At 50.6% G+C, this 57,015-nt stretch carries 56 protein-coding genes and 2 tRNA genes (1 of these 58 running past the window's edge); 39 read left to right on the top strand and 19 right to left on the bottom strand.

Annotation, left to right across the window (positions count from 1 at the left end; genetic code table 11):
* The 3 genes in view from fliP to R2X38_RS17470 are tightly spaced (at most 2 nt apart) and all read right to left on the bottom strand, a layout consistent with a single transcriptional unit that may run on beyond the window.
* On the bottom strand, nt 1-533 hold the 5' portion of the coding sequence (gene fliP, locus R2X38_RS17480) for a flagellar type III secretion system pore protein FliP (protein ID WP_411185433.1). 241 nt of this gene lie to the left of the window's left edge; 533 of the gene's 774 nt are visible here — the first part of the coding sequence; it begins with the start codon at nt 531-533; the stop codon falls past the left edge of the window.
* Nucleotides 517-900, bottom strand: coding sequence for a flagellar motor switch protein FliN (gene fliN / locus R2X38_RS17475; protein WP_317523610.1), 384 nt, complete (start codon nt 898-900; stop codon nt 517-519). The genes fliP and fliN overlap by 17 nt, the downstream gene beginning before the upstream one ends.
* A 2-nt stretch (nt 901-902) precedes the next feature.
* On the bottom strand, nt 903-1,685 hold the full coding sequence (locus R2X38_RS17470) for a FliM/FliN family flagellar motor C-terminal domain-containing protein (protein WP_317523609.1): 783 nt from the start codon (nt 1,683-1,685) through the stop codon (nt 903-905).
* 760 nt (nt 1,686-2,445) lie between these two features.
* Between R2X38_RS17470 and R2X38_RS17465 the strand changes: the two genes are divergently transcribed.
* The 8 genes from R2X38_RS17465 to fliJ are packed head-to-tail and all read left to right on the top strand — an operon-like array spanning nt 2,446 to nt 10,622.
* Entirely contained in the window at nt 2,446-3,312 is an 867-nt protein-coding gene (locus R2X38_RS17465; RefSeq protein WP_317523608.1) for an OmpA family protein, read from the top strand.
* Nucleotides 3,309-4,676, top strand: a complete 1,368-nt coding sequence (locus R2X38_RS17460) for a sigma-54 dependent transcriptional regulator (RefSeq protein WP_317523607.1) — start codon at nt 3,309-3,311, stop codon at nt 4,674-4,676. Before R2X38_RS17465 ends, R2X38_RS17460 begins: the two co-directional genes overlap by 4 nt.
* Nucleotides 4,677-4,690: 14 nt before the next feature.
* Complete coding sequence (gene fliE, locus R2X38_RS17455; protein WP_317523606.1) at nt 4,691-5,023, top strand: flagellar hook-basal body complex protein FliE; 333 nt, start codon at nt 4,691-4,693, stop codon at nt 5,021-5,023.
* 10 nt (nt 5,024-5,033) lie between these two features.
* On the top strand, nt 5,034-6,785 hold the full coding sequence (gene fliF, locus R2X38_RS17450; RefSeq protein ID WP_317523605.1) for a flagellar basal-body MS-ring/collar protein FliF: 1,752 nt from the start codon (nt 5,034-5,036) through the stop codon (nt 6,783-6,785).
* Nucleotides 6,772-7,803: a FliG C-terminal domain-containing protein gene (locus R2X38_RS17445; protein ID WP_317523604.1), complete on the top strand. Its 1,032-nt coding sequence runs from the start codon at nt 6,772-6,774 to the stop codon at nt 7,801-7,803. Before fliF ends, R2X38_RS17445 begins: the two co-directional genes overlap by 14 nt.
* A gap of 2 nt (nt 7,804-7,805) precedes the next feature.
* Entirely contained in the window at nt 7,806-8,864 is a 1,059-nt protein-coding gene (fliH, locus tag R2X38_RS17440; protein ID WP_317523603.1) for a flagellar assembly protein FliH, read from the top strand.
* A complete protein-coding gene (gene fliI, locus R2X38_RS17435; RefSeq protein ID WP_317523602.1) occupies nt 8,861-10,201 on the top strand; it encodes a flagellar protein export ATPase FliI in 1,341 nt (446 codons plus the stop codon). The genes fliH and fliI overlap by 4 nt, the downstream gene beginning before the upstream one ends.
* Nucleotides 10,194-10,622 carry a flagellar export protein FliJ gene (fliJ, locus tag R2X38_RS17430; RefSeq protein WP_317523601.1) on the top strand — a complete coding sequence of 143 codons (429 nt, stop codon included), beginning with the start codon at nt 10,194-10,196 and terminating at the stop codon, nt 10,620-10,622. The genes fliI and fliJ overlap by 8 nt, the downstream gene beginning before the upstream one ends.
* A 93-nt stretch (nt 10,623-10,715) precedes the next feature.
* Here the strand turns inward: fliJ and flgN are convergent, their stop codons facing one another.
* The 3 genes from flgN to flgA form a co-directional block, all read right to left on the bottom strand.
* Nucleotides 10,716-11,150 carry a flagellar export chaperone FlgN gene (gene flgN / locus R2X38_RS17425; RefSeq protein ID WP_317523599.1) on the bottom strand — a complete coding sequence of 145 codons (435 nt, stop codon included), beginning with the start codon at nt 11,148-11,150 and terminating at the stop codon, nt 10,716-10,718.
* Between the two features lie 38 nt (nt 11,151-11,188).
* Nucleotides 11,189-11,506 carry a flagellar biosynthesis anti-sigma factor FlgM gene (flgM, locus tag R2X38_RS17420; RefSeq protein ID WP_317523598.1) on the bottom strand — a complete coding sequence of 106 codons (318 nt, stop codon included), beginning with the start codon at nt 11,504-11,506 and terminating at the stop codon, nt 11,189-11,191.
* A 68-nt stretch (nt 11,507-11,574) separates the two neighbouring features.
* Nucleotides 11,575-12,429: a flagellar basal body P-ring formation chaperone FlgA gene (flgA, locus tag R2X38_RS17415; protein ID WP_317523597.1), complete on the bottom strand. Its 855-nt coding sequence runs from the start codon at nt 12,427-12,429 to the stop codon at nt 11,575-11,577.
* A gap of 136 nt (nt 12,430-12,565) precedes the next feature.
* Between flgA and flgB the strand changes: the two genes are divergently transcribed.
* The 22 genes from flgB to R2X38_RS17305 all read left to right on the top strand — a co-directional run bounded on the left by flgB (nt 12,566) and on the right by R2X38_RS17305 (nt 31,148).
* Nucleotides 12,566-12,931, top strand: a complete 366-nt coding sequence (gene flgB, locus R2X38_RS17410) for a flagellar basal body rod protein FlgB (protein ID WP_317523595.1) — start codon at nt 12,566-12,568, stop codon at nt 12,929-12,931.
* A 6-nt stretch (nt 12,932-12,937) separates the two neighbouring features.
* Nucleotides 12,938-13,372, top strand: coding sequence for a flagellar basal body rod protein FlgC (gene flgC / locus R2X38_RS17405; protein WP_317523594.1), 435 nt, complete (start codon nt 12,938-12,940; stop codon nt 13,370-13,372).
* 9 nt (nt 13,373-13,381) lie between these two features.
* Complete coding sequence (locus R2X38_RS17400; protein WP_317523593.1) at nt 13,382-14,098, top strand: flagellar hook capping FlgD N-terminal domain-containing protein; 717 nt, start codon at nt 13,382-13,384, stop codon at nt 14,096-14,098.
* Between the two features lie 36 nt (nt 14,099-14,134).
* Nucleotides 14,135-15,337 carry a flagellar hook protein FlgE gene (flgE, locus tag R2X38_RS17395; RefSeq protein ID WP_317523592.1) on the top strand — a complete coding sequence of 401 codons (1,203 nt, stop codon included), beginning with the start codon at nt 14,135-14,137 and terminating at the stop codon, nt 15,335-15,337.
* A gap of 10 nt (nt 15,338-15,347) precedes the next feature.
* The gene (locus R2X38_RS17390) at nt 15,348-16,079 is read left to right on the top strand and encodes a flagellar basal body rod protein FlgF (RefSeq protein WP_317523591.1); all 732 of its coding nucleotides are present in this window, start codon (nt 15,348-15,350) and stop codon (nt 16,077-16,079) included.
* A 10-nt stretch (nt 16,080-16,089) separates the two neighbouring features.
* On the top strand, nt 16,090-16,875 hold the full coding sequence (flgG, locus tag R2X38_RS17385) for a flagellar basal-body rod protein FlgG (protein WP_317523590.1): 786 nt from the start codon (nt 16,090-16,092) through the stop codon (nt 16,873-16,875).
* A 3-nt stretch (nt 16,876-16,878) separates the two neighbouring features.
* Entirely contained in the window at nt 16,879-17,577 is a 699-nt protein-coding gene (flgH, locus tag R2X38_RS17380) for a flagellar basal body L-ring protein FlgH (RefSeq protein ID WP_317523589.1), read from the top strand.
* An 8-nt stretch (nt 17,578-17,585) separates the two neighbouring features.
* Nucleotides 17,586-18,707 carry a flagellar basal body P-ring protein FlgI gene (locus R2X38_RS17375; RefSeq protein WP_317523587.1) on the top strand — a complete coding sequence of 374 codons (1,122 nt, stop codon included), beginning with the start codon at nt 17,586-17,588 and terminating at the stop codon, nt 18,705-18,707.
* Nucleotides 18,708-18,716: 9 nt separating this feature from the next.
* A complete protein-coding gene (locus R2X38_RS17370; protein ID WP_317523586.1) occupies nt 18,717-19,214 on the top strand; it encodes a rod-binding protein in 498 nt (165 codons plus the stop codon).
* Nucleotides 19,211-20,587 carry a flagellar hook-associated protein FlgK gene (flgK, locus tag R2X38_RS17365; RefSeq protein ID WP_317523585.1) on the top strand — a complete coding sequence of 459 codons (1,377 nt, stop codon included), beginning with the start codon at nt 19,211-19,213 and terminating at the stop codon, nt 20,585-20,587. Before R2X38_RS17370 ends, flgK begins: the two co-directional genes overlap by 4 nt.
* Before the next feature lie 10 nt (nt 20,588-20,597).
* A complete protein-coding gene (flgL, locus tag R2X38_RS17360) occupies nt 20,598-21,503 on the top strand; it encodes a flagellar hook-associated protein FlgL (protein ID WP_317523584.1) in 906 nt (301 codons plus the stop codon).
* Nucleotides 21,504-21,556: 53 nt separating this feature from the next.
* Nucleotides 21,557-22,612 (top strand): hypothetical protein, encoded by a 1,056-nt coding sequence (locus R2X38_RS17355; protein ID WP_317523583.1) that lies wholly within the window; start codon nt 21,557-21,559, stop codon nt 22,610-22,612.
* A gap of 89 nt (nt 22,613-22,701) precedes the next feature.
* Nucleotides 22,702-23,301 carry a hypothetical protein gene (locus R2X38_RS17350; protein WP_317523582.1) on the top strand — a complete coding sequence of 200 codons (600 nt, stop codon included), beginning with the start codon at nt 22,702-22,704 and terminating at the stop codon, nt 23,299-23,301.
* A gap of 326 nt (nt 23,302-23,627) precedes the next feature.
* On the top strand, nt 23,628-24,479 hold the full coding sequence (lafA, locus tag R2X38_RS17345) for a lateral flagellin LafA (protein WP_317523581.1): 852 nt from the start codon (nt 23,628-23,630) through the stop codon (nt 24,477-24,479).
* Nucleotides 24,480-24,910: 431 nt separating this feature from the next.
* Entirely contained in the window at nt 24,911-26,287 is a 1,377-nt protein-coding gene (gene fliD, locus R2X38_RS17340; RefSeq protein ID WP_317523580.1) for a flagellar filament capping protein FliD, read from the top strand.
* 11 nt (nt 26,288-26,298) lie between these two features.
* Nucleotides 26,299-26,697, top strand: coding sequence for a flagellar export chaperone FliS (fliS, locus tag R2X38_RS17335; RefSeq protein ID WP_317523649.1), 399 nt, complete (start codon nt 26,299-26,301; stop codon nt 26,695-26,697).
* Nucleotides 26,684-26,998: a hypothetical protein gene (locus R2X38_RS17330; RefSeq protein ID WP_317523579.1), complete on the top strand. Its 315-nt coding sequence runs from the start codon at nt 26,684-26,686 to the stop codon at nt 26,996-26,998. Before fliS ends, R2X38_RS17330 begins: the two co-directional genes overlap by 14 nt.
* On the top strand, nt 26,995-28,086 hold the full coding sequence (locus R2X38_RS17325) for a flagellar hook-length control protein FliK (RefSeq protein ID WP_317523578.1): 1,092 nt from the start codon (nt 26,995-26,997) through the stop codon (nt 28,084-28,086). The genes R2X38_RS17330 and R2X38_RS17325 overlap by 4 nt, the downstream gene beginning before the upstream one ends.
* A gap of 12 nt (nt 28,087-28,098) precedes the next feature.
* A complete protein-coding gene (gene fliL, locus R2X38_RS17320) occupies nt 28,099-28,566 on the top strand; it encodes a flagellar basal body-associated FliL family protein (protein WP_317523577.1) in 468 nt (155 codons plus the stop codon).
* 12 nt (nt 28,567-28,578) lie between these two features.
* Nucleotides 28,579-29,313, top strand: coding sequence for a FliA/WhiG family RNA polymerase sigma factor (gene fliA, locus R2X38_RS17315; RefSeq protein WP_317523576.1), 735 nt, complete (start codon nt 28,579-28,581; stop codon nt 29,311-29,313).
* Between the two features lie 9 nt (nt 29,314-29,322).
* A complete protein-coding gene (gene motA, locus R2X38_RS17310; protein WP_317523575.1) occupies nt 29,323-30,180 on the top strand; it encodes a flagellar motor stator protein MotA in 858 nt (285 codons plus the stop codon).
* Nucleotides 30,177-31,148: a flagellar motor protein MotB gene (locus R2X38_RS17305; RefSeq protein WP_317523574.1), complete on the top strand. Its 972-nt coding sequence runs from the start codon at nt 30,177-30,179 to the stop codon at nt 31,146-31,148. The genes motA and R2X38_RS17305 overlap by 4 nt, the downstream gene beginning before the upstream one ends.
* Nucleotides 31,149-31,344: 196 nt before the next feature.
* Here the strand turns inward: R2X38_RS17305 and R2X38_RS17300 are convergent, their stop codons facing one another.
* Together R2X38_RS17300 and R2X38_RS17295 are read right to left on the bottom strand one after the other, a co-directional pair.
* On the bottom strand, nt 31,345-32,877 hold the full coding sequence (locus R2X38_RS17300; RefSeq protein WP_317523573.1) for a hypothetical protein: 1,533 nt from the start codon (nt 32,875-32,877) through the stop codon (nt 31,345-31,347).
* Nucleotides 32,878-32,990: 113 nt separating this feature from the next.
* On the bottom strand, nt 32,991-33,536 hold the full coding sequence (locus tag R2X38_RS17295; RefSeq protein WP_317523572.1) for a CBS domain-containing protein: 546 nt from the start codon (nt 33,534-33,536) through the stop codon (nt 32,991-32,993).
* Nucleotides 33,537-34,155: 619 nt separating this feature from the next.
* Here R2X38_RS17295 and R2X38_RS17290 point away from each other — a divergent pair.
* A complete protein-coding gene (locus R2X38_RS17290; RefSeq protein WP_317523571.1) occupies nt 34,156-35,064 on the top strand; it encodes a LysR substrate-binding domain-containing protein in 909 nt (302 codons plus the stop codon).
* A gap of 430 nt (nt 35,065-35,494) precedes the next feature.
* Here R2X38_RS17290 and pflA read toward each other — a convergent pair whose 3' ends face one another.
* From pflA to R2X38_RS17270, 4 genes are all read right to left on the bottom strand, one after another.
* A complete protein-coding gene (gene pflA / locus R2X38_RS17285) occupies nt 35,495-36,238 on the bottom strand; it encodes a pyruvate formate lyase 1-activating protein (RefSeq protein WP_317523570.1) in 744 nt (247 codons plus the stop codon).
* Nucleotides 36,239-36,452: 214 nt separating this feature from the next.
* Nucleotides 36,453-38,729, bottom strand: a complete 2,277-nt coding sequence (pflB, locus tag R2X38_RS17280; protein ID WP_317523569.1) for a formate C-acetyltransferase — start codon at nt 38,727-38,729, stop codon at nt 36,453-36,455.
* Nucleotides 38,730-38,930: 201 nt separating this feature from the next.
* Complete coding sequence (locus tag R2X38_RS17275) at nt 38,931-40,445, bottom strand: DUF3360 family protein (RefSeq protein WP_317523568.1); 1,515 nt, start codon at nt 40,443-40,445, stop codon at nt 38,931-38,933.
* Nucleotides 40,446-40,961: 516 nt separating this feature from the next.
* Nucleotides 40,962-42,716, bottom strand: a complete 1,755-nt coding sequence (locus R2X38_RS17270) for a YcaO-like family protein (RefSeq protein ID WP_317523567.1) — start codon at nt 42,714-42,716, stop codon at nt 40,962-40,964.
* 313 nt (nt 42,717-43,029) lie between these two features.
* Between R2X38_RS17270 and R2X38_RS17265 the strand changes: the two genes are divergently transcribed.
* Both R2X38_RS17265 and R2X38_RS17260 read left to right on the top strand, forming a co-directional pair.
* A complete protein-coding gene (locus tag R2X38_RS17265) occupies nt 43,030-44,385 on the top strand; it encodes a M20 family metallopeptidase (protein WP_317523566.1) in 1,356 nt (451 codons plus the stop codon).
* The gene (locus R2X38_RS17260) at nt 44,382-45,863 is read left to right on the top strand and encodes a YfcC family protein (protein WP_317523565.1); all 1,482 of its coding nucleotides are present in this window, start codon (nt 44,382-44,384) and stop codon (nt 45,861-45,863) included. The genes R2X38_RS17265 and R2X38_RS17260 overlap by 4 nt, the downstream gene beginning before the upstream one ends.
* 100 nt (nt 45,864-45,963) lie before the next feature.
* On the opposite strand, the gene R2X38_RS17255 is transcribed toward R2X38_RS17260, so the two are convergent.
* Nucleotides 45,964-47,493 carry an ABC transporter substrate-binding protein gene (locus R2X38_RS17255; protein WP_317523564.1) on the bottom strand — a complete coding sequence of 510 codons (1,530 nt, stop codon included), beginning with the start codon at nt 47,491-47,493 and terminating at the stop codon, nt 45,964-45,966.
* Between the two features lie 487 nt (nt 47,494-47,980).
* On the opposite strand from R2X38_RS17255, the gene R2X38_RS17250 reads away from it, so the two are divergent.
* The 4 genes from R2X38_RS17250 to R2X38_RS17235 all read left to right on the top strand — a co-directional run bounded on the left by R2X38_RS17250 (nt 47,981) and on the right by R2X38_RS17235 (nt 51,144).
* Nucleotides 47,981-48,751 carry an ABC transporter ATP-binding protein gene (locus tag R2X38_RS17250; protein WP_107301326.1) on the top strand — a complete coding sequence of 257 codons (771 nt, stop codon included), beginning with the start codon at nt 47,981-47,983 and terminating at the stop codon, nt 48,749-48,751.
* A 117-nt stretch (nt 48,752-48,868) separates the two neighbouring features.
* On the top strand, nt 48,869-49,645 hold the full coding sequence (locus R2X38_RS17245; RefSeq protein WP_317523563.1) for an ABC transporter substrate-binding protein: 777 nt from the start codon (nt 48,869-48,871) through the stop codon (nt 49,643-49,645).
* A 78-nt stretch (nt 49,646-49,723) separates the two neighbouring features.
* Nucleotides 49,724-50,464, top strand: a complete 741-nt coding sequence (locus tag R2X38_RS17240) for an ABC transporter permease (protein ID WP_044622712.1) — start codon at nt 49,724-49,726, stop codon at nt 50,462-50,464.
* A 2-nt stretch (nt 50,465-50,466) separates the two neighbouring features.
* On the top strand, nt 50,467-51,144 hold the full coding sequence (locus R2X38_RS17235; RefSeq protein WP_317523562.1) for an ABC transporter permease: 678 nt from the start codon (nt 50,467-50,469) through the stop codon (nt 51,142-51,144).
* A gap of 86 nt (nt 51,145-51,230) precedes the next feature.
* On the opposite strand, the gene grxB is transcribed toward R2X38_RS17235, so the two are convergent.
* The 3 genes from grxB to R2X38_RS17220 form a co-directional block, all read right to left on the bottom strand.
* Nucleotides 51,231-51,881 (bottom strand): glutaredoxin 2, encoded by a 651-nt coding sequence (grxB, locus tag R2X38_RS17230; protein WP_317523561.1) that lies wholly within the window; start codon nt 51,879-51,881, stop codon nt 51,231-51,233.
* Between the two features lie 86 nt (nt 51,882-51,967).
* Nucleotides 51,968-52,774, bottom strand: coding sequence for an exodeoxyribonuclease III (gene xthA, locus R2X38_RS17225; RefSeq protein WP_317523559.1), 807 nt, complete (start codon nt 52,772-52,774; stop codon nt 51,968-51,970).
* 197 nt (nt 52,775-52,971) lie between these two features.
* A complete protein-coding gene (locus tag R2X38_RS17220; protein WP_317523558.1) occupies nt 52,972-53,199 on the bottom strand; it encodes a hypothetical protein in 228 nt (75 codons plus the stop codon).
* Nucleotides 53,200-53,381: 182 nt separating this feature from the next.
* On the opposite strand from R2X38_RS17220, the gene R2X38_RS17215 reads away from it, so the two are divergent.
* Nucleotides 53,382-53,633 carry a GlsB/YeaQ/YmgE family stress response membrane protein gene (locus R2X38_RS17215; protein WP_317523557.1) on the top strand — a complete coding sequence of 84 codons (252 nt, stop codon included), beginning with the start codon at nt 53,382-53,384 and terminating at the stop codon, nt 53,631-53,633.
* Between the two features lie 132 nt (nt 53,634-53,765).
* Nucleotides 53,766-54,731, top strand: coding sequence for a glutathione S-transferase family protein (locus R2X38_RS17210; protein WP_317523556.1), 966 nt, complete (start codon nt 53,766-53,768; stop codon nt 54,729-54,731).
* Nucleotides 54,732-54,751: 20 nt separating this feature from the next.
* Here R2X38_RS17210 and R2X38_RS17205 read toward each other — a convergent pair whose 3' ends face one another.
* The 3 genes from R2X38_RS17205 to R2X38_RS17195 all read right to left on the bottom strand — a co-directional run bounded on the left by R2X38_RS17205 (nt 54,752) and on the right by R2X38_RS17195 (nt 56,889).
* On the bottom strand, nt 54,752-56,464 hold the full coding sequence (locus R2X38_RS17205; RefSeq protein ID WP_317523555.1) for a response regulator: 1,713 nt from the start codon (nt 56,462-56,464) through the stop codon (nt 54,752-54,754).
* Between the two features lie 189 nt (nt 56,465-56,653).
* Nucleotides 56,654-56,738, bottom strand: a tRNA-Tyr gene (locus tag R2X38_RS17200).
* Nucleotides 56,739-56,804: 66 nt separating this feature from the next.
* Nucleotides 56,805-56,889, bottom strand: a tRNA-Tyr gene (locus R2X38_RS17195).
* Between the last annotated feature and the right edge of the window lie 126 nt (nt 56,890-57,015).

Below are 57,015 nucleotides of genomic sequence, written 5' to 3'. Positions count from 1 at the left end.
AAGCTGATTTCTTCCGGCTTAAGATTGAGCGGATCACCGGCAATACGCAGCATTTGCTCCAGGGAGTTTTCGTAGGTCTGGGCCAGCATGAACGCCCGCACCGGTTTTTCTGCCTCGGCTACAGCCTGTTGCAGGGTGATCTGGCCATTGTCATAGGGCACGTAGGCATCACTATAGATAGGGTCCCAAACCGGTTTCATCAGCAGCATGGTCAGGGTGAGCCCGATGCCGATCAGGATCCGGTTGGGTGGACTTTGTTGCAAGCCCAGCGCCTGACGAAGAATTGCCAATACCACAATGATGCGGGTAAAGCTGGTCATCATCAGCAGCATCGACGGCAAAAAGCTCAGTGCCGTCATTAATAGCAGGATCTGAACTTTAACCGAGTATTCCTGATTGCTTTCGCCGTCTAACACGGACATGAAAGTGATCCCCTGATCGGCTAGTGCCTGGCCGGAAAAGCCAAGCAGCAGCGCCACAAGGGGAAGCACTTTTAGCCAGGTCGGGATGTAGCGTTTATGCAGTGACGTCATGCAAAGCATCTTCGGCAATGTCGGTAAGACGCAGGCCATATTTGTCATTAACCACAACGACTTCGGCATGACCCAGCAGGCGGCCGTTCACTTTGACATCAAGCGGTTCACCATTGAGTTTGTCGAGTTCAATCACCGAGTTTGGCCCGACAGTCAGCAGTTCACCCAAGGCAATGTCTGTGCTGGCAACCTCAAGCGTCACCGTTACCGGGATTTGACGGAAAAAACCTAGATCACGCGGTGCCTGAGCGGTCGTGTTTACCGCATCCAGGCTGTCGGAAGCGGCTGGCGATTCAAAGATATCGGCGACATCAGCGTCGATATTCAGATCGCCATCAAGAAGGTGTTGGATATTTTGTTCGTTCATGATCAGTTTCGCTCCTGAGGAGTAATGTTATCGATAACTTGCAGCACAAGGTGGCCGTTGCGCTCTACAACATGGGCTTGATACAGCGGCAGCGTGCCGGCATGGACATCGACAACTTCTTGGATTTCGGTTGAGATAATGTCGCCAACCTTTAAGTTGACGACTTGATCGAGTGTCAGGGTCTGGCGGCTGAGGACGGCACCGAGGCGCAAAGGTACCTGCTTGAGGTGTGCTTCCCTCAAGCTATCAACAAGTGCCGGATCAGACTTGGTGACGACATCTTCGGCTGTCAGTTGCAGCAACAGATCATCATCGAGGTGTAAGTGGATCTCGCCGTAGCTATCTTCAATCTGGATAGCGAACTTGGCATGGAGTACACCGTTGGTAAACGTTGGTTGTTCGGCTGAAACTTGCCACTGGTGACTGACTTCATTGAGTAAGGTGGCGGCAAGCCTCGCTTGGACACGTTTTTCGCTGGCATTCATCGGCTGGTTTAATACCGTTGAATAGGAATGAATGCCGGAATGACCAACCGCAGCATCAATATCCGTATCAGGGAGGTCGCTGGTATTACTATTGGCCGCTTCCTGATGACAAAATGTCGGGGTTCCCCCATAGAAAGCTTCAGCAATAAGGTGGATCAGTGATTGTGAAATACTGACTAGGCATTGGCCGTTGTATTTATTATGGGTAAAACAAATAGGTTCTCTATCTTTTATTTCTTGATAGCTGACCTCCAGGCCATAACTGAGAAGTTTTACCTGGCAATCCGTCCTTCGTGTCATGTTGTTAAGCGTTTGTTCCAGAACTTTCACGGATTGATTAATATAGGGAGATAAAGACTGCTGTGCAGCGTTTAATGGTCTTCCTAATGAACGGATGTCGATAGGAAATACATTCTTTGAACTATGTATATTCCTCGGTTTGGTTTTATTTCTGCTCTTGCTGGTTTCCATTAATAAGTCCGAAGATATAAAAGTTAAAATTGACTTCTGAACGTGTTTTTTTATTTTCACGTATCAGTTAGGCGGCTATTTCTATCAGCATTGATGGAATAATTCAAACGCTTACAAATTATTGTCAAATTTATGCAAATTCATTTTATTAAATGAAAAATTGAATATTTGATGAAGCGAGATCACACTTTTATTCTTTATGTAATTAAAAGTAAAAAAATGCGCGTCTTGAAAATGTGCGATGGTGCATGGTTTTTCAGCTAGTTTGTTTGGTTGTTGGTTTATTTTGGTTTTTATTTTGATTTGGATGTTAACTTTCGGTTAATTGTCACGGTTTGTAATGAAATTTGAAAGTGTGATCTTAAGCCAAGCAAAATAAATGACACAAATAACTGTCTAGTAAATCAATAAAATGCTGCCTAATATCCCCACATATTGCCTTGCTTTATTGACAAATATAATAATAGAAGTGTCTTGTTGCATATCCTTGTGTTAAGGATGCAAAAGTAGGGCAAGGAAGCATTATTATTCTCGCTTCTTTCTCTAGCGGGAATGCAATAATCATTACCAGTTAGGCAATTTGTTTAATATGAAAGCAATCAAATCAACCGCAGTGCTTTCTTTGTTAGTTTTTTTATCTAATAGTGCTCACGCTAAACCTATTCAAGCACCATTGGATAAAGTGGATTGGCAATTCTCAGGAGATCGCTTTTCTTGCAAATTAACAAAGGATCTTAAGTTCGATGGCAGTGTTGCGTTTATTGCAAACTCTGCGAAGCCATATTTGGTTTCCTTTACCAGTAGCCAGCGACCTTATTTTGTCGGTGAGATAACGCTAAGCGTCAATTATTCGCCGTGGAAGCAAAATAAGCCTCTGCAAAAGTTATTACAAGGCGAAGAAAATGGCTTGGAAGGACTGACATTCACCGGAAATGAAACTCTTCATTATTTACTTAATGAAATGGAAAAAGGTGCATGGGGTCAAATTTCGGTGACTGATAATGAGCGTCACGAAGTCAAAAGTTGGGATATTCCTTCCGTCAATTTTGCGACATCTTATCAGGCATTCAAATCCTGCTTAGGCCAACTGCTGCCAATGGGTTACGAACAAGCTAAAGACAATACGTTTTTGTTTGAGAGCAGCGAAAGCCAAATGAGTGACGCTCAACGACAGATGCTCAGTGATATTGCTCGATACATTCGTTACGACCGTGATGTCAGTGCGCTGTTGATTGATGGTCATACCGATCTCACTGGTGCTTCATTGAATAATTTATGGCTTTCTCGCAAGCGAGCTCAAGCGGTTGCGGATGAGTTGGTTGCAATGGGTGTCAAGCGTGAACTTATCCAGCTGCGTGCCCATGGCCAGCGTTATCCGATTGTTGAGGGGACGAATGGGGCGGCCAACCAGCAGAATCGCCGGGTTCAATTACGTTTGGTCAAGGAGGGGGCATGAGAGCCTGTAACGTCATATTTGCCCACCGTTGCCTGGTACAAGCTGCCTCAGCGATCAAGGTGTTAAGTGCGGAAGGTTACACGGTGCGAAATGCCTCCACAGCTGCTGATGCGTTGGCGAAATTACGCGAGCAGCCAGACAGCCTGTTGTTTGTTGCCGATAACCTAACCGACATGGACATGCTATCCACTATCCGCCGCGCCAAGCAGATGGTTGCTACGGGAACGGTGGTTGCCATTGTCGATTACCAGCAAAGCAAGTTGGCGAGTGATGCGATGCAGGCCGGTGCCGACGATTATCTGCTGCAACCCTACCAGCCAGAGCAGATCATCGCGCTGCTGGAGCGTAACCGAACGGTGCAATCGCCGAAGCGAGAAGTGGTGGCCACCAGCCGGCGCAGCCTGCAAGTGCTGCAAATGGCTCACCGTGCCGCTCAGACCGATGCAACGGTATTGATCACTGGCGAGTCGGGTACCGGCAAGGAAGTCTTGGCGCGTTATGTCCATGATCATTCTCCTCGCAGCGAGGGGCCGTTTGTCGCAATAAACTGTGCGGCGATCCCCGAGAGCATGCTCGAAGCGGTGCTGTTCGGCCATACCAAAGGCGCGTTTACCGGCGCGACCCAAAGCCAGGCGGGCAAGTTCGAGGAAGCCAACGGCGGCACCTTGCTGCTCGATGAGGTTGGTGAAATGCCACCGGCATTGCAGGCGAAATTGTTGCGCGTGCTGCAGGAGCGCCAAGTAGAGCGGCTGGGCAGCCATCGGTCTATTTCGCTGGATATCCGAATTATTGCCGCCACCAATGTTGACCTGCAGCAGGCTGTCGCCGAGCGCCGTTTCCGTCAGGACCTTTACTACCGTTTGGATGTCCTTCCGCTGCAGTGGCCACCGCTGCGTGATCGTAAGGAAGATATCTTGCCATTGGCCGAGCACTTCATCCGCAAGCTCAATGCCGGTTGCACCGACTCTTGCAGCCTGTCGGAAGAGGCACAGCTGGCCCTGCAGCACTATAACTGGCCCGGCAATATCCGGGAGCTGGAAAATACTATCCAGCGGGCTTTGGTTATGCGCCATGGCCATTGGATCACCGCACAGGATCTGATGCTCAACGACATGCTGAGTACCATGGTGGAGGGAGCGCTTGGCGAGGTAGTGGAAGATGCCAAACAAGCCCTCAAGCAAAGCCGAAAGAACGCGGAGCAACAATTTATACTCGACACGCTAGCCCGCTTCAAAGGCAAACGAAATGACACCGCGGAAGCGTTGGGGATGTCGACCCGGGCATTGCGCTACAAGATTGCCGCGATGCGTGAACAGGGGATCAACATTGATTCTTACATCCACCAATCAGGCAATGCTGCTTAAGGACAATAGAAAATATGTCTAATCACATCTCAACGATGCAGAACGATATGTTACAGCGTATGGCTGTAATGAGGGAGCAAGCCCAGACCGGCACCCAGATTGCAGTGAACTTCTCGCATCCACCAACAGGAAACTTTCAGACCGCGATGCAGCAGGCCGTTCGCCGCGTGGATAACCAGCAGCACTTTGCCAGCCAACTGACGGCTGATGTGGATGCCGGTCGTTCCGATGATTTGGTTGGTGCCATGGTGGCCAGTCAGAAAGCCAGTATTTCTTTTTCAGCATTGACACAGGTAAGGAACAAGATCCTGACTGCCTATGACGATGTACTGAAGATGCCTCTGTAGTGAGAAGAACATGAGTACAACAGTAGCTGAAAACCCAGAACAGACACCATCGAACAAATGGCTGTCATACAAAGAAAAAATCCAACAGCACTTGGGGGGCAAATATAAAAACGTTGCTCTTATCACTGCGCTGGCAGTGATGGTGACGCTCTTTATTGTCGTCGTGATGTGGACCCAAACCAGCCCTTACAAGCCGTTATATGGTACCCAGGAGCGTTACGATAACAGTGAGATCCTCTCGGTACTGGAACAGGAAAAAATCAAGTACCAGCTAGATAGCCAATCGGGCCAGATCATGGTGCCGGCAAACCGTTTGGCAGATGCCCGCATTATTTTGGCCGCCCGTGGTGTGAAGGCCAAGCTGCCTGAGGGGCTGGAAATTCTTGACCGCAGCTCGGGGCTAGGCACCAGCCAGTTTATTGAAAATGCCCGTTACCGCCAAGGGTTGGAAGGTGAGCTGGCGCGAACGATTCTGGCTATTCGCTCGGTGAGTAATGCCCGAGTACATTTGGCTATCCCAAATCGCACCTTGTTTGTCGGTATCGATGAAGAGAAGCCGTCGGCTGCGGTGATGCTTGAACTCGAACCGGGCATGCAGCTAGAACAGCATCAGGTAGAAGCGATTGTCAATTTGGTCAGTGGCAGCATTGCCGGTATGGCAGGCGAAGCCGTATCGGTTGTTGATCAGTATGGCAATCTGCTCAGTGCTGATCTGGCCATGGGGCAGCAGTCTCAGATCAATGTACGTTTCCACGAGCTGCAGCAGCGGGTCGAACGCGACATTGTGCGTCGTGCCGGAGATATGCTGGCTCCGCTGCTCGGTGTCGGTAACTTCCGGGTGCAGGTGGCGGCAACCCTGAACTTCGATCAAATCGAGGAAACCCATGAGTCGGTTGACAGCGATCCGGTACTGCGAACTGAATTTACCAAGCAAGACAATACCCAGGGGCAGCTAGCGTTGGGGATCCCTGGTGCACTGAGCAATCAGCCGACCGGTGAAGAAGGTCCGGCTAACAATGAAACCCGTAACCAGCGTGCCGAACTCAGTCGCCAGTACGATGTTGGCCGCAAGGTGCGTCATACCCGCCATGCTCAGGGCGGAATTGAAATGTTATCAGTCTCAGTGTTGCTTAACGACGAAGTTAAAGAACAAGGTTGGCAACCTGCACAATTGGAGCAAATAGCTCAAATGGTTAAAGATTCTGTCGGATATGTCGCCGAGCGAGGCGATCAGTTCAGCCTACACGCATTTAACTTTGCCCGTGCCATTGAAGCGGCTCCGGTTGATGCCCCTTGGTGGCACGATCAGCAGTTGTTGCAACTGGCCAAGTACGGTGTGTATGCATTGCTCGGCTTGTTATTCATCGTCCTGGTACTGCGACCGCTTGCGAAAGCGCTGCAACGTCCGGCTCCGGTGACAACGGCGTTGGCGACGACGCCAGAAGGGTTCGACATGGCGGCTAGTGAAGGCGTTTCTGCCTCTGAGTCGGCGACGGATATTAAGCCGATCAGTATTTCATCAGGGGGGAGCGAGCAGGATCTGGCCGATGCGCTACTGGATTCGATCGCGCAGGGCGGCATGGTTGCCGATGAAAGCGCACCACAGTCTGGCGGTGAAGCTGATTTTGATTTATCGACCTTACCACCACCGGGCTCCGAGCTAGACGTGCAGGTTAGGCACTTGCAGAAACTGACGGAAGTTGAACCGGAACGTGTCGCAGAAGTAATCAAGAAGTGGGTGAACAGCAATGAGTCTAAGTAATTTTAGCCACCTGGCAGACGGTGAGGTCCTGCTGGATCCAATGGAGCAGACGGCCATCTTGCTGCTGAGTATGGGCGAAGAGTCGGCTTCTCAGGTGATGCGTCATATGTCGCGGGATGAATTGCTCAAAGTCAGCCATGCGATGGCGCAGCAACCGGCTATTCGCAGTATTGAAGCCCGGTTTGTTTTGCAAGGTTTTTTTGAGGAGTTCCGTGCCCAGTCGGGGATCAGCGGGGCATCGCGTACCTTCTTGCAGCGCACCCTGGATAAAGCTTTGGGTGGCCGCCTGGCACGCAACCTTCTCGATACGATTTACGGTGATGAAATTCGAACTTCCATGCAGCGCTTGCAGTGGATTGAACCCAAGCAGCTTGCCAAGTTTCTGACCAACGAGCATATCCAGATGCAGGCGGTATTTATTGCCTTCCTGCCGCCAGAGATCGCCTCTTCAGTATTGTCTGAGTTGTCTCAAGATGAGCAAAATGACGTGCTGCGCCGAATTGCGGTTCTGACTGAGGTCAGCCGTGAGGTTGCGATAGAGCTGCAGGAGCTGGTTGATCGTTGTATCGAGTTCCTGGCGGAGAATTCAGGGGCGGTCATCGAGGGTGAAAAGCAGGTCGCAGATATCATCAACCGATACAGTGGCGATCAATTGAGCTTGATGACGGCGCTGGAAGAGCAGGACAGCGAGTTGGTTGAGCGCTTGAAGAACAAGATGTACGAGTTCTCCTTGTTGACCCGCCAATCAGAGGCTGTGCGCTTGCGTATTCTTGAAGAGATCCCGACTGACTTGCTGGCGATGGCATTGAAAGGCGCAGATCAATCCTTGCGCAAATCACTGCTTGCGATCTTACCGCGTCGTATGCAGCAGTCGATGGAAGCAGAAATTGACCAGCTTGGCAAAGTGTCTGTGCGTCAGGTGCAGGAAGCTCGCTCGGAAATCATGGATTATGTGCGTGACTTGAATGAATCCAAGGTTATCAGTCTTCAGCTATATCAAGAAACCACGGTGGAATAGAGATGTTTAGACGAAATAAAGTGATGCGCTTACAACCAAGCCAGTTTCGCAGCCACCGTTTTCCGCCATTGGTTGATCCTACATCTTTGGCTCAGGCTTCGCCTGTGATGGTAACCCAACCCGGCAACGCGCTTGCGGGAGAATCGGGGCTGGGTGATGACAGCCTGTTTGGCGATGATTTTGCCAGCGAGTTCGGCCCAGGTGATTTTGGTGCCGATGATTTTGGCGCCGGAGAGTTGGGTTTTGACAATTTGGCTATGGACGATTTTGGCCTTGATGAGATCAGTGAGGATGCCCGCTTGATGGCGGGTGTCGAGGGGGATTCATTGTTGGATGCCGCTGCTGCACCATCAGGCCAACCAGAAGATTTCCAAGCCCAGTTCAACCAAGGCTTTCAGCAAGGCATGACCCGAGGTCATGAAGAAGGGGTTAAACAAGGTATTGAGCAGGGCCAGCAACAAGGTTTCGAACAAGGTCAGGCACAAGGCCGAGAGCAAGGTTTCAGGCAGGGTGTCGAAGAGGGCAAGGCACAGTTTATTCAAGCCACTGCGCCCTTTGCCCATCTACACCGGCAGACCGCGGAGCTATTTTCAGAGCATGAGCGCCGTCAGCGCGAGCAGGTATGCGAGTTGGTTCAGAAGGTGGCGCAGCAAGTGATCCGCTGCGAACTGGCGCTTCAACCTCAGCAAATTTTGGCGCTAGTGGATGAAACTCTGGAAAGTTTGCCGGGTGAACCGCTGGGCCTTAAGGTCAAAATGGCCAAGGAGGAGTTCACTCATCTGGAGAAAGTCGCCAGCGAAAAAATTGCAGAGTGGAACATCGTTTGTGATGACACCCTTCGCCAGGGCGAATGCCGTGTGATGACCAAAAATGCCGAAGCGGATGCGGGATGCGAGCAACGGCTTGATACGTGTATGTCGGCTGTCAAAGGACACCTGCTTGATGAGCAAGTGGTGATAGAAGGCACCGCTGAACAGAATCAAGCCGAAGCCGACCACTCAGCAGCAGATCATGCTAAATCAGGGCAAGAAACTGATGGGGCGGTCAGGCAGGCGTCATGAGCAACGTTATTGATTACCGCCTAGAACAAGCGCTGGCTTCGCTCGATACTGTTCCGGTGGCGAAAGTCACCGGGCGGTTGGTGAAAGTGACCGGCATGATGCTTGAAGCGGTGGGATGCCGGTTGCTTACCGGGCAACGGTGCTTGGTGGAAACGGGCAACGGTACCAAGATAGAAGCTCAGACCGTGGGGTTTAACCGCGATGTGGCTTACCTGATGCCGGTCAGCAACGCTTCGGGGTTGTTTTCCGGTGCCAAGGTATGGCCGCTGGAAGGCGAGAGCCAAATCCGTATCGGGCCGCAGTGGCTAGGCCGGGTGCTCAATGGACTTGGCGAGCCGCTAGATCGCTTGGGACCGGTGCTGGGTCAGGATGACATTAGCCTCGAAAGCGAAAACATTAACCCTATGTCTCGGCGTCCGATTGACGGTGCGCTGGATGTCGGTATTCGCGCGATAAATAGCTTGCTGACCCTTGGCAAAGGCCAGCGGATAGGCCTGTTTGCCGGCAGTGGTGTCGGTAAAAGTGTGTTGCTCGGTATGATCACCCGCCAGACCAGTGCCGATGTGGTGGTGGTCGGGCTTATCGGTGAGCGTGGCCGGGAAGTGAAGGAATTCATTGAACATTCCTTGGGCCCCGAAGGGCTGGCGCGCGCGGTGGTTATCGCCGCCCCGGCTGACGAATCACCGCTGATGCGACTGCGTGCCTCCCAGCTTTGCCACCGCGTTGCCGAATACTACCGTGATCAGGGCAAGGATGTACTGCTGCTGATGGACTCATTAACACGTTTTGCCATGGCGCAGCGGGAAATCGCCCTGGCATTGGGTGAGCCGCCTGCAACCAAGGGCTACCCGCCGTCGGTGTTCAGTATGCTGCCGCAGCTGGTTGAGCGGGCGGGTAACAGTGCCTCGCAGCAGGGCAGCATGAGTGCAATTTATACGGTATTGGCCGAAGGGGATGACCAGCAGGATCCGATCGCGGACAGTGCCCGTGCTATTCTCGATGGTCATGTCGTATTGAGCCGCCAGCTGGCAGAGGCGGGGCATTATCCTGCGATTGATATCTCACAGTCTATTTCGCGGACCATGCCTCAGGTCGTCAGCAAGGAGCAGCTGCGACATGCCATGCATTTCAAAAAGCTCTACAGTCGCTACCAGGAGGTTCGCGAGCTGATCCCGTTGGGTGGTTATCAACCGGGTAACGATCCGGAAATGGACCAAGCGGTGGCGGCCTACCCCAAGCTGGTGGCCTTCCTGCAGCAAGAGATGGATGAACTTGCCGGTTGGGATACGGTGAATGACCAGATGAACCAATTGATACAGGAGCTAAACCTTGGCTGAGCAAAGTAAAGCACTGGACCGTTTCCGCCAGATCCGTCAGGGGGAACTGGAAAAACTCGGTCAGCAGTATCAGCAGAAGCAGCAAGACTGTGCCAGCCACCTGAAGAAGCTGGAGCAGCTGGATACGCTCTATGATTCGTGCCAGGTGGTTGCAGGGGAGAGTGGATTGGCATGGTCCAACCGGTTTGCCCTGCGTGATCACCTCAAACACCTTACCGAGATCCAAACTCAAACGCTGGCGCTGTCCCAGGCCGAGCAGGCTACCCTCAAGCAGCATGTTGTCCGGCAACATGTGAAGGTGAAAAGTTTGGAGTGCGTGATTGAAAAGCGCCGCCAGCAACACAATACATTGCTGGCTCGAAGCGAACAGAAGTTAATGGATGAAATGGCGATGCAGCGCTTTATCCGCGCTAACTATTGAGTGTGCCAGCTTTATAGTGAAAAGCTTGTACTGTGAAAAAACACCACAATCATGATTGTGGTGTTTTTTTTAGGCCGTGCAAAGAGCTGGGAGTTATACCGGTTGGTAAGTGGCATCACTGTCTTGATGCAGCACTTGGGTCAAGATGTCTTGTTGCATTGCCAAGAGGCGGCTGTTGCGGTCGTTTTGTGCCATGCAGGTGTGAACTAACGCCTTGAGTTGATTCCATTTGCTGTCAACGAGGTGGCGGTAATTGGCTGGCAGGGTCGAGATCACACGGTTGACACTCTCGGGAGAGTTATCCAGGCCAAGCTGAAGCAGTAGACGGGTTCGCTGATCTGCACGTTGTTGTAATTGTTGTAGCAAATGCTGGTGGGGTTCAGTCATAGCACTGAGTTTTTCACCATTGCGGCGCAGCATATTTTGATGCTGCACCTGCAAAAGTTGGTGAAGGTTCTGGTAATCCGCCAGATCGCGCTGAATATCTTGAATAAAGCCTTTGATGATTAACGCAGACTTTTGGCTCATGCTTTTTACTTCCGTAGTGTTAAACAAGCTGTCAGTAATCAGTCGCGGCTATGGGCGCCGCGAATGCTGGCAGCCAGGCCATCAAGATCGACGTTGTAGTTACCGCTGGCCAGTAAGGTGCGGATTTCATTCACCTTCGCCAAATCGACATCTGGAATACGCTTGAGCTCCTGCTGGAGGTTATCCAGGCTTTGGGCCTGAGGGCTGACATCAGCACTCGGCTTTGTCACATTGGATACGGGGGATCCTGACTTTGATATTTCTTGGGTGTTTGCTGCGTTTGTATCGTTTAATTTTTGCGGCTGGTTTTGAATGTTTGGGGCAAGCTGCAAACCCGCTTTGGTTGGCTCGATCATAACAATTCTCCTGGCTTTTCTCCGTTACTAAACTTAAACGACCAATCCCCCGCCGTGGTTAAATCATTTTAGAAAAGCGTTGTCACCAGTCCGGGCTTGGCAATCTTGGCTTTGATCACCTGGCCGGAGCTGGTGTTTTTCACCCGGATTTGCTGCTCAGCATATCCCCCTTCCAAAGCCATCCCCGACATGTTGGCACTGAAATGTTCATTGCTGGCTTGGATAATCACCTTGTCACCTTCCGAAACCATATAGGCTGGGCTCAAATGTGAAGGCGAAAGTTGCTGGCCGCGGCGGATCTGGCGAAGGGCTCGCAGGCCGACATAGCCTTGCGGCGATGAAAAGAACTCGCGGTTGATACGGGCGATATCGGTAGGTTTGAGGGTGATATCACCGGCAGTCAGGACCTCATCTTTAGTCACGGTGCGGGCGGCGATAGCAACAGGAACAATCAGGCTGACATCGGCTTGTACTGTGAGGTGCCATACCGCTGGAGCCGTACAGTTCACTTCGAAGCGTAACCGGCCTGCCGGATAGCGGCGTCTGTCTATGCGTTGAACATCAAGTGCCGATCGGCATTCGGTTAGGCGGTGGCTACCACTGGGAAGGCGCAGGGAGATACCAGGCTCAGCCGCGGGCCATTGGTGCACTTTTGCCGCTTGCTGGATTTGTGTCTTTATCTCATCGGATACTTGGTTTGTGATCTGGTTATTGACCGGCACATGAGTGGCTTTCTGCTCGTTAGGATCAGCGGCTGAAACCGACGTGAAACTGGCCAAATAAAACAACACGGCAATGACGGGATAGGGGATGGAAATGCGGGTTAGCTTGACCATTTGTTCCTTTTTCTCTTTGTTCTTATATCTCTTCACCACGAGCTCTTCTTTTTGCGGAATGGCTTCCGCCTGACTATTTCCGCCCACCTTCCGAACCGGAAGTTCCGCTTCCGTATTCTAATGTGACTTAAATAAAGACTCTTAAAATCAATGATTTAAAAGTTGGCACGAAAATTGTTTGTTAGAGCCAAGATTTTTGATTTACTGAAACCAAGGACACCAAATGGGGATCAATTTTGACAAAGCCCTCGGGATCCACCCGCACACTTTAAACCTTCGTACCGAGCGTGCCAAGGTGCTTGCCGGCAACTTGGCCAATGTGGATACACCGGGGTTCAAAGCACGAGATTTTGATTTTCAGGCTGCTATTGCTTCGGTTGAAGCGCAGAGTCTAAGTGGGCAATCCCCGATGCAGAGTGTACCTGAACTGCAATACCGCAACCCTTACAACAACACGCTAGATGGCAATACCGTCGAGCTAGGGGTAGAGCAGGCACATTACGCACAAAATGCCATGGACTTCGAAACCAGCCTGACATTTTTGAACATGAAATTTAAAGGGCTGGCGACAGCTATTCAAGGACAGTAAATCGTTATGTCATTCAGTGAAATTTACCAAATTGCCGGCTCAGCGATGACGGCGCAGACACTTCGTCTCAATACCATTGCCAGTAACTTGGCCAATGCCGATGCGGGCTCCACCACCGAGGCGGGCACATACCGTAGCCGTAAACCTGTCTTTGCCACTGTGTATGAAAATAGCCAGCTCCAAGCGCAGTCAGGTTCATCTGCCGCAGCAGGCGCTCGGGTACAGATTATGGATGTGGTGCCGGTGCAAGGCGAGCTGACCCGCCGCTATGAGCCTGGCAACCCGATAGCCGATGGCGATGGCTATGTGTTTTATCCCAATGTCGATGTGGTGTCGGAAATGGCCGACATGATGTCGGCATCGCGCAGCTTTGAAACCAGTGTCGATGTCCTTGGCCGTGCGCGCAGCATGCAGCAGGGCCTGCTGAAACTTGGCCAGTAAGGATTCCCGATGAGTACGCCCAATGTAACGAGCAGCAATGGCTCAACGACAACCTACGGCCAGGACCCAATTGCCAGCAGTGGCGAGCAGGACAATACCTTCCTGACCTTGATGATTGCCCAGATCCAGAACCAGACCCCGCTTGATCCGCTGGATACCACCCAGTTTATGACCCAGCTGGCGCAGATGACCCAGGTCGAGACGATGCAGAACATGAACAACACGGTCGTGAACCAGATGGTACTGCTCGACAATATTCAGGTTCTGACAACGGCAGGCATGGTGGGGCAGGATGTCCGTGTGACTACCGATACCCTGGAGCTGGCAGGCAACCCGCTCGATGCGGTCATTGATCTCGACAGCACGGTAGAAGATCTCAAGGTCGAGATCCGCAACGATGCCGGTGAGCTGGTAGAAACCATCGAGCTAGGTGCCAACGGTGAAGGCGAGGTGGCCTTTGTCATCGACCCGAAAGCGATGGGGCTCAAGGATGGCCAATACGATCTGACTGTCGTGACCAATGACGCTGAGTACCAGCCTGAGGTGATGGTGGCGGGCACCATCGAAAAAATGCGAATTCCACCGGGCGGCGGCTCGCCGGAATTTTTGATTGCCGGTGTCGGCTACGTGCCGTTTTTCCACGTTAACCAGTACGGCGAGACGCAGGGCACTGGTATTCAACCACCAGAACCGACCCCTTTATTTAAGTTGGCTGGCCGCCGATAGCGGTTTGCACATATCTAGGTTAGAAGAGAAATAATAATGAGCTTTAATATCGCAATGAGTGGTTTGAACACCACCTCTCAGGAATTGAACACCATCAGTAACAACATCGCCAACGTGTCCACCGTGGGCTTCAAATCATCACGGGCGGAGTTTTCCGCGTTGATGAATGGCGGGATGGGCGGCGGTGTCGAACTGGCCAGCCTTTCCCAGTCGTTCAACGATGGTGCCTTCACCATGACCGGCCGCACCACCGATTTGGCCATTGGCGGTGGCGGTATGTTTGTTCTGCAAGGCGAAGACGGTGCCTACACCTATACCCGCGCCGGTATGTTCCAGCAAGACAAAGATAACTACCTGGTGAACAGCGCGGGCCTGCGTTTGCAGGGTTATACCACTGACAGCAACGGCAACCTGCAAAGCGGTGCAGTGGGTGATATTCAGGTCTCGACCGGTTCGGTGCCTGCCAAGGCGACGGATCGGGTTGATTTTGCCGCTAACCTGGATGCAGGTGCGTCGGAGATTGTTGATGAGAACGGCGACCGTATTCCGTTTGATCCTGAAGACAGCGATAGCTTTAACTCTTCTTACACCACGACTGTGTATGACTCATTGGGCAACGAGCACACCCTGACCCAGTACTTTGTCAAAACCGGCGAGAACGAGTGGGAAGTGAACTATGCCATGAACGGTGAACTGATGGTCGATGAAAGCGGCCAGGTGCTGGAGTTCGACGACAGCGGTAACTTGGTTGACCCAACGGGCAACATTAACCTGACATTCTCCCCGGACGGCGCAGCCGAGATGAACATTGCCCTTTCGATGACGGGTACCACCCAGTTTGGTAGCGAATTTGCTGCATCGACCAACCGAAGCAACGGCTATACCTCTGGCGAGTTGACGGGGATCACCATCGATGACACCGGCATGGTGTTTGCCAACTACAGCAACGGCGAGCAGATGCTGCAGGGCCAGGTGGTGTTGGCTGACTTCCCGAATACTGGCGGTTTGATGCAGGTGGGCAACACCGGTTGGGCAGCCACACAGGCATCGGGCCAGCCAATTCTAGGTGCGCCGGGTACCGGTACGCTGGGTGGTTTGTATTCGGGCTACGTCGAAGAGTCGAATGTTGATCTCACCGGTGAGCTAGTCGGCCTGATGACGGCGCAGCGTAACTACCAGGCCAATGCCCAGTCGCTGTCGACCCAGCAGCAGCTGACCCAAGTCCTATTCAATATGTAAGGGCATTAGTGTGGATCGATTGATTTATACCGCAGCTAGCGGAGCTGGGCGAGTGTTCAATGCCCAGCAGGTGCACGCTAACAACCTGGCCAACATCAATACCCATGGTTTCCGAGCCGATATGGAGCGCGCCCAGGCTTTTGCTGTCCAGGGCAGCGGTTTTGATTCCCGCACCATGGTGGAAGCCAAATCGGCAGGCACCCGCTTTGATGCCGCCGAGCTGCAAACCACAGGTCGCGATTTGGATTTGGCCATTCGTGGCAATGGCTTTTTTACCGTCCGTCCGCCAGAAGGCGGGGAAGCCTACACGCGCTCTGGCGCAGTAGAGCGTACCGAAAACGGTGATTTGATGATCGGTGGCCTGCCGGTGCTGGCTGATGGCGGAGATGTCATGAATATACCGCTTTACAGCAGCATTGAGTTTGGTGACAACGGTTTGGTCAACATTGTGCCTGAAGGTGAGGCACTGTCAGTTGAAGTGGGGCGCCTGAAGCTGGTGAACCCACAAGTGCAGGAGCTAGCCAAGCTGGAGAATGGTTTGTTTGTCACCGAGGATCGTATCCCGCTCAACGATGACGAAACCGTGATGATGGTATCGGGCTTTCTCGAGCAGAGTAACGTGGTTGCCATCGAAGAAATGGTGGCTTCCATGCAGCTGAGCCGAAATTTTGAAATGCAGCTGAAGATGATGCAGACCGCAGAAAAAATAGCAGAAGCAGGCAACCGCCTGATCAGAGCGTAAGGAATAAGAGATGAACGCAGCATTATGGATCAGTAAAACAGGCTTGGCCGCCCAAGATACGAAAATGGCGACCATTTCCAATAACCTTGCCAACGTCAACACCGTCGGCTACAAGCGCGATCGTGTGGCGTTTGAAGACCTGTTCTATCAAATCCAGCGCCAGCCGGGGGCGATGGCCGATGAGGTCAACGAACTGCCGAGCGGCATCCAGATCGGTTCGGGCGTGCGCGTGGTGGGTACCCAGAAAGTGTTTACCGAAGGTATGTACCAAACCACCAATCAGAGTCTGGATATTGCCATCGACGGACAAGGCTTTTTCGAGCTGGAAACCCCTGACGGCGAGCAGGCCTTTACCCGTAATGGCCAGTTCCACCTTAACTCAGACGGCATGATCGTGAATGCCCAGGGCCTGCCGCTGGCACAGCAGATCCAGGTACCGGAAGATGCCGAAACCATCACTATTGGTAGCGATGGCATTGTTACCGCCAAGGTTGCCAATGATGATATGCCACAGGAAATTGGCCAGATCACCCTGGCAAACTTTATCAACCCGGCCGGCCTGGAAGCCCTAGGTGGCAACATGTTCCGCGCCACGGCATCCAGTGGTGAGGTGGTCGACGGTATTGCCGGTGAAGGTGCTTTTGGCCAGCTGAAACAAGGGGTGCTGGAAGGCTCCAATGTTCAGGTCGTCGAAGAGATGGTGGATATGATCACCACCCAGCGCGGCTATGAAATGAATGCCAAGGCACTGTCATCATCGGATGAGATGCTGCAGTACATTTCTCAGGTACTGTAACTTATGGCAAGACTGACAAAGGTTAAATCCCTGAGGCGCTGGGGAGCATGGCTAGCCGCCATGCTTCTGGCGGGTTGTTCATCGACGTCATCTCTAATGGATGAGCGCCCGGCACCGGATGATCTCGATTACGCGCCGCCGATGCTGGACTACTCGCTGCCGGATGCCCGTAGCGGCTCGGTCTACCGTGATGGCTATATGTGGACCTTGTTTCAGGATCGCAGAGCCTACCGGATCGGCGATATGCTGACTGTCTCGCTGGATGAAGACACCCGTTCGAGCAAGCAGGCCAACACCAACTTCGGCAAGAATGCCAGCGGTGGTTTGATGGGCAGCTTTGCGACCGATACCCGCGGTGGCAGTGCAAGTGCGGATGTTTCGGGAAACCGCGATTTCCGTGGCAGCTCGGCCAGCTCACAGCGTAACTCACTGAGCGGTTCGATCACTGTGATGGTGCACGAAGTCTTGCCCAATGGCGTGTTGCGTATCAAAGGGGAAAAGTGGATTCGCCTCAACCAAGGCGATGAGTTCATTCGCCTTGATGGCTTGGTGAGGGTAGACGATATCGATAACGGTAACCAGATTTCTTCCCAGCGGGTCGGTGATGCCCGTATCACTTACTCCCAGCGCGGTGTGCTGGCTGATGCCAACGAAGCAGGCTGGTTGACCAAGCTGTTTGTCAATCCGTTTTTCCCTATTTAAGAGGCGTTATGTTTAAGCAACTTATCATCTTTTTGACTGTGCTGGCTGTGCCTTTCATATTTGTCGATACTGCGCATGCCGACAACAACGAGCGCCACCTGATTGACTTGGTCAATATCCAAGGACTAAGGGACAACCAGTTAATTGGCTATGGCCTAGTAGTGGGTCTAGATGGAACGGGTGATCGTAATCAGGTGAAGTTTACCAGCCAATCGGTGACTAACATGCTGCGCCAGTTTGGCCTGCAGTTACCTGAAAATATTGATCCCAAACTGCGCAATGTTGCCGCGGTGAGTGTTCATGCCTCTATTCCGCCGTTGGCAGGCCCGGGTCAGACGATTGATGTCACGGTGTCTTCTATTGGTGATGCCAAGAGCCTGCGTGGCGGCAGCCTAGTGATGACACCGTTGCGGGCGATTGACGGCCAGATCTATGCGGTAGCCCAAGGAAGCCTGGTAGTGGCCGGCGTTAAAGCCGAAGGCCGCTCTGGCTCAAGTATTACGGTCAATGTGCCTACCACGGGGCGTATCCCGGGCGGCGCTATCATCGAAGAGGAAATCCCTTCTGATTTCAGCATGCAGCCGAAAGTGACCTTGAACTTGCTGCGCCCGAACTTTACCACCGCACGGAATATCTCCCGTGAAATCGACGAAGTATTTGGCCCTGATACCGCAATAGCGGTAAGTAATGCCCGCGTCGAGGTATTGGCACCGAAGGACTTCGAGCAGCGGGTCATTTTCATGTCGATGCTTGAAGATATGACGGTCGATACCGGCCGCCAGCGGGCGAGGGTGGTGTTCAACAGCCGTACCGGTACCGTAGTGGTCGGCAATGGAGTCCGGATTGGCCGGGCTGCCGTCAGTCATGGCAATTTGACCGTGACCATCGCCGAGTCGTTCAACGTCAGCCAACCCAATGCCTTTGGCCGTGGCAACACGGTCGTCACCCCGGAAAGTGACATTGATATCAACCATGAGCGAAACCCGATGTTCATCTGGCCGGAAGGCGTTGAGCTGGAGACGATTGTCTCTGCGGTGAACAGCCTGGGGGCTTCTCCCGATGATTTGATCGCTATTCTCCAGGCCCTGCATACCTCAGGTGCCCTGGATGCGGAATTGGTTGTGATTTAAGGACCACCAATGACAGTAACTGTTTTACCGGTCGATACCATGGCACTACAGCCGATGGCGACCAGTCGCATTGCCTCTAATTCTTCCATTGGCACGGTGACGACATTCGATAGCCGCCAGTTGGTTGATCTGAAAGGCAGCGATGAGACTCAGCAGGCGATCAAGACCGTCGCCGAGCAGTTTGAGTCGTTATTTCTGCAAATGGTGCTCAAGCAGATGCGCAAAGCCAGTGATGCGCTAAATAGCGGTGACGACAATGCCTTGTTCGGTAGCCGGGAGCACAAGACCTACCAGGAGTTTTTCGATGGCCAGATGGCCATCGAAATGTCGAAAAGCAAGCTTGGTCTGGCTGAAGTGATTGTCCGTCAGCTGGGCGGTGACTCCGCATTTAAGGAGCAACCGCAAGAGGTCGCTTTAACTTCAAGTAAGGCAGAGCAAGGTCCGCCCGCGGGCAGCGCATTTAGCCAGTCTTTGCTGCATTTCAACCGTGAGGGATCTAACGTATGAGTTTGATGAATATCGGCCTGTCTGGCCTCCAGGCTAGCCAGGTGGGGATGAATGTCACAGCCCAGAATGTGGCTAACATCAACACCCCGGGGTACAGCCGCCAGCAGGTTCACCTGTCAGCGGTTGGCTCTACCAGCATGAGTATGAAGGATGCGGGTAACGGGGTATCGGTCAGTGCTATCCGCCGAGTGACGGACCAGTATCAGACCAACCAGATTTTCCGTGCCGGCTCAATGCTGGGGGCCGCCTCGACATCGGCCCAGCAACTCAAGCGGTTGGAGACATTGCTATCCGGTGATTCAATGGACTTGAGCCAAGGCTTTGACAGCTTTTTCTCTGCACTAAATGGTGCGAGTGTGTCTCCTTTTGACTCGGCATACCGCCAGCAGATCATCAGTGAAGCGGAGGCGCTGAGCAACCGTTTCAACCAGCTGAGTGGCTCGTTGGACGGTCAGTACAGTGACTTGTCGCAGCAGCGGAGCACTGCGGTATCTCAAGCCAATAGCTTGCTATCCAATATTGGCCAGCTCAATGAAGAGATCCGTAAAGGCCAAGCAACAGGGGCTAACGTTTCTGCACTGCAGGACGAGCGGGATGTGCTGATTGCTGAACTATCGGAAATTGCCGATATCCGGATTACCGATGCCGGTGACGGTACGCTCAACATTGCGTTGCCCAACGGCCAGCCTCTGGTGATGGGTAACCAGGTGGCGCAGTTCGGGCTTGAGTCTGATCCTAATAATCCGCGTAGCGATGTCTTGTCACTGGAGCTAAACGGCCAGAACTTCCCGCTCGATGACGACATGGGAGGAAAGCTAGGCGCGTTGGCCGCCTATGAGAAGGATGTACTTATCCCGACTCAAGAGGCGGTTGACGATATCGCGCTTGAGTTTGCCCAGGCGTTCAATACCCAACTGGAACAAGGCTATGACCTGAACGGTAACCCAGGTAAGCCGCTGTTTGTGTTTGACCCGGATAACCCAGCCTCGACGATGTCGATTAACCCGGATTTTAAACCTGAGGACTTGGCGCTGTCTGGAGATGGTACACCGGGTAATACCGACAATCTACTCAAGCTGATTGAAATCAAGGACCAAGAGTTCGAAATCGGGGACTTGGGATCGCAAACCTTGGGCAGTGCATTTAACTCTCTGCTGGGGGACATTGCGGTTAAAAGCCGTCAGGCTCAGTCGGACCATGATGCTGCCAGCAACATTTACCTGCAGGCGACCATTGAAAAATCGTCGACCAGTGGCGTAAACCTCGACGAAGAGGCCGTTAGCTTGATGACTTATCAGCAAGCCTATCAGGCCAACTTGCAGGTGATTAACGCCTCTAACCAAGTCTTCGCTTCGATTATGCAGTTATTCTAAGGAGCCAGCGATGCGCGTAAGTACCAATCAATACAGCCATATGATGTCTGGCAGTTTGAGCCAGAACTCGATGGGCATCAATAAGATCATGCAGCAGATGGCCACCGGCAAGCGGTTGCTGGTTCCATCCGATGATCCGATGGCTTCGACCCGGGCAATGAACTTGAAACGTGAACAGGCCGCGATCAGCCAGTATCTGGGCAATATCGAACAGGCTGATGTCGCGTTGAAGAAGCAGGAAACCTACCTCAGCAGCGCGGTGGATGTGCTGCAAGATATTCGTGACAAAATGTTGTGGGCCGGGAACGGAACGAATGGCCCTGAAGAGCGTGCCGCGATAGCCGATGAACTGGAACACCTGCAAGACAGCCTGGTCAGCCTGGTTAATGCCAAGGATGAAAATGGTAAGTACATCTTTTCGGGTAACGAGGTGAATACACAGCCTTTGGTAAAAGATGCCGATGGCAACTGGGTTTACCAAGGGGATACCGGCGTGCGTGAAGTGGTGGTGGGTGATGGCGTCACCATCCAGCTGAATGTGAATGCTGAGGATATGTTTTTTTCCGGCGGCACCGATATCTTCAACCAGCTTGATGATCTGGTAGGGGCTTTGCGCGATCCTGATCATGACTTCGAAAGCAGTGATATTATTTCCACGAGTCTCGATGTGCTGGATGAGACATTGTCGTCGGTGTCGAGCACGGTGACCAGCCTGGGGAGTCGCCAGAATGCACTGACAACCATGCAGGACGGTCACAGCGAAGTGGAGCTGTTCAATAATGACTTGATTGGCCAGCTAGAAGATTTGGATTACGCCGATGCCATGGTGCAATACAACAACTACTTGTTGGCACTGCAGGCAACCCAGTCGACGTATGTAAAAACGGCCAGCTTGTCGCTGTTTAGTATTATGTAATATTGGCCCTGCCGGACTCCCCGGCAGGGCATTTTTGGATTGATGGAAGACACATGGTTTCTCAGGTAAATGATCTTCGCTCGGCGGCAGCCGGAGCCAGCCGCCAGCAGCAGGTAATCGCAAGACCTGCCACCCAAACGGCCGCCGTACCTGATAACAAGCAACCGGACCCTTTGCGCCTGTCGCAAACCTTGACCCCGGAGCATACCCGCCAGCACAGCTTGATCCAGCGTGCTCAGCACAAGATTGCCTCCTCGAAAGTGGCCGAGGCTAGCCTTAATGATATAGGTAAAAACCTCGCACAACTCAGTAAGCGGGTGGAGTTTGCGATGCGCTCAGGCAGTGCCTCGCCGAAGATTGCTGCTGATATAGAGCAGTTAGCCTGCAGGATGGAGCAGCGCCTTGAGCAAGCGAGCTATAAAGACCAAGCGGTATTGAGCCGCCAGCTCAAACCGGTATTTCATGGTGAGCCCCGAACGTCATTTCAAATCAAAGGGCTGGATACACGGCGCAGCAGCCCACGAGACGAAACGGTGATTTTCAATCTCGCCAAAGGAGGAGCCAATGCTGTTCCTGTCAAACTCGGTGCCAATGCAACGCCAGAGCAGCAAGCCATGCAGTTTCGCCAGGCACTGAACGAGCACGGTATCGGGGTGTCGCTCAACAAACAGCGTCAATTGGTTTTCTCGGCCAATGAAGCGGATTGGCAACACCTTTCACAGAAAATGCGAGTCGTCGGGCAGGGCGATCGATTTCCGGCAGGCCAGCCAAACCGGGTCAAGCTAGAGACAACGGAAGCACGGTTCGAACCGCAAAAATGGCAGACGGACAAAGCGCATTTACGCGAGACGCTGGTACAAAGCCAGCAGATGATGAAGCAAATCAAGGCTAGCATTCAAGAGATCCAGCTTCATAAGCAGGATGTCATGCAGCGCATTGATACCATTAATCAGCGTAACCATTATCTTAACGATCAAGTACTGGAAAGTGTTGAGGCGGATTTAGCGCGTATTCTGCCAAATGGTGACAGTTTCAACTCGGCATTCCAAAACTTGAAGGCTCAGGCCAATGTTCACCGTCAAACCGTGGTATCTTTACTGAGCGAATAGCAAGGCTTCGTGAATAAAAAGCTTTGTGAATAACAAGCTTAGTGAATAAAAAGGCTTAGCCAGTACAAGCCTTAATCAAGGACCCCCTAATGCTGTCACCTCTCTCTGCGGCGATAAACCGATTACTGCGTATCGAGCCGCAGCAGCTAAAAGCGGAGCAATTTACCCCGTCGCCCCAACAAGGGACAGCCAAGGCGCCATCGAACAATAGCCATTCACCGGCCTCGCAAACCTTGCCACAAGCCCAGTGGCAGATTGTCCGTATGTTGGCAAGCTCATCGGGCATCTCTCTTAATCAACACGCCCAGGCTTACAGTGCCCCGAGTATGCAGTCACCCAGCTTTCGCCTTACTGGAGGGGAAGGGGAGTTGCAATTGCGGATCCAACTTGAGGGCCAAATGCATACCGTGCGCTGGCAGGTAGGTGGGGGACAAAGTGAGCCACAGCTGCTTAACTCCACTTTACCTTCCGCATTTTCGCTGGTATTGCTGCCGACGGTCGATCAGGGCTGGCGGCTGGTCGCCAAAGGCTTCATACACAATGAACCCCTGCAGCTGCTGTGGACACCATACGGAAATAGCTCAAAAGCAGGCACATCAGCGAGCACTTCTGTATCGCTCAAGGTTTGGCTACGCACCGGGTTTATTGTTACTGTAGTTATCTTTTCTCTGTTTTATTGGTTATTTTAAATTTTATCTTCTTACCTACTTAATTTTCAAAACGCCCTCTTTGATTTTTCCATATCCCATAATTTTATTGATTCCGTTCACGTTGAAATAAAATCGGTAAATATCTTGCGCTCCTTTCTGTTGGAGATGTTTTAGCCAATAGCCAATAGCCAATAGCCAATAGCCAATAGCCAATAGCCAATGAATTTTTATTTAAGAAAAATTTATTTTTGTCGTTGGCGAAAAAATAATTAAAAAATGGTATTTGCCTGTTTAAGGGGCGCATCAAGGTGTCGTTTTATAGAGGTGTAGACACTCATACAGAATAATCCACAGAGGGCAATAACATGCTATCGATTCATACTAATTACACGTCTCTACTAACTCAGAACAACCTGAACAAAACATCGGGTGCGATGGATACTGCAATGCAGCGTATCTCTACTGGTCTTCGCATCAACTCTGCGGCTGACGATGCTGCTGGCCTGCAGATTGCTACTCGCCTGCAGTCTCAAACAAATGGTTTGAATGTCGCTCAGCGTAACTCGCAAGATGCTATCTCTATGCTTCAGACAGCTGAGGGTGCTTTCGATGAGATGACTAACATTGCTCACCGTATGAAGGATCTGGCTACCCAGGCGGCAAACGGAACTAACTCAGCTGATGAGCACGCAGCAATGCAAGCTGAGTGGGATGAGCTTGAAGCTGAGCTTAACAGCATTGTTGATAACACCCAGTATGGCTCTGGTAACAACTTGCTTGGTGCTGGTGGTATTCTTGATGCGGCTGTTTCATTCCAGATTGGTGCGACAACAGCTGAAAAACTAGACCTAGATGTTTCTGCTGAGCTACAAGGCGTACGTGCCTCTATTACAGCCCTAAATGGTGAAGATCTAGCAACTGATGCAGATTCAGCGATGGATGCAATTGATGCACTGTTGAATGGTGATGGTACTAATGCAGGTGTCGGTGAAGTGCGCTCTGCACTGGGTGCGAATATCAACCGTCTAGAACACACTGTGGTAAACCTGGGCAACATGGCAGAAAACACTGAAATGGCAAAAGGCCGTATCATGGATACTGATTACGCGGTTGAGTCTTCAAACATGATGAAGAACCAGATGTTGACGCAGATGAGCATGTCTATGCTGTCTCAGGCGAACGGCATGTCTGGCATGGTAATGAGCCTGGTAGGTTAATTTACCAAGCGGCTATTTCGCTAACGCAAGATTACTGCAATCAAACCACTCCACATAATAATCAAAACCGCGGCCTGGCTGCGGTTTTTTATTATCTAAATAAACAAAATGTTTGAATATATTAAATAGCCAATAGCCAATAGCCAATAGCCAATAGCCAATAGCCAAATACAAATTAAGAAATCATTGAGAGTAGTCGCTTAATACTATTATACAAACTGTTTTTCAATAGGAAGCGGAAGGAAATAACACGTTCTTCCGCTACCGGAAGTAAAGCTTCCGCTTTCAAAATAATGAAAGTAGATGATTTCCCCTGTTTGGTTGTTTGACCAGCAAATTTAAAGTTTTATCGATGTGAATTAGCAAAATATTACTTAATTAAAAGTTGGAATGTTTTTTGCTAATTAATGGTGAGTTGAGGAGAAATAAAAATGTCGATGATGGATCCTGCTTCTATGGCAATGCAAATGGTGATGCTTCAGCGCCAGCCGTTTGATATCCAATATGCGAACCAACAAAAAATGTATCAAGCGCAGTTAGACGCTTGGAAAGATATTGATTCTGCGTTTAGTGATTTTTCATCCGCCTTGGAGCGAATGAACAAGGCCGACAGTAGCTTTGTGAAAAACAGCGCAACCGCCAGTGAAGAAGGCTACATCAATGCGTCGGCGAGTAATTTTGCCCGTGCAGGCAGCTATGACTTGTTCGTCAAGCAGCTGGCCACGGCGCAGCAAGAAGCTTTCACTCTCCAAGGGGATGAGTTGCCAACTGACGGGGTTATTACCATTGAAGTGCCGGGTAATGATCCTATCGAGGTCGACTTTGCCGTGTTCAATGCGGATGGCGACAAAGATCTTCATGATTTGGCAGACCACATCAATGAGTTCGATGAGGGGGTGTCAGCCTCTGTCGTGCGCTCTGGTGACGAGGTCAGTTTGGTACTGAGCAGTACCGAAACCGGTGAGGAGAATGCATTTAAGGTAACGGCCGATCAAACCGTGACTGATGCATTCAAGCAGCAGGAGCTGAGCAAAGCCCAGGATGCGATTGTGATGCTCGGTGGTGAAAGCGGACTGGAAATTCGTAGCAGCGACAACACTATCGATGATGCGATTTACGGCGTGACCTTTGAGCTGACCAAGGCACATGAACCGGGCGACAAGCCATTAACCCTAGTGGTTGGCAGCGATGAAACCGCATCAAAAGAAGCGGTGCAGGAGTTTGTCGATGCCTACAACGAATTAGTTAACACCATCCAAAAACACACCATGACCGACTACAAGCTTGATCAAGACGATGACGACAAGAGCAGTGATGGTGACGATGACGACAAAGACGACAACAGCATCAAGATCACCGAAGCCGGTGCACTATCGAGTGATTCTACAGCTCGTGGCCTGAAGAACATGCTGAACACTGTTACCCGTGGCCAGTTTGATGAAGGCACCCTGCACAGTATTGGTATCGAGGCTAATCGGGATGGCACGCTGAAAATTGATAACGAGCGGTTTGAAAAAGCTCTTCAGGAAACACCGGAAAAAATCGATGCCATCTTCTTGGGTGATAACGGTGTGTTAACCGCGCTAGAGACCGCAATTTCGCCATATACGGGATCGGCAAACTCAGGCACCAACCTGCTGAAGAGTCGCCAGGATTCTTTGCAAGGCAATCTTGATCGGGTTGACGACAAAATAGAAAGGCTCGATCACCGAATGGAAAAAACCTACAACCGCTACTTGCGCGAATATACCGCGATGCAGCAAACCATGTCGCAGATGCAGTCGACTAGCTCCATGTTTATGTTTTAGGGGAACAAATGATGTTAATGGATGATTCTGGCTTCGATGCTTACCAGCAAGTGGAGGTTGAAGCACAAGCCGCTGCCGCCAGCCCTTATCAGCTGGTATTGATGTTGGTTGATGGTTTCATGGATAACCTGACCCGTGCCGAAGGTCATATGGATGCCAATCGCTTGAAAGAAAAAGGCGAGTCTATCGGTAAATGTATCGACATTATCGGTGGCCTAAACAGTGCGTTAGATATGCGCCAAGGCGGCGAGTTAGCCCAGCAAATGAATCAGCTTTACGACTTTTGCACCATGCGCTTGTTTGAAGCCAGTGTCCATAATGATGCCGGCAAACTCGCTGAGGTTCGCAGCATCATGGGTAACATCCAGCAAGGCTGGCATAACTTCGGGGTGGCGCATGAAGGTCAATAATACCCAGGTTAGGCAACTGACATTGCAGCTTAACCACAGCTACAAGCGCAAAGAGTGGCAGGCTGTTCGTCGGTTAGACAAAGAAATCTACAGCATGCTGGCTACGCTCAAGCAGCAACCGGACGTTGCTGAGTCATTGCGCAGGGACATCCTGCAGCTTAAGCAGGTGCATTTGGCAGCCATGACCGCGTGTGAAATGGAAAAAGCCCACCTCGGTCAAATGTTAGCTAAATTCCAGAGTCAGCGCGAAGGGGTTTCGGAGTACCAGCAGGTAGAGATGGCTGGGGGCTTTATTCGATGAGCCAACTTTCGATCCCGCCATCCATGCCCCAAGGCCGCGCAAATGCCACATCGACTTTGGCTTCTTCAGCACCGGCACAGAACGGTGATAGCGGCTCGTGGTTGGATAGCTTTGCTGCGCTGTTGGGGCTGGGCTCTGGGCAAGAGGCTGGTATGGCAGCGGCCGAAGAGGCGAACCCTTATTGGTTTGATCTCTATGATCAGCTCAAAGGGTTGGCAGAGGGTGAGGACTGGGTGTTCAGTAGTGCCCATCCGTTTATGGAGCAATTACCGCCGGAAGGTCAGTTCCGCCTGATTAACATTACCAATGCCCTTAGCTCGGATGTTCGCGAGCAGTTGCTGGGTATGATGCGTCGGGCTGACGGTCTGCAAAGTGTATCGGTACAGATGGGGCAGGCTCAGCCTGGGATCCCGCATTACTTGGCGTCCGGTGGCACAGCGCAGGGCGAGTCATTGTCTTTCGATCAGGCTATCGAGCGGGTGATTACCAATGCGATGACGCCAGTCCGACAGGAAACCACTAACCCGGTGTTATTGCAGCAGCTGGCTCAGGCTAACAGCTTCACCACGTTATCACTGCAAGATGCGCCGAATACCGTCGCGGCTGCAGATTCACCCTCACACCCATCTCATGCCACTCGTGCCGAATGGGCCCCGGTCAAAATGGCAGAGAACCAGCACCAATGGGGCCAGCAGTTGGTGTCGGTATTAAAAGAGCGGGTGCAGATGCATTTAAATCAAGAGGTGCAGCATGCCCGCATCCGCCTTGATCCCCCGCACCTTGGCAGCCTAGAGCTGTCAGTCAAAGTCGATAACAACAAGGTACATGTCCATATCGCGGCAACGGATCCCGCCCTGAGAGAAGCTGCGCAGCAAGGCGCCGAGCGTTTGCGAGCCGAGCTTGAGGGCAAGCAACTTGCTGGTGCCATGGTGGATGTCGATGTCAGTGATCAATCTCAGCAACAAACATTCGAGCAACCAGCGGATATGTCGATTGCTACTCAGCCTGTAGTCGAAGCGGCTGAGTGGCATGAATCACCCGATCTCTTATCTAAGGCGGACCAATACCGTCTCACTCGTATGGTGTAAGGAAAAATAATAATGGCTAGAACCAATGTAATGAGCACCAAAGTCATTTTGGCTGCACTTGCCGCCGCAGTGCTTATTGCTGTCTCATCGATTGCAACCTACGCATTTATCGTCAACGACCAGTCCGCTGAATTCAGCGTGTTTTCCAGTAGCGAAGAGAGCAAACGTGCCCACTTCATGAACCTCGATAAGTTCGTTATCACCATAGATGGCGAAGAGCGCACGCACTATTTAATGCTGGAGCTGGCACTTAAGACCAGCTCTTCTAAAGCCCATGACCAACTTATCGAATACAAGCCGTTGGCACGCAATGTCCTGTTGAAGATGTTTAGCCAAAGCACCTTTGAAGAGCTGCGCCAGATGGATGAAATTGAGCGTATGCAAACCGAGGTACTTGGCAAGCTGCGTCAGGCGATGGCCTTGAATGGATACGCCTACCAGATCGACGAAGTGTTGTTTACCAAGCTCGTGCTGCAATAAAGGAAGGGAATCATGTTAGAAGCACAGCAGTTACCTTTTGAGGATGAGTATGCTCAGTGGCAAACGCAGTCCTCACAAAATAATGAAGAGCAGATTCTGCGCCAGCATTTGGGGTTGGTGAAGCGCATTGTTCAGCAGCTGCATCATCATGCCTCGGGCTGTATGGGGTTGGATGATATGGAGCAGATTGGCTTGCTCGGGTTGCTTGAATCGGTACGCCGCTACGGTGAGATGGACGAAAACTTCCGCTTTTTCGCCGCCCGCCGTGTCAGGGGCGCGATTCTCGATGAGCTCCGCCGCCGGGATTGGCGACCTCGCCAGCTGCGCCAGCAAGTTCATGAGCTCAATAAGGTCAGCAAGCAACTGACCAAGCAGTTCAAGCGTCATCCTACCGAGCATGAGCTGGCTGCCGCGCTGAAGATCAGCTTGGAAGAATGTTATCGCTTGCTGTATGCCGCCCAGGCTGAGGAGCTACACAGCCTGGAGCAGTTGTTTGAGTCCGACAGCAACAGTGTCGATTTTGGTGAGGAAGATAGCAACCTTCAGCATATGATCAATGATGACTTGCTCAAGCATGTGCTTTCCCAGCTGCCGAAGCGTGAACAGTTGATTTTGGACTTTTACTATCAGAAAGAGCTTAGCCTGAAGGAAATCGCCATGGTGGTTGGCCTTAGCGAAGCGAGGATCTGCCAGCTGCACAAGCAGGCAATCAAGCAAATGAACACCATGATTAAGAGCATGTTGTAGGAGAAAGTTATGCAAAAAATAATCGGTGTCTTAATCATTGTTCTCTGTGTATTCGGTGGTTTTGTTTTGGCTGGGGGCTACCTCGGCACCATGTGGCAGCCAGCAGAGCTGATGATCATTTTGGGTGCCGGTGCCGGTGCACTGGCTATCGGCAACCCGCACCATGTGATTGTTGAAATGTGGCATCAGGCCCGCGGTGTCGTTGCCAAACGTGATGAGCGAAAGCTGTATCGTGAGTTGCTGTCCTTGATGTACCACTTGCTTGAGCAGGTGCGCCAAAACGGCATGCGAGTGCTTGATGAGCATATCGAAGAGCCTCACCAGAGCAGCTTGTTCCTGAGTTATCCGGAAGTGTTGGAGTACCCGAAACTGGTGACTTTCATTACCGACAACTTCCGCCTGATGGCGATGGGCAAGATCAGTGCCCATGAACTGGAAAGTATGCTCGAGTTGGAGCTCGAAGCCATTGAAGCGGATCTTATGGAGCCGTCTCACTCGATGCACCGTATCGCAGAGGCGATGCCGGGCTTCGGTATCTTGGCGGCGGTGATGGGGATTGTGATCACCATGACCAATATCGATGGTGACATGGCGCAGATCGGGATCAGCGTTGCCCACGCACTGGTCGGTACTTTCCTGGGGATCTTCTTCTGTTACTGCGTGTTCGATCCGCTGAGCTCTGCCATGGCCAATCAGGTCAAGCGTGAGCTGTCGGCATTCGAGTGTGTTAAAGCCATGATGGTCAGCTATACCGCTGGTAAACCCGCACTGGTCGCGGCTGATTCTGGTCGTAAGCTGATTTTGCTTGATGTGAAGCCGACCTTTGCTGAGATGGAAGGTTGGGTAACCCAGCAGGTGTTCCAATGATCAGGGGCAACACCACAGATACGGTGATTATCAAGAAGCGCCGTAACCGGGGGAAAACTGCCCACTCAGGAGGGGCATGGAAGGTGGCCTTTGCCGATTTTACCTTGGCAATGATGGCCTTTTTCATGGTGATGTGGGTGTTGCAGGTGACGACTGAGGATGAGAAGCAACGCATTGTCGGTCGTCTCAGTGGTCAGCAGCAGCTCCTGCCACACGATGAGATGTTTATGGATAACAGCCCTTTTGCGGTTGATTTTGGTGGTAAGGCCTTGCCGGGATTACAGAGCCGGCAACCGAGCAATCCGCAAAATTTGGGTAATTCACTGACAATCAATGTCGTTGACGGTGAGGGCAATAACTTCGGTGGGCTGGGGGAGGAAGGTCCTTCATTGGTGCCGGGGCGCTATGAAAGCCATGAGCAGATGGTGGTGCTGGGCGAGTACCTCAAGGATGTCAGTGAATTTCTTTCGGCCAGTAACCAACTGTCGGTGGAAGTGGTACCACAGGGGCTCAGGGTGTTGGTCAATGATGACAATGAAAAACCGATGTTCAAACGTGGCGGTGCTGAGCTGACGCCGTTTTTTGAGGATCTGTTACTGGCGATTGCACCGACCTTCGCCACGGTCGAAAACCATATCATGATCTCCGGCCATGCCGATGCCAGCGGGTTTAGCCAGCGCTCTGCAGGAAGCAACTGGGTGCTGTCAGGCGAGCGTGCTCAGCGGGCGCGAGAGGTGTTGGAATTTGGCGGTATGCCAAGTGAGCGTGTGGCCCAGGTAACAGCAATGTCCGATACCATGTTGCTTGACCGCGACGCACCATACAGCCACCTCAATCGCCGGATTGAAATCTTGGTACTTACCACCGACACCGAGCAGCAGCTATTGCAGCTGTTCGGCCGTGATGGGGACGGGCCTTCTTTGGAAGCGGCAAAACAGGCTGCCTATGCCAATCAGCCTGTGAGCTAAATCGATTAGGTTTAGCCAAGCGGTAAATCAAGTTCCAATATCAGCGTGCTAGGTGGCGAGCCAAGCCAGCTCCTCATTCAAAAGGGGCTGGCTTTTTCATTCTTGCTATCAAGGCTTGTGCTACACAAAAAGAGGGGGCAGATAAACTATCTGCCCCCTCTTTAATAATGTCCGCCTTGTGGCTTGGCCGTCTTGGTTAAATCATCAAGGTTGAAGACACAACACCGATGAGGCCCGCACTTGCCAGAACGGTTACGGCTTTCTCCGCCATACGGCCGTTGCTTTCAGCGGCTTTGCCGAACATCGCGAAGACAAACGGGTGGACCAGGAAAGTCATGGCAAACGTAAAGGTGATCAGGCTTGCCGCTGCTGAACCGAACATACCTTCTTGCACTGCGGCAAACAGACCGAAGTGGGACAGGCCAGAAGCCGCTGACATAGACGCGTGCTCAAGGGACATGCCGGCAACACTTAGTAAGGTGAAGCTACCGAACACCGCCATGATCTGCCAGCCAAGGGAGAACAGCATCAGACCTTTGACTTCTGTTTTCTCACAGCCGTTGGCTGAGCGCAGATTTTTCAGAGACAGGAAGACAAACGCGGCACCGGCCAGTAGCAGTGGAAGCGTCCAGCTAACCATTAGAGAACCACGCTCTGCGCTTGCTGCCAGAATCGTGAAGACGAAGATATGGCCGGCAAACGGAATGTTGATCATAATCGGCGCACGGGAAGCGGCGGTTCGACCGAAGTCACCCGCAGTACAGGCACCAGTTAGACCTGAATGAGACAGACCGCCCGCTAGGCCAGGTGCTAGGTTACGTACGTGGTTTGACTTGCCGACGAAAATCAGTAGCGCCAGACCGCCAAACATCCAGAAAATCTGACCAGAGAAGCCGTATACGATAACACTTTGTAGGCCCGGAATACCGAAGGCTTCAACCATGTGCGAACCACCCACCAGGAAGCTACCAGCCAATACCAGCGGGATACCTGCAAACAGTAGTGCATTCATTGTTGGGCCGTGTTTCCACTTAGGCAATGCTGCGCCCAAGCCAGAAGACAGGATCATCGCAAAGAAGATCTGCGGCAGGCCAATCACAGATGATACGACGTTCGCCAGCCAAAGCGAGAGGTTAAGTACCACGATTATCGCGACTACTTCAAACAAGCCCTTGCGGATGTATTGGCCTTTATTTGAGATAACGGCTTTGCGATCAATCAGGATAAAGGCCAATGCCAAACAAATGTAAGACAGCAGTAGGAAAGAGTCGCCCAGAGCAAAGTCGGTAGTTCGGTCTGAAATCAACACATCAGCCGTTTGGATACCAATAAGCAGCAGGAAGGCACGAATAATATAGGTTAACTGCGTACTGCTTGTACCCAATACCACCTCTTGGGCAGAAGGGGAGAAGAAATCGCACTCTTCGTCAAAGCCTTTGTTTGACAATAGGCGGCGGATTTCTTGTCCGCCGACGAAGAAGGAGGCGATCAATGCAATCACGGTTGTCTGGCCAATCAGCGCAACAATAGGGAACTGCTCTAGTCCTGGTGTTGCCATATCGCTGTGAACCAGCAGTGAGCCTAAAGCCAGGCCAAATACAACGATAACCAGCAGTGAGGAATATTTCGTTCCAGCAACTAGGGTACGGGCAACCAATACCATAATTGTTAGGGCGGCTATCGCGATAACAAAATGGTTAAAAGCATATAGATGGGAAACTTGTTCCATTTTAACTCCAAAAACTCTTTCGAACTGCTCACAGGCATACCTCATGTGCTAGGTACATGAGGTTCTAACAATACGTTAGGCTGACTGTGGGCGAGTGATACGTCCGTTACTGATTAGGTAACTACCTGTGGGGCAACATTTTGAGCAACTGGCGTAGGCGTCGTTGCATCATTGAATAGGGCACGAAGGGCTTTCAACACTTCTTGGCGGGATACCACGCCGACATATTTACCGTTTTCCATGACCGGTAAAATTTGTGGCTTGTTAACCTTGATAGATTTAGCACGCTCTTCCAGCGACAAGGTTGTCATTTGCGTTGCATAGCCCATAGCGGTTGTTGGGTATAGCTGCTCTTTGTCCAGGGCAAGGAACTCCAGAGCGTCTGTCAGGCGGTCTTCGATATCCATTGTCACCAAATCGGTTTTCATCAGGTTGCCTACCGTTACATCTTCATCAGGCAGGTAGTCTTGGCACCACATTTCTACCATGATGTCGTGAGCAGAGAGGAAACCGACTAGCTGGCCGTTTGCGTCGCAAACTGGCGCGCCGTTAATGTGGTTTTTTGACAAGATATCGATTGCCGCAGGCAAACTGGTTTCGATACTCAACGTCGGGGCTTGCGTATTTACAATGTCTCTCACTGTAAGTAAAGCGCTCATAACAATCTCCTAAATTCAAAATCAACACTGTTTCAGCAACTCGCCAAGAGTCATTGAAAAATGGCTCATTGAGCTGTTGACGGGAATGTTACTTAGCACCGTCTTATTAGTAAAATTGATTTTATTTAGGTTTGAGTTCAAATTTACTGATACTTTGTTTGGAAATGTTTCAGAAGATGTCGTTTAAAAAGAGAATCAATTTGGATGATAGGGTAAGGTAACCTTCCGTTTTGGCGGTTAAATCGTCAATTTTAGGAAAGAGTTGAGTTGAGAGGCTTGCTGTAGAACGTATAAGAAAAAATGATTTTATTATTGGTGACCAATAAGTAAAAATGAATCAGGATATTATCCTTAAAATACAGAGATATCAAATATGACATATCGTCAGGCATTTACTTACAGTTTTTAAGCAATTGAAAGGGAATTAGCCGTGAATGTGCCCTTCGTTTGCATTACCCGGCAGTTAAAACTTGATACAATATTGATTGAAACAATGTAGCTATCAGGTTTATTGATTGGCAAAAGTAGCTGGAATATTTGGTTTATATACCAGTGACTTGGTCTTTAGAGTGATATCTATTGGCATTCAGTCCCCCCTGTTGTAAATCTAGGAGTATAAGTGCGTTATTCGTTGAAACAGTTATCAGTGTTTGATGCGGTTGCTGAATTAGGCAGTGTTAGCCAGGCGGCTGAGCGGCTCGGGGTCACCCAGTCTGCTGCAAGTATGTCACTTAGCCAATTAGAAAAGCTGCTAGGACGCGATCTTTTCGTTCGTCAGGGCAAAGATATGCGCTTGAGTCACTGGGGCAACTGGCTACGACCGAAAGCGCGACGCTTGTTGCAAGATGCCGAACAGATTGAAGCGGGCTTTTACGACCAGCACCTATTCAGTGGCAGTATTACTATCGGTGCCAGCCAGACCCCGGCGGAGCACCTAGTGCCGGAGCTTATCAGTATTCTTGATACTGATTTCCCAGAAGTGCGCACCGGGCTCGAAGTGAAAAGTAGCCAGGGCATTATCGAAGGGGTGCTGAACTATAAATATGATATCGGTATTATCGAAGGCCGTTGTGATGATAACCGTACCCATCAGGAAGAATGGTGCCGGGATCACCTGGTTGTCGTCAGTGCTGCTCACCACCCTTTTGCCAAGAATTCCCGAGTCAGCCTGGCGCAGCTGGAGCAAGCACAGTGGGTATTGCGTGAGGGCGGAGCGGGAACGCGGGCGATTTTCGAAAGTGCGGTGGTGCCGCTGATCCCCGATCTGGATGTGTGGCGAGAGTACACCCATGTCCCGGTGATCCGCAGCATGGTGGCAAATGGCAATTACCTTACGTGCTTGCCTTATCTGGATGTGGCCCCGCATATCGAGCGTGGTGAATTGGCCGCACTGAATGTGCCTGAATTAAAAATGGATCGTGCGATTTCCTTTATTTGGCGCAAAGAGATGGGGGATCACCCGTTGCTGGAGTGTATCAAGCGCGAAGGTCATCGAATGATGAAAAACCATAAGTTGAACAAGGTTTGATGTCGTGATGCTCGCTTTCTAGTTAGAAAGAATATCGTGTCGGTTTAACTTAACCTGTTAGGTAAGCCGATTTAAAGAAATACCCAAGTACCGTCCAGCGGCTTGGGTATTTTTATATTCAATGAGTTTCATTTTTATTGATAGGTCAAATTCAATTAACTAATAAATCAATAAGATGTGCCTGCAAGTAATGAGTTGTTCATCTCTTCAGGTGGCTTAAAGTGGGGGGGATATTGGCATTTTCTTATATGGTTGGGTTATGCCTTGCCGTATGCCATTGCCTTGGCGAATGAATTTTTCTGATAGTGACTTTCACTTTGTCTTGCTTTTCTGTTGTTTGATCTGGCCAGAAATAATCACCATCGCCCATCGCCGGGATCAAAAAAGGAGAGCTGGTGCTCTCCTCTATGACACTGCTTGCGGGCAGGTATCAGTAAATCACTTTCGCTTGTGTGTAGCTGCTGATGATTTCTTTGACTTTTTCCATCACTTCTTTTGATGGTGGGGAAACGCCTGTTAGTGGGTAGTCAAAACCCATCGCTTCCCACTTGTGCTCACCGAGCTGGTGGTAGGGTAGCAGTTCGACTTTCTCGATGTTGTCCATGTCCTTGATGAAATCACCCAGCAGGTGGGCTGAGCGCTCGTCATCAGTAAAGCCAGGCACCACCACGTAGCGGATCCAGGTTTTCTGGCCGCGCTGATGTAGGTAGCGGGCGAAGTCCAACACGCGCTTGTTAGGGACACCAACAAGGTTTTGGTGGATGCTGTCGTCAAGCTGCTTCAGATCCAGCATGACCAGGTCGGTCGCATCGAGCACCTCATCAACTACTTCCGTATGCTTGCGGATATACCCGTTGGTATCGAGGCAGGTATGGATACCTTCCGCTTGAGCCGCTCGGAAGAAGTCACGCACAAATTCTGGCTGCAGCATAGCTTCACCACCGGAAGCGGTGACACCACCGCCCGACGAGTTCATGAAGAAGCGGTAGGATTTAGCTTCATTGATCAACTCTTCGACCGTGATCTCTTTGCCGTCATGAAGATCCCAGGTATCTCGGTTGTGGCAATATTGGCAGCGCATCAGGCAGCCTTGCATGAAGACGATGAAACGAATACCGGGACCGTCGACAGTACCACAGGACTCAAAAGAGTGGATTCGACCTTTTAGTGACATTACTTTGCTTCTCCGCTTGGGGGGCGTGTTTTACCTGTTATTTTATTACAAAATGGACAGGCAAAGTAGCTAAAAAGCACCAAAAAAGTAAGGCTACTCTTTGCGGCGGTGGGCGGTGTGGTATCGGTTAGGGCTGAAATAAAAAAAGCCGACCTATGAAGGCCGGCTTATCTGCTCATTGCCTGTGACAGCAATGGCTTACTAAGACTCTAGATTATAGAGACTCAGTGAAAGTACGAGCGATAACGTCTTTCTGCTGTTCAGCAGTTAGAGAGTTAAAGCGTACAGCGTAACCAGATACACGGATAGTTAGCTGAGGGTACTTCTCTGGGTGCTTAACTGCGTCTTCTAGCGTTTCGCGGTTAAGAACGTTCACGTTCAGGTGCTGACCACCTTCGATGCCAGCTTCGTGGTGGAAGTAACCATCCATTAGGCCTGCAAGGTTAGAACGCTGAGTATCCTGCTCTTTACCTAGTGCGTTAGGTACGATAGAGAAGGTGTAAGAGATACCGTCTTTCGCATCAGCAAATGGTAATTTACCAACTGAAGTTAGAGACGCTACCGCACCTTTCTCGTCACGGCCGTGCATTGGGTTAGCACCTGGTGCGAATGGCGCACCTGCTTGACGACCGTCAGGCGTGTTACCCGTCTTCTTACCGTATACCACGTTTGAAGTGATAGTCAGGATAGACTGAGTAGGAATCGCGTCACGGTAAGTCTTAAGCTTACGGATCTTGTTCATGAAGCTAGTAACAAGCTCACAAGCGATGTCATCAACGCGAGCGTCGTTGTTACCGAACTTCGGATAGTCGCCTTCGATTTCGAAGTCGATTGCGATGTTGTCTTCGTCACGTACTGGCTTAACTTTAGCGTACTTGATAGCCGCTAGTGAGTCAGCTGCAACAGAAAGACCAGCGATACCACAAGCCATAGTACGGCGAACGTCACGGTCATGTAGAGCCATAAGCGCTGCTTCGTAGCTGTACTTGTCGTGAGAGTAGTGGATTGCGTTCAGTGCAGTCACGTACTGCTTAGCTAGCCAGTCCATGAAGCTGTCTAGGCCAGCGTAAACTTTGTCGAAGTCTAGTACTTCGTCCATCATTGGCTCAGTCTTAGGACCAACCTGTAGCTTAAGCTTCTCGTCCACACCGCCGTTGATAACGTATAGAAGAGTCTTAGCAAGGTTTGCACGAGCACCGAAGAACTGCATGTGCTTACCGATAACCATTGGCGATACACAACAAGCGATAGCGTAGTCATCGTTGTTGAAGTCAGGACGCATTAGGTCGTCGTTTTCGTACTGGATAGAAGAAGTATCGATAGATACTTTCGCACAGAAACGCTTGAAGCCGTCAGGTAGCTGCTCAGACCATAGAACAGTGATGTTCGGCTCTGGAGAAGGACCCATAGTGTATAGCGTGTTTAGGAAACGGAAGTTAGTACGCGTAACTAGCGTACGACCGTCAACACCCATACCACCCATAGATTCTGTTGCCCAGATTGGGTCGCCAGAGAATAGCTCATCGTACTCAGGAGTACGTAGGAAACGAACCATACGTAGTTTCATTACGAAGTGGTCGATCATTTCCTGAGCTTCAACCTCAGTGATCTTACCTGCCGCGATATCACGCTCAACGTAGATATCTAGGAAAGTAGACGTACGGCCTAGAGACATTGCCGCGCCGTTCTGAGATTTAACAGCTGCTAGGTAGCCGAAGTATAGCCACTGGATAGCTTCTTTCGCGTCAGTTGCTGGGTTAGAAATGTCGAAGCCGTACTTAGCTGCCATTTCTTTCATCTGACCTAGTGCACGGTGCTGCTCTTGAAGCTCTTCACGAAGCTGCATAGTCATCTGCAGATCTTCGCCAGACTCTAGTTTCTCTTGAGTAGAGTGGAACTGAGCAACTTTTTCCTTCATTAGGAAGTCGATACCGTACAGTGCAACACGACGGTAGTCACCGATGATACGACCACGGCCGTATGCATCTGGAAGACCAGTTAGAACACCAGATTTACGACATTTAAGGATGTCTGGAGAGTAAACGTCGAAAACGCCTTGGTTGTGCGTTTTACGGTACTCAGAGTAGATTTTAGAAACCTGTGGGTCTAGAGTACGGCCGTAAGCTTTACAAGAACCTTCGATCATGCGCACGCCGCCGTTAGGCATGATGGCACGCTTAAGCGGAGCTTCAGTCTGAAGACCAACGATAGTCTCTAGATCTTTGTTGATGTAACCTGCGTCGTGAGCAGTGATGGTAGAGATAAGAGAAGTATCGAAATCAACAGGAGCGTGAGTGCTGTTTTCCTGCTTGATACCTTCCATTACCTGATCCCAAAGCTTGTTAGTTGCCTCAGTACCTTCAGTAACTAGGAAAGACTCATCACCCTCATATGGAGTGTAGTTTTTCTGGATAAAGTCGCGAACGTTTACTTCGTTCTGCCATTCGCCTTCAGCGAACCCTTCCCAAGCTTTAGCAAATTGCTCTGCCATGACATACCTACCTTTTTAGTAGAAAAAACACGTACTGCGGTGACTGTTGAGCCAGCCTCACCAAACGGTGAACAGTACACTTTATATAAACAATAATACGGATAACCAAAAAACGTGTCAGGATAGTGATGTTTTGATTATTCGTATTAGTGCTAACGGCACTCATTGATAGGGCAGTGCACGCACTGCCCTCAATTTTCCTTACAGTAGTGCTGGAATGCCGTACTGGCCTTCAAGCATACCTACTGCCAGCATCGCAACAAAACAGATGATCAGTGCGCCAGCTGGAATGATGATTTTGTCCATCTTTGACAGCTTAGCGGCACGCTCTTTGTTGCCGATCAGGCCGTTGTTATCCAGCAGCATGGTCAGTGCCCAAGCGAGAACTGGGTTAGCAACGATGGCTGCGAATACACAGATACCAGCAGCTTGTGAATCTTTGGTGTCTTTCACCATCTGCACACCCGCTTCAAGAAGCGGTAGGAATACACCTACAAGCAGTGCGATACGCATTACTGGTGGCCATACTGCTACGTCCATCGGGAAGCCAAGGATCGCTACGATGATACAGAAAGTACCGAGTAGGATCGCACCCGCTGGAATCGGACGCTTGGCAATACCCGCTGGGATAATGTAAGTACCCCAAGATGATGTGATGTTACAACCACCAACCGCCGTACCTACCATCTGGCGAAGCGAACACGTTGTCATGGTGTCATCAACGTCCATCAGAACGCGGTCAGTCCCTTTCGGGTAGTTCAGCTCCTGGAAGATACGGTGACCCAGGAAGTCTGGCGACCACATTGCTACTGCAAGAATCGCGAACGGTAGAGAAGCAATGAAATGCTCAACACCAGGAAGGCCAAGCATCCAACCTTGCTCTGTGCTACCCCACCAGTACACTGGGTTTAGGTTAGGCAAACCCGTTTCGGTTTCGAATACTAGGTCAAAGCCCGCACCCAGTGCAAGGGAAACCAATAAACCGGTTACTGCACAAGCAGGAATCGCCAACCAACGCTTGTTTACTTTGGCAAGGTAAGCATAAAGAATGATATTTACCGCCAGAACCACCAAGCCGATGTAGCCCAAGCTACCTTTTGCTACGTCAGCACTTTCAAGACCCACAGCCCAAGACTGAATGTCACCGATCTGGCTCATTGCCCCGGTAAAGCCGAGGAAGATAAGCAGACCGCCGGCCACACCCTCACTGGTGAGGTTGACCAGTTTCGAGCCCCCTTTGAAGTAACTCAGCAATAGGCCGAATACACCAATCAGGATAGCCAGTGCCAGTGGGTGAGCACCTGCCAGGGCAATGGTACCGATCAACGGGATCATTGGACCGTGGTTACCCGCTAGGTTGGCGCGTGGGTTAAAGAAGCCCGAGGCAAGAATACAGAAAAGAAGGGCTGGGATGAGCATTTCTACACGGGCCACTTCGATAGCGAAGGTTTTGCCCAGCTCAACGTGATCCCAAGCGGCTGTCAGGCCATCAGCCCATGACATAGCAACTGATGAGTACATCGCGATAATGGCAATCGTACCCGCTAGTGCTGGAACCAAATCTTCAAGCTCAAAACGGAAGTCACGGCCAGGAAGGTTAAGCTTCCAGCGGCGTGGCTTCATGATTTTCAGCTCATGATCAAGATAGTCTGAGCGACTAGCGAAGTCAGATGCAGGGCGGTGCAGCTCCTGATAACTTCTTTCCTGTGATGACATAAGTGCCTCGTTCTACATTTAAAGTAATTTTTTATTTATATGTTGGTTGAAACTTCCTCAACATATCTGCAATTCATACGAATTTAAGCCAAGCAGTTGTTAAGTGTAATTTAATTTCACCAAATTTGGCTGCAGTGTACCGCTTGTCCACTTAAATGGAATTGATCTCGATCACTCTCACTAAAAAATTGTAAGAAAATAACCAAAAAAAATTGAGTGCAAAGAGCAGTTGTTGCGAAATATGAAAGAAACTTTATAACTAAAGTAAATTTGTGAAATGTGATCTGTGTCTTGTTTTGTTTTTTATTTCATTGTTTTTGTTGTGGTTATTTTATTGTGGTGTGTCTTGTGCGTGCCACAGGGGTGTTACCCAAAAAGTAGCAGGGCGTTAAAAGGTATTTGTATAATGCATTCAACTATTTTTGAATGGAGTTGTGTCCGTGGGATGTAACCAAAGTACAAAAATCGCCCAAACTACCTATGAGATTGCCTGGGCGATGCCATGATAAAGATAGCTTAGTTTTGCTGTTTCGCGACCTGCAGTTTTAAGTATGAGCGCAGCAGCTCCTGGTGGGCAGGGAATTGGCCCATTGTCATATCGCCTGCGGTAAGGCCGTGGAAGCGAACGTTGCCCTCGATTGAGCCCCAAGCGGCTGCGACAGTGTCAGCCCCAAAAGCTTGCTCAAAGCTGGCTTTGCACTCAGCTGGATCGCGTTCTCCCTCAAGCGCCAAGTCCAAGCTTGCGACCAAGCAGCGGAAGAAGCCAAGGCGCTCAGTACTGTAAACTGAGGCATTGAATGCCACACTCCATTTGGCAAAGTCTTGAGCCAGTTCGAGATCGCCGCCCGCCAGGGCAATTAGGCACTTGAGTTCACCGATACGCAGGGTTTGCCATGCATCTCCCGGCTGTGCCTCCATACCGAGCAGGGTAGGCAGAAGTGCTTCGTCATCGAACTCTTCTTCGACAATGTGGAACATCTCGGCATATTGCTCTGCATCCCACTCGATGCCTGGCAGTGCCAGCAACACTTCACGCAGTTCCAATGCCACATTGTTGTTGGCTTCGATGAGATCTTCCACCGGACAGACTTCCGACCAACCCGGAACGATGATGCGGCAGCATTCCACACCCAGGTGCGTGTAATCGGCAATGTAGGCATCGGCTCCTTCAGTGTTTAAAAGACTCATCAAATGCTCAAAGCTTTCCTCGGAAGTCCCTTTGAAGTCCCACTGTACAAACGCTTGTTCAGAAGTCGCCTGAAGCAGAGCCGGGGAAAGAAGGCACGTTGATGCACCCCAGTCATTTTCTGTTTCAACGTGCTCATGCGTTACTTCGCTGGCAGATACCGAGGCCAGTAAGGCTTTAAGCCCATCAAGGCTGTAGTCTTTAACAAGTCCTGCGATAGCGCGTTCAAGTGCCACATCAAAGCGGGGGTGGGCTGAGAAGGAAGCAAAGCCGACGCTGCTGTCTTGGTGAGTGATTGCCACGCATACCACTGGGTATTTACCGCCAAGGGAGGCATCGTAGCCATTGACGTTAAAGCCAAGCGCTTCAAGCGCATTCATTGATTCTGTAACCGGGGTAAACTGGCTCAGCACCGGCTCGGGAATGGCAGGTAAACCAACTTGCTTGGCCAATATGCGGTTTTTGATATGGCGCTCGATGATCTCGCACAGGGCGTGGGTACGCGCTTCAAATCGGCTATTGCCCGCAGCGATACCATTGGCAGCATAAAGGTTGCTAATGATATTGACCGGCATGTCGATTGTTTCGCCATCGCTCTGGCGCTCGAAAGGCAGGGTGCAGATCCCGCGTGCCATATTGCTTGATTGCAGATCTACCAGATCTGTGCCCAGCAGCTCTAGGGTTGGGTCGTAATACTGGGTCAGGCGCTCATCCAGGATCATCTCTGGTGGCAAGTTTTCCTCAAGATCGATCGGGAACCATTTTTCATTTGGGTAGTGGACAAACTCGCCGTTGGCGATAGCTTCACCAAGGTAGCGGTTGGCATAGAAGTCATTGGTTGCCAACCCTGCAAGGAGCTGGCCCAGTGCCGAGGCCAGCGCGGCGTTTTGCGATGCTCCCTTGCCGGTGATGGTGTTCATCGGGGCATCGGCTTCAGGAAACTGCACAGACCAGACATTAGGGATCGGGTTATACCATGAGGCATTTTCAATATTGAGATTGAAGCCAAACGCTTGGAGCTGTGTTTGGAACCGCTCGAGGGTGTCTTCCAGCGCGGTGTCTTTGCCGGGAATAAAGGTTTTCATTATCGATCTCGTCACATGACAGGAGGGGATTGGCGCGAAGTATAACCAATAATACAGCGGATGCCTAAATGTGACAGATATCAATAATGTCCATCACCTCTGGAATATTTTGTCGAGATTTTGACCGCAGTCCCACCTTGTGAGGACGAGCAGTGAAAGTAATCACATTTATTCCCTTTGGCTTGTAGCAGAATAGATTGGTCAGATGAGATCTAATTAACTAATAATTCTGATTTAAATGATAAATTCACTACTTTTGTTGGTGTGCGTTCGCGTATGCAGCTAAAAGTAGCTGAAGCCAAAGAGGGATACGATGAAAGCAACAATAGCATCAAATATCGACGCGCTGCGTGATGACTATATTGCCGCAGTGAAGCGTTTGGTGGCTATTCCCAGTGTCTACCAGGAAGATGATAGCGGTAAGCCGTTCGGCAAACCGATTGACGATTGCCTGGATGAGACATTGCGGCTATGCCACGATTTGGGGTTTGCCATCTATAAGGATCACGAAGGGTATTACGGCTATGCCGAAATCGGTGATGGTGAACAAATGGTCGGTGTATTGGGCCACCTGGATGTGGTGCCAACCGGGGAGTTATCAGCGTGGCATTCAGACCCGTTTATTCCTGAAGTCCGTGATGGGCGACTGTATGGCCGCGGAACCCAAGATGACAAAGGGCCAACTTTAGCCGCCATTTTTGCGGTCAAAGCCTTGCTCGATAGCGGCGTGGTACTCAACAAGCGTATCCGCTTTATCTTCGGTACCGACGAAGAAACTTTATGGCGCTGTATTGACCGCTACCTGGAAAAAGAAGAAGTCCCAAGCTGCGGCTTCACACCAGACTCTGCCTTCCCGCTTATTCACGCTGAAAAAATGCTGATCCAATCCTGGCTCCATGGGCCGGGCGATGGCTTGTTGGCGCTAGATTGTGGCGGGGCACTCAATGCAGTGCCTGAGGTGGCGAAATACGAAGGCCCACTGTGGGAAGAGTTGGCGGCCAAACTGGATGAATTAGGCTATGACTTCACTGCCGAAGATGCCGAGGTCACGGTATTTGGTAAAGCAGCCCATTCCGCAGCCAGTGATATCAAAGGGGTCAATGCGATTGCCCGTTTATGCCTGGCGCTGAGCGGGATCGGTGTGACCCATCCTGCGATCAAGTTTGTTGCCGAGCAGGTGGGCGAAGATGCCAATGCCAAACAGATTTTTGGTCCGGTAGAGGATGTCAGTGGACGGTTGACTTTCAACGTTGCCCAACTAGAGGTTAGCGAGCAGTCCAGCAAACTCGGGATAGATATCCGGGTACCGGTCACCTTCGAGAAAGCGGACTTTGATAACGATATTCAGGCTGTCGCCGAGCAGTACGGTTTACGCTACGAGGAATTTGATGTGCTACCTTCCTTGTATATGCCTGCAGAAAGCCCGGTGATCCAAACCCTGATGCGTGCCTATCAAGAAATCAGCGGGGATATGGACAGCGAGCCGATGACATCCGGTGGGGCGACGTATGCCCGTGCAATTCCGAACTGTGTCGCTTATGGGGCGATTTTCCCCGGCCGCGATAAAGTCGAGCACATGCCGAATGAATATTTGATTATTGATGACATGCTTAAAGCAATGAATGTGTATGCCAACGCGATTTATCAGCTGCAGGGAGTAGAGCTATGACCACGACTACAGAGGCTGGCAAAATGAAACGATCTTTCAAAATGCCGACTGTTTATACCATTCTTTTTTCCATTATTGCCCTTGTTGCCTTGCTGACCTGGATCATGCCGGCGGGTAAGTATGATTATTTGGTCAATGGCACCGATGTGGTGATCCCGGCGGCTGAAGTGCTGGACTACGACGGCGGTGAGCGGTTGCTTCCTATTCCTGGTACTTATCAGGAGCTGGAGTCCTCGCCTCAGGGTGTGATTGATGTCTTGATGGCACCGATCAAAGGTTTCCACAAAGCGGTTGATGTGGCGCTGTTCGTATTGGTTATCGGTGGTTTCCTTGCTGTTACCATGCGTACTGGTGCCATGGATTCCGGTGTGGCGGCGATTGTACGCAAGTTCCGTGGCCGTGAGCAGATGATGATCCCGGTGTTGATCACCTTGTTTGCACTGGGTGGTTCGACTTACGGGATGGCGGAAGAAACCGTCGCCTTCTGGGCGGTGATCCTGCCGGTAATGGCGGTGGCGGGCTACGACCGTATGGTGGCTGCGGGTATTATCCTGCTGGGTTCTGGTGTCGGGGTACTTGCTTCAACCGTTAACCCATTTGCCACCGGGATTGCGTCTGGTTTTGCTGGGCTGCCTATCGGTGATGGTATCGTGCTGCGTGTTATCCAGCTGGCTATCTTGATCGTACTGGCTTCTTGGTATGTGATGCGTTACGCCTCGAAAGTCAAAGCCGACAAAGCCAATTCCGTGCTGGCGGATATCGAGTTTGATGATGAGTTCTCCCATGTCAATGAAGATACCGGCGAGTTCACCACCAAGCAGAAATGGACCATGGGGATCTTCTTCGGTGCATTCCTGGTGATGATTTACGGTGTGATCCCATGGGAAGACATGGGCATTACCGCGATTCCAACGCTATGGTGGTGGTTCGATGAGCTATCAACCCTGTTTTTGGCATCGGCAATTTTGATTGCGGTGATCAACCGCATGCACGAAGGTGAATTCATCAAGACCTTCATTGAAGGGGCCAAGGATCTGATTGGTGTTGCATTGGTGGTTGCTGTTGCACGTGGTATCTATGTCGTGATGGATAACGGTGTGATCATCGATACTATCCTGAACTGGGCTGAAGGTGTCGTAACCGGCCTGTCTTCCGGTGTTTTCGTCGTGGTGACTTACCTGGTACACATTGTGCTGAGCTTCTTTATTCCATCGACTTCAGGTTTGGCAACGGTGTCTATGCCGCTGATGGCTCCGCTGGCTGACTTCTCGGGTATCGGCCGCGATTTGATTATCACCGCATACCAGTCAGCTAGTGGCTGGATCAACATCTTCGCCCCAACGGCGGGCCATCTGGTTGCCGGTTTGGCGTTGGCGAAAATCCCGTATGAGCGCTTCCTGAAATGGGTGATGCCGTTTGTGGTGATAGTGCTGGTTGTGACAGTGGTATTGCTGTTCGCAGGTGCCGCGATGGCCTAATCGGCTAAACGGGAACAATTAGAAAACAGTTCGAAAAAGCTGTTCTGTCATGATGAAAGCGAGCCAGATGGCTCGCTTTTTTTATTGGGTTGGTTATCCCTTACTCGGTATCAGCGGTCTGCTTTTTAGGTCGGAGGGCGAGCACATGCAGTAGGCGCTCAGGAGCCTGTGGCCAAATTAGCGGGCTGGCGACCGGGTTGTCCTTGTTAAACCACCCTTCGAAGCGGCTGGTGTTGTATTGATAGAATTCAACCGTGTTATAAAGCGGAACTGTCACTTGTTGGCTGGCGATGATTTGGTTGAGTTCACGGATGATCTGCTGGCGCTGCTGGTTGGTTTCGGCAATTGGAAATTGCGTCAACAACTTATCGACCTGTGGATTTTGGTAGTAATGCATCGCATAGCGCGGGTAATGGGATGCCTGGTAGGTGCTATTGAACGCCATATCAAAATATTTGAAGGGAGTCGGCCCTTGCGGGTAGTTAGTAATAGCCAACTGATAGTCCGCATGGGCAAGCTGCTCGTTGAACTGTTGGAAGTGTGCTTGGATTGGCGTGACTTTTATACCAACCCAAAGCAGCATTTCACTGATTAACTGGGCAGTGGTATTGAAATCAGACCAACCGTTGGGGGTGATGATAGTGAGTGCTAACGGTGCGCCGTCGGGTAAGTCGCGCCACCCGTTCCCGTTGCTATCGATAACACCAATACTGTCGAGCAAGTCCTGCGCCAGCATCGGATTGTAAGTCAAATAGGGGAGGTATTTCTCGGTGATTCTCGGATCAGCCCACGAGCGGAAGCGTCCGCTCATGCCCGATGCGTAACGGGAAGGTTCACCTTGACCGAAAGCCGCAATATCGATCAGCATTTGGCGTTGAAGCGTCATCGAGATGGCACGGCGGAACTCCACCTTGTTGAACACCTCTCGAATCGCCGGATCGGCGGCCTTGAAGTTGAACATCAGGCTGACATTGCTGGCGGGTGGTAGCCAGTATTTGAAATCGGGCGAGTAAGAGGCGTAGTGGCGCTCTATATCGGGAATAAAGCTGCCGGTCCAGTCGAACTCACCTTTGGAGATACGTGAGATAAAATCGTCGTTGGTCGTGACTTTGGGATAGCGCAGGCAGTCGATATGGCGTTTATCTGCTTGCCAGTATACCGGGTTGGCACATTGCAGGTAGCCGTTCTCGTCCAGCTCTTTGATTTCGGTAAAAGGTCCGGTGCCGATAGGGGTAGAGTTGGTGAAATGCGCGAAATCTTCGACTGACTGCCATTGGTGTTTAGGCACAATAGGAAGCAATACCAAGGTGTAGGCAACCAGGGCATTGGGCTTCTTGAGCCTGAAATAGACCTCATTTTTGTTACGTTTTTCGACAGACTCAACCCATTGTCCAATGCCATGTGAGTCAAGTTCTGGATATTTAAGCGCGATAGAGAAAGAGAAAATCACGTCATCGGCGCTGAATGGTTTTCCATCCGACCAGCGTACCCCTTCCCGAAGCGAAAAACTGATCCCCATTAAATCCTTGTCGAGTTGGTAGTGAGTCGCTAGGCGGTATTCCGGCTTGTTGTTCTGCAGCGTATTGAAGATCACCAAGGGTTCAAATATGAATTCATGCGTTGTAGGCATGCTGCCTTTTGAAAAAGGATTAAAGTTGGCGGTTACCGCATCTTTATACTCGGGTACAACGGTGAGAATTGTTACAGATTGTGGCTGGGAGGCAAATGCATAGCTAAACGGATAAAACGTGCTAAAAACAAGCAGTAACACGCAAGTTGCACGCTGCATTAATAATGTTGAATTTATTGTAATTATTGATTTAACAGACATATTTCATCCGACTATATATTTTCTCCCTTAAATTACCCCAAGCAGGCAAATAGTTCAATGTAGGTGAAAAGTCGCTATATTGATGTTTTATTCTTAAAACATGACTGGATATTCTTCTCTTGTGCTGGTTAATGAAATGTTGCCAAATTTTATTTCTAGTGATACCGTCGATAAAAGTGTTCGCAAAACAGGCAATCTTTTGCTCTTTTGGGCACGTTGAATCCCACCATTGAAAAATGCAGTGAAGGGATATTGGTAATTCACGGAGTAACAGGAGTTGGCGCACATGGCAGGTGAAGTGGCGCTTGATGTAAGGGATTTGCATAAGTCTTTTGGTCAGAACGAAGTCTTAAAAGGCATATCGTTAACGGCCCACCGTGGTGATGTAATTTCAATTATTGGCTCGTCCGGTTCAGGGAAGAGTACTTTTCTGCGTTGTATCAACCTACTTGAAACACCGACTCAGGGCGAAATCTGGGTCAACGGTGAACTGATTAAAATGAAAAATAATCGACAGGGAGAATTTCTTCCGGTTGATGAAAAACAAGTACAGCGCATTCGTTCACGCCTAGCGATGGTCTTCCAAGGTTTCAATCTGTGGTCGCATATGACAGTGCTCGGCAATGTCATTGAGGCACCCGTCCATGTACTCGGTGTACCGAAAGCGGAGGCGATAGAGCGTGGTGAAGCATTACTGAAAAAAGTCGGCTTGTATGAACGTCGCAACTACTACCCTGGTCACCTGTCCGGTGGACAGCAGCAGCGTGCTGCCATTGCCCGTGCTTTGGCGGTAGACCCTGAAGTGATGCTGTTCGATGAACCGACGTCGGCCCTTGACCCAGAGTTGGTGGGAGAGGTGCTGGGGGTAATGCAGGATTTGGCACAAGAAGGCAGGACCATGTTGGTGGTGACTCATGAAATGGCCTTTGCCCGTGATGTGTCCAATCAGGTGATGTTCTTGCATCAGGGGAAAGTGGAAGAGCAGGGCGATCCGGCCAAGCTGTTCTCCAACCCGGAGTCAGAGCGTCTCCAGCAATTTATCTCATCGATATATTAACGATTTATTTAGCAAACCAGCGATCCATGACGACCTGTTTGGGGATGGGGAGTCAGTGAGGGAAGGATCGACAATGACATGCAAACAACAGACTAAAAAGTACAGCAGGAGTAAACAATGAAAAAATGGATTTTGGCAGCAGCCGTTGTAACAGCTTTGGGTACCACAGCCGTACAGGCCAAAGAGTGGAAGACCGTGCGTTTTGGTATTGAGGGAGCTTATCCTCCATTTAGCTGGACGGAGCCAAACGGTGAGCTTCGTGGTTTTGATGTGGATATGGCCAATGCATTGTGTAAAGAGCTGGATGCTAAGTGCCAGATCGTTGCCCAGGACTGGGACGGTATTATCCCATCGCTACTAGCGCGTAAGTACGATGCCATTATCGCTGCTATGTCTATTACCGAAGAGCGTAAGAAGCGTGTTGATTTCACGGGTAAATACGCACAGATTCCAAACAAGTTTGTTGCCAAGAAAGGCACTGAGCTTGACTTCACCAAAGAAGGTTTGAAAGGCGTTAAAGTGGGGGTTCAGCGTGCAACTACCCATGATAAATACCTGACAGATAACTATGGCGGAGCGGTTGAGATTGTTCGTTACGGCTCGTTTGATGATGCCTACCTTGATCTGAAAGCTGGCCGTATTGCTACTGTCTTGGGTGATGCTTCTGCGCTGGAAGAAGGCTTGATCAACAAACCTGGTGGTGATGACTATGAGTTTATCGGCCCGTCGCTAACGGATCCGAAATGGTTTGGTGAAGGTATGGGTATCGCAGTTCGCAAGCAAGACAAAGATCTGACCAAGCAGCTTGATGAAGCTATCAAGTCACTTCGCGAGAAAGGTATCTACCAGCAAATTGCTTCTAAGTACTTTGCTTACGATGTTTACGGTGAGTAATCAGTAGAAACTTTGCTGTGATCCCAAAGGGATTTTCCTTTGGGATCACTCTCCTAAGCAGTAAGAAGGAGCTTCCTTTTGATTGATTTGAAAGGTTATGAGTGGTCACTGGTGGAAGGGGCATGGATCACCCTGCAGGTCGCTCTGTTATCATTGGTGCTGGCGATGATATTGGGTATGCTGGGCGCGTTGGCTAAGCTATCACCGTATCGCTGGGCAAGGGCTATCGCCACCTTCTATACCACGGTGATCCGCGGTATTCCGGATCTGGTTCTGATGATGCTGATATTTTTCGGTGGGCAGATGCTGCTCAACGACAGCCTCTACCGGATCAACGAGTTTCTGAACGAGTATTTCACTTCATCCGATCCCAATCATGAGTGGACCGCTTATTTACCGGACTATGTTGAGATCAGTCCGTTTATTGCCGGTATCTTAACCATTGGGTTTATCTTCGGTGCCTATATGGCCGAGACCTTCCGTGGTGCGATCCTCGCTGTTGATAAAGGCGAACTCGAAGCGGGCAAGGCCTATGGAATGAGTAGCTTCCTTTCTTTTCGCCGCATCCTGTTGCCGCAGATGATCCGCCATGCCTTACCGGGCTTCGGAAATAACTGGCTGGTATTGCTCAAAACCACCGCACTGGTTTCCGTGATTGGCCTTGATGATATGGTGCGCAAAGGCGCGCTGGCGGCCGGTACAACCCAGATGCCATTTACCTTCTATATGGCGGTCGCGGTTATTTTCCTTCTTTTCACTTCGCTCTCGACCTCGGGTCTCAAGTGGGCGGAGCGTAAATTCAGTATTCACACGAGGTAGCTATGGACTTCAGTATTCTGGCCGACTCGTGGCCGATTTATTGGCAGGGCTTTTATACCACGGTGTGGTTGGTTGCCGCTGCGCTGGTGATTGGCTTGGTGATCGCCATTCCTATCGGTATTGCCCGTAACAGCAAGATGCCAGTGGTATATGGGCCGGCGTGGGCATTTATCTACTTTTTCCGCGGTACCCCGTTGCTGATCCAGTTGTACCTGATTTATTACGGCTTGAGCCAGGTGATTGTTGTACAAGGAACGCTTTGGCAAGAAGCATGGTTCTGTGCCTTGGTGGCCTTTGTGCTCAATACTGCCGCCTATACCGCAGAGATTGTCCGTGGTTCTATCAACAGTATGCCGAAAGGCGAGATAGAAGCGGCTAAAGCGTATGGCATGAGCCCGGCGCAGGCATTCCGCCGTATTATTCTGCCTAGCTCACTGCGACGTGCGTTGCCGGCCTACAGTAACGAGGTGATCTTCATGCTTCATGGCTCGGCAGTGGCCGGTATCGTGACCATTGTTGATCTCACCGGGGCGGCGAAGATTGTCAATTCCCGCTACTATGCACCGTTCGAGTCTTACCTGTTCGCGGGGATGTTCTATATGGCTCTGACATTTATCATCCTGTGGGGCTTCCGTAAGCTTGAGGGGCGCTGGATGAGGCACATGCGGCCACTGTCGTAGAGATTGAGTGCAAAGCTTTAATGGATAAGCGAAAGCCCAGCCAATTGGCTGGGCTTCTTTTATGCGCTATCAGTAAAAGCTGATGTTTATACTGCGATATCGTCGTAGAGCGATATTGAGGTCAGTGCTGCCACTTGGTCGATGTACTGACGGATACGGGCAGGGAACTTCACGCCTTTTACCACAGTCAGGTTGCGCAGTGATGGGAACAGGTTGACATCGTCGTAGCTCAACACATTGTTACGCTCAGACGGTAACTGCAACCAGGTTAGCTTGTCGAAAGTGGCATTGAGCTCTATCAGGTACTCTTCTGACTTGCTGAAGGCATCGTCGAAGTCCTGCTCGATCATTGCGGTTTTGTTCTTGCTAAACCACGCCTTGGCTTCTTGGCACCGGAACTCCGGCAAGTCGACTTTCATCCAGCGCGGGTAGAGCAAGCGGCTGCTGTAAGGGCGGGCGATATCAGCCCACGCGCTGATGTTGTCGTCGTTGCTGCCGGTTGCCAGAACTGGGTTACCCTCAAGCGCATCGATATAGGCGGCGATATCCAAGCTTTCAGCCATGTAGCTGCCGTCTTCTTTTTGCAGAATAGGCACCAGGTTGGCCCCGACCTTGTCGATGCGGGCATCCACATCATGGTTTTGCAGGTAGACCAGCTCGATGTCAGCCTTTTTCAGGCCTGCGACCATCATGGCTTTGATGCAGAATGGGCAGTGATCAAATACAAACAGTTTCATCTTCTTTCCTTGTGAGTCAACGTGTGCAATGTATTCCAGTGAGGGGGAGCGGACTCCCTCTCACTCGTTAACTTGCCTGCTTGGCCTTATTTGAAGGTCGACCAAATAGGGGCGTGGTCAGACGGCTTTTCGATACCGCGTAGCTCGTAGTCGATACCGGCTTCGATACAGCGCTCAGCCAGTGAAGGCGTAGCCAGCACCACGTCAATGCGCAGGCCGCGGTTGTCGACAAAGCCTTTCGAGCGGTAGTCGAACCACGAGAACTTGTCGTCAACGTCAGGATGAAGCTGGCGGAAGGTATCGACAAAGCCCCAATCTATCAATGTCTTGAGCCATTCGCGCTCGATAGGCTGGAACGAACACTTGCCGGTTTTCAGCCAGCGCTTGGCATTGGCCGGGCCGATACCGATATCCAGATCAATTGGGCTGATGTTGATATCACCCATCACAATCACCTCTTCGCCGTTATTGTGGTGATCGTTGAGGTAGGTCATCAGGTCGGCATAGAACTTCTCTTTGGCCGGGAACTTGGTTTCATGGCTGATGTTGTCACCCTGCGGGAAATAGCCGTTAAGTACCGTGACCTTGCGACCATCTTCCTGCTCGAAGGTGGCCATGATCATCCGGCGCTGGGCCTCTTCGTCATCGGTCGGAAAGCCTTTGCGTACTTCAACCGGCTCTTGTTTGCACAGCATGGCAACACCATAGTGGGCTTTCTGACCATGGTGGTATACCTTGTAGCCCATGGCTTCGACATCTTCGATAGGGAAAGCTTCGTCATGAACTTTGATTTCCTGAAGGCCAATGACATCTGGCTGGTGTTTGTCGATCAAAGCTTGCAATTGGTGAAGGCGAGCACGAAGGCCGTTGATGTTGAACGAGATGACTTTCATTGATTTTGGTGTCCTTGATGGTAAAGGCTTCTTTGGCAAAACCTGCTGTAATTCATCGATGTTACCATCATTTTTTGAAAAATGGCTGGAGGATGTGTGACAAGTAGATTTGTTGCAGGGAAAGGTTGGGATTACTTGATGAGTCTCCCAAAGGTTATAGTGAACAATTTAACCTTTGGGAGAGATGAAGTGGCTAGCTAGTAGCTATCATCATCGGTTTCTTCTGCTTCTGGTTCTGCTGACTCGTCATCCATTTTATCTTCTTCGTTTTCTGACTCCGCTGGAACGTCTGAACCTTCAGTGGCATCCATGGCGTCGGCACTCTCTTCCGTTTCAGGTGCTGGAGGCGGTGGTGCGGTATCGCCACACCCGGTTAGCAGTGATGCCAAAAGTAAAAAAAGGCCAATCGTCAGTTTGTTTAACATATACATCGTCCTCAGGTTGGGAAGGCTTTAGAAGATTAAGCCATATGGCTATTAAGATTAGTGCAATAAGGTGCGTTCTGCCGCTTGAAGTGACTTGGGTACATTGCTTTCTTTGTCTATATCAAACGACATTGACTAAGCTCAATCAGGTACTTTCCAATTGACAGATAGCGAGGGTAAGCATGGGATTTATTTCGTGGATCATATTGGGTTTGATTGCAGGCGCATTGGCGAAGTGGTTGATGCCCGGGGATGATGGTGGTGGTTGGATAGCGACAATGGGGCTGGGTATTGCCGGCGCTTTTGTTGGCGGCTGGGTCGGTTCATTCATTGGCCTTGGTGCGGCGACCGGGGTGAATTTCGGCAGCTTGGTGACGGCAACATTTGGTGCCCTGATTCTGTTGTTTGTCTACAACAAATTCATCCGGAAATAGCTTGTGGTTGAAGTTGTTCAAGGAACTTGATGATCTTGTTCGGTTTGAGCCGACAGACTTCTTGCCAGCCGCTTCCTATAATCGAGGCATAGTGATTGAAGGTGCAATGAAGGTTAAAGCGAGGAGCGGCTGATGGGGAAGTTGGTAAAGGGTGTGTGGCACGATGTCTGGTATGACACCGAGAGCAACAAGGGGCAGTTTGTCCGTGAAGATGCGGGATTCAGAAACTGGCTTACTGCCGACGGCAGTGCCGGGCCGAACGGCGAAACCGGCTTCAAGGCAGAATCAGGCCGTTATCATCTTTATGTCTCGCTGGCTTGCCCGTGGGCGCACCGCACCTTGATTTTCCGTGCGCTGAAAGGCTTAGCTCCTTACATTGATGTTACCGTTGTTAGCCCAGATATGCGCAGCAAAGGCTGGGAGTTCGCACAACCTGAACCTTTGTATGGTTTTGAGTGCCTGCATCAAATCTATACCAAAGCGAAAGCCGACTACACCGGCCGGGTAACCGTACCGGTACTTTGGGACAAGCAAACCGAAACGATTGTCAGCAATGAATCGTCCGAGATCATCCGGATGTTCAATGGTGCCTTTGACGGTATCTCGGGCGATGAGCAAGATTTCTACCCAGCGGCGCTTAGCCAAGAGATTGAACAATGGAATGAGTTTATTTATCCCAACATCAACAATGGGGTATACCGCTGCGGTTTCGCAACGACGCAAGAGGCCTATGAAGAGGCTTTTGATAATCTTTTCAATGCACTAGATAAGCTGGATGACCATTTGGCGACCAGCCGTTATTTGGTTGGAAATACACTGACAGAAGCAGATTGGCGCCTATTTACGACGCTGGTACGTTTTGATGCGGTGTATGTTGGCCACTTCAAGTGTAACCTCAAGCGCATTGCTGACTACCCCCATATTCAGGGGTACCTCAAAGAGCTCTACCAGTATCCGGCAGTGGCTGAAACTGTCGACATGTACCATATCAAACGCCATTACTACTTCAGCCACGATATGATCAACCCAACAGGTGTTGTGCCAAAAGGGCCTGAGCTGGATTTACTTACCCCACATGGCCGCGAAAAGCTAAGCTAGCTCGAGCATTACAGCCATACCTACCCAGTGTTTTCAGCTTCGAGAAAACGCTGGGTTTGTTTTTTGTAGGTAAGGGCCACTTTGTGTTGATGTGGAGAAGCCTTCATGCTGGTCATGTCTTCAAGTACTTGTTTGCGCCAGTTCTCCAAGTTGCCGGGCAGTGGCATCGAGCTGATAGCCTTCAGGCTGTTCTTAACTTCTGCTTCGCTACCCGCGTTGAGCTCCAGCATACATTGTAGGTAACCCAAATTTGCTTCGCTGCAAAGCGGGTATTCATGGACGATATTTTGATAGCGGACAAAGGCTTGTTGCGGCGAAGTTTGCAGTATCCCGAAGGCCTCTTTCAATTGGGTTTCAAGTTGCTTGATCCGCTCGGCAAGGTGGGTCTGCTGCTTGATATCGTTTAGCCGGTTTTGGCTGTGGCCATCGAAGCGGTTGCGTTTTTCTATTGCTTGTATGCAAGTACGGATCAGCTGGGTTTCGCCGAAATGAACCAATAGCGGCAGGGTGTCAGCGATAACAACGGATGGCAGTTTAGGTATTTTATCGAAGAACTGGGATAGCCCCAATAGCATCCTTCGTTTAGCTTTCAATGGTTGTGCGTTACCCAACAGCAGGCGGCTCATCACAATATGGCTATACGTGGTCAAAAATGGCTTCTGGGCAGCCATTACTCTTGAGTGAGCCCTATTGTTGATTCGTTGCAGCTCTATTTTGAGCCGCTGGCGATTGGCCAGTGAGGTTTGGGTGAAATACAACTGCTCGAAAATCGCCATGTATTCAGCCAGGCAGATAATCCAGTCGACATCAATGATCGGCAGGTGGTTGGCAAGGCTACTCCCCGCTTTAATGACCTGATCATTACGATCGAGATCGGCCGCTAGCTGGGCAACTTTGAGAGCCCGGTGGCTAATGCTGGGGGTGAGTTTCAGCGCTTTTTGCGCGGATTCCAGCGCATCATAGTAGGCTTTGTCTTGCTCTTGGAAGATAGCCAGATAGTCATATAACTCGATGTGTAGTGGTGATTGCTGGAGCTGGCATTCCAGCAAATGAATCGCTGCCTTGAGTTGGTTATTGTGTTGGAGGATTTTTGCAAGGATCAGGCTTAGCTTCGGGGAAGGGTGGCGCTTCTTCAATATATTGGCGTACTTTTCAGCTTGGAGCCATTGCCCGTCCTCAATCAATAAATCTAATAACAAGCACTCTAGCTTATGGTGATAGCCGGTATGCAGCAGCTGTTTTTTGCACAGGGTAATTGCTTTTTTCCTGTCTTGATTAATGATGGCTTTGTAGACTGGCGTTCGTAGCGCACACTCATGCATGGTGTCGGTTAATTTGGCTTTTACTATTTCGACAGTGATTGGCTTAGCCATGAAATTGTCTGGCTCTACCGACATGCTGGTGAGGATGACTTCGGCAGAATGATCGCCAGATATCATAATAATGCCGCAATAGGGGGTTAACAGTTTTTTGCGGCGCATAAGATTGATCAATTCGGTGCCGGTGAGTGGGCCATCAAGGTGGTAGTCGATGAGCAGGAGATCAAAGGCGTTAAGCTCACAATGTTTTTGTGCTTGCTGGAAATTGAGTGCGGTATCTACATGGGTAAGGCCAATTTGCATCAAAATAGACTTGAGCATAGTCGCCGCGAGGCGCTGGTCGTCGACAATTAGGGCTTTCACTGCGTGCAGGGGCATTGGTTGGATCTTTGACTGGCTTTGATTATTTGGCATTTCCTTATCCCAAACCATATGCTACTGATTGAATCATAGGCATACATAAGCCACAACGCCAAATAAGTCAGTCAGGTTTGTGATTTGAAAGTAAAATTTTGAAACTATTGGAGGTGTGGATGCTGCTTCGGAAAGCATAGATAACGGATATGAAAAAAGCCAGCAGCTTGCGCTACTGGCTTGGAATGATGGTGGAGGGGGACGGATTCGAACCATCGAAGGCGGAGCCGGCAGATTTACAGTCTGCTCCCTTTGGCCACTCGGGAACCCCTCCACGGGGTGTTGCAATTTGTATTGGCTTTTTCAGCCAGAAAACCGCTAGTGCCGTTTTCAGTAATGATGGTGGAGGGGGACGGATTCGAACCATCGAAGGCGGAGCCGGCAGATTTACAGTCTGCTCCCTTTGGCCACTCGGGAACCCCTCCACGGGGTGTTGCAATTTGTGTTGGCTTTTTCAGCCAGAAAACCGCTATTGCCGTTTTCAGTAATGATGGTGGAGGGGGACGGATTCGAACCATCGAAGGCGGAGCCGGCAGATTTACAGTCTGCTC

Source organism: Photobacterium rosenbergii, from assembly GCF_033022775.1.
GTDB classification, from domain to species: Bacteria; Pseudomonadota; Gammaproteobacteria; order Enterobacterales; family Vibrionaceae; genus Photobacterium; species Photobacterium rosenbergii_A.
Note: the sequence above shows the minus strand (reverse complement) of the source record. Positions and strands in the feature narration are given on the sequence as shown.

Coding starts and splice junctions, on each gene's coding strand:
- fliN (WP_317523610.1), bottom strand. CDS start 900: ATGAACGAACAAAATATCCAACACCTTCTTGATGGCGATCTGAATATC.
- R2X38_RS17470 (WP_317523609.1), bottom strand. CDS start 1,685: ATGACACGAAGGACGGATTGCCAGGTAAAACTTCTCAGTTATGGCCTG.
- R2X38_RS17465 (WP_317523608.1), top strand. CDS start 2,446: ATGAAAGCAATCAAATCAACCGCAGTGCTTTCTTTGTTAGTTTTTTTA.
- R2X38_RS17460 (WP_317523607.1), top strand. CDS start 3,309: ATGAGAGCCTGTAACGTCATATTTGCCCACCGTTGCCTGGTACAAGCT.
- fliE (WP_317523606.1), top strand. CDS start 4,691: ATGTCTAATCACATCTCAACGATGCAGAACGATATGTTACAGCGTATG.
- fliF (WP_317523605.1), top strand. CDS start 5,034: ATGAGTACAACAGTAGCTGAAAACCCAGAACAGACACCATCGAACAAA.
- R2X38_RS17445 (WP_317523604.1), top strand. CDS start 6,772: ATGAGTCTAAGTAATTTTAGCCACCTGGCAGACGGTGAGGTCCTGCTG.
- fliH (WP_317523603.1), top strand. CDS start 7,806: ATGTTTAGACGAAATAAAGTGATGCGCTTACAACCAAGCCAGTTTCGC.
- fliI (WP_317523602.1), top strand. CDS start 8,861: ATGAGCAACGTTATTGATTACCGCCTAGAACAAGCGCTGGCTTCGCTC.
- flgN (WP_317523599.1), bottom strand. CDS start 11,150: ATGAGCCAAAAGTCTGCGTTAATCATCAAAGGCTTTATTCAAGATATT.
- flgM (WP_317523598.1), bottom strand. CDS start 11,506: ATGATCGAGCCAACCAAAGCGGGTTTGCAGCTTGCCCCAAACATTCAA.
- flgB (WP_317523595.1), top strand. CDS start 12,566: ATGGGGATCAATTTTGACAAAGCCCTCGGGATCCACCCGCACACTTTA.
- flgC (WP_317523594.1), top strand. CDS start 12,938: ATGTCATTCAGTGAAATTTACCAAATTGCCGGCTCAGCGATGACGGCG.
- R2X38_RS17400 (WP_317523593.1), top strand. CDS start 13,382: ATGAGTACGCCCAATGTAACGAGCAGCAATGGCTCAACGACAACCTAC.
- flgE (WP_317523592.1), top strand. CDS start 14,135: ATGAGCTTTAATATCGCAATGAGTGGTTTGAACACCACCTCTCAGGAA.
- flgG (WP_317523590.1), top strand. CDS start 16,090: ATGAACGCAGCATTATGGATCAGTAAAACAGGCTTGGCCGCCCAAGAT.
- flgH (WP_317523589.1), top strand. CDS start 16,879: ATGGCAAGACTGACAAAGGTTAAATCCCTGAGGCGCTGGGGAGCATGG.
- R2X38_RS17375 (WP_317523587.1), top strand. CDS start 17,586: ATGTTTAAGCAACTTATCATCTTTTTGACTGTGCTGGCTGTGCCTTTC.
- R2X38_RS17370 (WP_317523586.1), top strand. CDS start 18,717: ATGACAGTAACTGTTTTACCGGTCGATACCATGGCACTACAGCCGATG.
- flgK (WP_317523585.1), top strand. CDS start 19,211: ATGAGTTTGATGAATATCGGCCTGTCTGGCCTCCAGGCTAGCCAGGTG.
- flgL (WP_317523584.1), top strand. CDS start 20,598: ATGCGCGTAAGTACCAATCAATACAGCCATATGATGTCTGGCAGTTTG.
- R2X38_RS17355 (WP_317523583.1), top strand. CDS start 21,557: ATGGTTTCTCAGGTAAATGATCTTCGCTCGGCGGCAGCCGGAGCCAGC.
- R2X38_RS17350 (WP_317523582.1), top strand. CDS start 22,702: ATGCTGTCACCTCTCTCTGCGGCGATAAACCGATTACTGCGTATCGAG.
- lafA (WP_317523581.1), top strand. CDS start 23,628: ATGCTATCGATTCATACTAATTACACGTCTCTACTAACTCAGAACAAC.
- fliD (WP_317523580.1), top strand. CDS start 24,911: ATGTCGATGATGGATCCTGCTTCTATGGCAATGCAAATGGTGATGCTT.
- fliS (WP_317523649.1), top strand. CDS start 26,299: ATGTTAATGGATGATTCTGGCTTCGATGCTTACCAGCAAGTGGAGGTT.
- R2X38_RS17330 (WP_317523579.1), top strand. CDS start 26,684: ATGAAGGTCAATAATACCCAGGTTAGGCAACTGACATTGCAGCTTAAC.
- R2X38_RS17325 (WP_317523578.1), top strand. CDS start 26,995: ATGAGCCAACTTTCGATCCCGCCATCCATGCCCCAAGGCCGCGCAAAT.
- fliL (WP_317523577.1), top strand. CDS start 28,099: ATGGCTAGAACCAATGTAATGAGCACCAAAGTCATTTTGGCTGCACTT.
- fliA (WP_317523576.1), top strand. CDS start 28,579: ATGTTAGAAGCACAGCAGTTACCTTTTGAGGATGAGTATGCTCAGTGG.
- motA (WP_317523575.1), top strand. CDS start 29,323: ATGCAAAAAATAATCGGTGTCTTAATCATTGTTCTCTGTGTATTCGGT.
- R2X38_RS17305 (WP_317523574.1), top strand. CDS start 30,177: ATGATCAGGGGCAACACCACAGATACGGTGATTATCAAGAAGCGCCGT.
- R2X38_RS17300 (WP_317523573.1), bottom strand. CDS start 32,877: ATGGAACAAGTTTCCCATCTATATGCTTTTAACCATTTTGTTATCGCG.
- R2X38_RS17295 (WP_317523572.1), bottom strand. CDS start 33,536: ATGAGCGCTTTACTTACAGTGAGAGACATTGTAAATACGCAAGCCCCG.
- pflA (WP_317523570.1), bottom strand. CDS start 36,238: ATGTCACTAAAAGGTCGAATCCACTCTTTTGAGTCCTGTGGTACTGTC.
- pflB (WP_317523569.1), bottom strand. CDS start 38,729: ATGGCAGAGCAATTTGCTAAAGCTTGGGAAGGGTTCGCTGAAGGCGAA.
- R2X38_RS17275 (WP_317523568.1), bottom strand. CDS start 40,445: ATGTCATCACAGGAAAGAAGTTATCAGGAGCTGCACCGCCCTGCATCT.
- R2X38_RS17270 (WP_317523567.1), bottom strand. CDS start 42,716: ATGAAAACCTTTATTCCCGGCAAAGACACCGCGCTGGAAGACACCCTC.
- R2X38_RS17265 (WP_317523566.1), top strand. CDS start 43,030: ATGAAAGCAACAATAGCATCAAATATCGACGCGCTGCGTGATGACTAT.
- R2X38_RS17260 (WP_317523565.1), top strand. CDS start 44,382: ATGACCACGACTACAGAGGCTGGCAAAATGAAACGATCTTTCAAAATG.
- R2X38_RS17255 (WP_317523564.1), bottom strand. CDS start 47,493: ATGCCTACAACGCATGAATTCATATTTGAACCCTTGGTGATCTTCAAT.
- R2X38_RS17250 (WP_107301326.1), top strand. CDS start 47,981: ATGGCAGGTGAAGTGGCGCTTGATGTAAGGGATTTGCATAAGTCTTTT.
- R2X38_RS17245 (WP_317523563.1), top strand. CDS start 48,869: ATGAAAAAATGGATTTTGGCAGCAGCCGTTGTAACAGCTTTGGGTACC.
- R2X38_RS17235 (WP_317523562.1), top strand. CDS start 50,467: ATGGACTTCAGTATTCTGGCCGACTCGTGGCCGATTTATTGGCAGGGC.
- grxB (WP_317523561.1), bottom strand. CDS start 51,881: ATGAAACTGTTTGTATTTGATCACTGCCCATTCTGCATCAAAGCCATG.
- xthA (WP_317523559.1), bottom strand. CDS start 52,774: ATGAAAGTCATCTCGTTCAACATCAACGGCCTTCGTGCTCGCCTTCAC.
- R2X38_RS17220 (WP_317523558.1), bottom strand. CDS start 53,199: ATGTTAAACAAACTGACGATTGGCCTTTTTTTACTTTTGGCATCACTG.
- R2X38_RS17215 (WP_317523557.1), top strand. CDS start 53,382: ATGGGATTTATTTCGTGGATCATATTGGGTTTGATTGCAGGCGCATTG.
- R2X38_RS17210 (WP_317523556.1), top strand. CDS start 53,766: ATGGGGAAGTTGGTAAAGGGTGTGTGGCACGATGTCTGGTATGACACC.
- R2X38_RS17205 (WP_317523555.1), bottom strand. CDS start 56,464: ATGCCAAATAATCAAAGCCAGTCAAAGATCCAACCAATGCCCCTGCAC.